Below are 53,965 nucleotides of genomic sequence, written 5' to 3' on the forward strand. Positions count from 1 at the left end.
TCGTCGAGCCGTAGCACCTGGCAGGCCGCGGGCAGTCGTGCCTCCCCCAGTGCCTTAAGGGCCTGGGGGACCCCCAGGGCGGCACGGGTGGGCGCTGGGGGTCCCCCCTCTGGGGGAGGCACCCCGCCAACGCCGGGCTGCGCGACCCGCCCCAGTCACAACACCCCGCAGCTCACATCTCCAGCAGCACCGTAAACGGCCCGTCGTTCGTCAACGACACCCGCATCCGTGCCCCGAACCGCCCCGTCGCGACGGTCGCCCCCAGCGCCCGCAGCTGAGCGACCACCTCGTCGACCAGCGGCTCGGCAACGTCACCGGGCGCCGCCGCGTTCCAGGTGGGCCGGCGCCCCTTGCGGGCATCGCCGTACAGGGTGAACTGGCTGATCACGAGAAGCGGAGCGTCGACGTCGCTGCACGACTTCTCGTCGTGCAGCATCCGGATCGACCAGAGCTTGCGAGCGAGCTGGGCCGCCTTCTCCTTGGTGTCCTCATGCGTCACGCCGACCAGGACGCACAGCCCCTCACCGATGATCTCTCCGACGGTCTCGCCGTCCACGACGACGCTCGCGCCGTCCACCCTCTGCACCACTGCACGCATACGACCATCATGACGGTCTGCGCCATCCGGCTTCGCAGATGGTCCGTACCAGCACTCTTTTTGATCCCTAACCCCCCATCTGGGGCCGTTCGGGGGCACTCAGTCACATACGGGCCACTTGGGGTGGCACGATGTTGCCACAGCCGGTTGAGGGGACGGTAGAGGCACATGAGCACACCGAGTACCGGGCAGCCACCTGTGGCTGTCTCGTTGACCCACGTGGGAGGCGGGGAGTCACTCCGGCCGCCCGTGCAGCGCACCGACAGCCCGCAGCTGCCCCCGGATCCGCCCGAGCACGATCTGACCGCGCTCAGCCTGCCCGAACTACGCATCCTGCGCCGGGACGCCCAGCGCGACGAGGCCGACCTCAGTTACGTACGCCGACTGCTCCAGGGGCGGATCGACATCCTGCGCGCGGAGCTGGCGCGACGCGGGCCGAAGTCCCTGCTGGAGGCGGGCGAGGCGTCCGTCGTCGAGCGGCTCTCGGAGATCCTCACCGACGCCCCCGCCCGACACCGCTCCTCCGCCCGCCATGTGACGCTGGGCACCCCGCACAGCGAGGAGTACCGGCGGCTGGCCGCCGAGATGCTCGCCGAGGTCGAGCTGTCGGCCCTGGATGCGCGTACGGACCTGGAGCTGACCACCGCGATGGGGCGGCTGGTGCGCTACGAGCAGCAGGTGTCCCGGCGCAGGCAGCGGCTGCAGCGGACGGCCGACGGCTGCAGCGCGGAGATCGCCCGCCGCTACCGTGAGGGGGAGGCGCAGGTCGACGACCTGCTGATGTGACGCCCGGGCACGTGGGCCGGTGGGGGAGACACGGGCGGTTCTCGGGCGGTCTTCTGATCCGCCCACCCGCCCTTAAATCCCCGCGACACCTTGACCCGCGTACGCCTACGGTGGCCCCATGAGCCGCCGCGACGACCTTGCCGTACGCCCGATCACCGAATCCGACTTCGAGGACTGGCATCGCGCCCTGAACGTCGGCTTCCTGCGGGAGCCGACGCTGACGGAAGAGCAACTTCAGGCCCGCCGTCACCAGTTCGTGCCGGGCAGGCTGCTCGGTGCGTTCGACGGCGAGCGGTGTGTGGCGACGTTCCGGTCCTTCGCGCAGGAACTCACGGCCGTGGGCGGCGCCGCCGTACCCGCCGACGCCATATCCAATGTCACCGTCACCCCCACGCACCGTCGCCGCGGCCTCCTCAGCCGCATGATGACCCAGGACCTGGCGGCGGCGAAGGAACGCGGGGACGTCGTCGCGACCCTGATCGCCGCCGAGTACCCGATCTACGGCCGCTACGGCTTCGGACCGGCCACCTGGACGACCGAGTGGACCATCGACGTGCCCCGCACCGGCCTCGACCCCCGCTGGTCCGGCCCGGAGGACGGCGGCCGGATCGACGTCGTGGACGGCGAGGACATCCGCAAGCTCGGCCCCGAACTGCACGAACGCCTGCGCCGCGCCCAGCCCGGCGCGGTCAGCCGGGGCGAGCTGTGGTGGCGGTACAACACCGGCGCCCTGCGCTACAACGGGTCCTGGACCGAGCCCTTCTACGCCGTTCACCGCTCGGCCACCGGCGAGGTCGAGGGCATGGTGTCCTACGAGGCCGACGACAACTGGCACGGCAAGCAGCCGCACAACACCGCCGACGTGAACTGGCTGATCGCGGTGACCCCGGCCGCCGAGCGTGCCCTGTGGCACTACCTCTGCTCGATCGACTGGATCACCCGGGTGAAGACCGGCTGGCGGGCCCCGGACGACCTGCTGCCGCTCTACCTGCCGGACCCGCGTGCCGCCCGGGTCACCACGCAGGCCGACTGGCTGTGGGTGCGGATCCTGGATGTCGTACGGGCGCTTCAGGCGCGGACGTACGAGAGGGAGGGCTCGCTGGTGCTGGAGGTCGTGGACGCGGGAGGGCTCGCGGGCGGACGGTACCGGCTCGAGGCGTCTGTGGCAGGTGCGTCCTGTGCGCCGACCACGCAGAGCGCCGACCTCACGCTGGACGTCGGCGACCTGGCGGCGCTGTGGCTCGGGGACGAGTCGGCGGTGCGGCTCGCGACGCTGGGCCGGGTGCGGGAAGCACGAGCGGGCGCCGCCCGATTGGCCGACGCCCTGCTGCGCACGTCCAGGCGGCCTTGGTGCCCGGACCTGTTCTGAGTGCTCCCTTCTGCCGACGGCGGGTGGACTCATCCGTAGCGTGCTGTTGAGTTGTGGTTGTTGTTCAGTTGTGGCTGTGCGGTGTGCTTGTTCCGCTGTTCGGTTGTCGCTGTTCAGTTGTGACTGTGCAGACTGACCGGGCTCCCGGCTCCCCTCCGGAAGGGAGCCCGGCCAGCCGGATCCTGGGCGTCAGCCGGACTGGGCGAGCAGCACCACGAGGAGCACCGCTCCGATGCCGCCGAGCAGGGAGTTCTTGGCCTTGACCCCGATGGTCAGCGCGACGAGGGCGATGAGGCCCACGGGGCCGAACTTCCACTGGACGAACTGCTCGACTGCGATGGCCAGGGCGGCGATGACGAGGGCGATGAGCGGCATACGGTCCCCCCTTCGGGACTGTTCGACCCTGGTGGCCAACCTCCGGGAAGTATGACCATGTTGTTGAAGTTGGCGACCAACTTCACTGTACTTATCTCCACTTGGAAGCGTCTCATAACCACCTACTTATGAACTGCCGGAAGATGGCGGGAAGTTGTAGTGTTTGGTTGTGGAGCCGGAACACGCCTCCGTCAATGGGCGGAAGAGGCCACACCCGCCCCAGAAGACACACCGTGACGTGGCAGACGTGCTGCGCGCTCGGATCAGGTCCGGGGTGCTGCAGCCGGGCCAGCGCATGCCCACCCAGGCCCAGCTGGCCGACGAGTTCGGTGTCGAGCGCGCGGCGGTCCGGCAGGCGCTGCGCATCCTGCAGGCGGAGCGGCTGCTCACCAACGTGTCCAAAGGGAGCCCCGCGACCGTGGCGCCCGACCCGGACCGGGCGCTGGCCGGCCCGGGGGCCCCGCCGCAGCCGACCACCGTGGCCCTCGCGCCCCGCATAGCGGCCGCCTTCGCGGCCCCGCACGTCGAGATCGACGCCCTGTGCCTGACGTCGATATCCCTCACGCTCTCCATCGGCGAGCCGTTGCGCCGGATCCACGCGGGACAGCTGAAACCGGCCAAGGTCGACGTCCGGGTCCTGCTGCCGTCCCGGGACATCGATCTCGCCTTCCCGGCGCCGGTGGACCCCGCCGACGCCGACCGGCTGCACCAGCGCTGGCTCGCGATGCGCAACGCCCAGGGCCAGGTCCTCCAGCACAACCTGCTCGCCCTGCGTGCCTCGCACGGCATCGACGTGCATGTCTCCTTCCGTGCACTGCCGTTCACGCCGCCGGTGAAGCTGTACCTGCTCAATGGCGCGGAGGCGCTCTTCGCGTACTACACGCTCCGGCGGCGCGAGGAGGAGATCGACCACGAACAGCTTCAGCTGTACGACGCCGAGGGCACCCGGTCGATGCTGTTCGCCTTCGAGCAGGGTGCGGGCCTGCGCGACACGACGTTCGTCGAGCAGTCGCACCTGTGGTTCAACGCGCTGTGGGAGACGATCAGTTCGGAGCTGGTGCTCACGAGCTGAGCGCCTCCCGGGGTCACCTCCTGCCGGGCGCCGGTCGTTCATATGGCGGGGCCGGTCAGGAGAAGCGCGAGCACGACCGCCCCGACGGAGCTGACGGCCGGACTCTTCGCCTTGATGCCTATGGTGAGCAGGAGCAGACCGACGACGCCGGTGGCGCCGTACTTCACTTCGACCATCTGCTCGAAGCCGACGACGAAGAAGGCGGAGAGGAGGGCGAGGGCAGGCACGATGGTTCCCCCTTCGGGCGTTGAGGAGGCAAAGCCTCCGCCAACTCAAGCCAGTTAGTGCTAAGTTGGCAGCCAACTATGAATAAGTTGTCCCCACTTGGTTGCTAGCTATAAACAACTTCCAAACAAGTGCCCTTAGATGGCTTTGAGTTGTAGCGTTTGGTCGTGACCCAGGAGAACGTGGCAGTGAACGGCATGAGAAGGCTCACGGCCCAGGAGATCGCCGACACCCTGCGGGAACGCATCCGCACCGGCGACTTGAAGGCGGGCGACCGCCTGCCCACCCAGGCCGAACTCGCCGAGGAGTTCGGCGTGGAACGCGGGACCGTCCGTCAGGCCCTGAGGGCCCTCCAGGAGGACGGCCTCCTCACCAACGTCAGCAAGGGCAGCCCACCCCGCATCGCGGAACCGGCCCCGACGAGGAGCGAACCCCAGCCGACGATGGTGGGCCTGGCACCGCGCCTGACGGAGGCCTTCGCGGCTCGCAGGGTGCGCATCGACGCCGCCTGCCTGACCGCCGAGACCCTGATGCTGGCACTCGGTGACTCGGTCCGTGCCATCCACGAGGGCCGCGTTCACCCCGAGTCCATCGACGTACGCATCCTGCTGCCCTCGCGGGACATCAACCTGGCCTTCCCGATCTCGGTCGAGGGCGGCGGCGACGACGACCCCGTCCACCAGCGCTGGCTCGCCCAGCGCAACGCCCAGGGCCACGTCCTTCAGCACAACCTCCGCTCCCTGCGCGCCTCGCACGGCATCGACGTACGCGTCACCTTCCGTGCGCTGCCCTTCACCCCGCCGGTGAAGCTGTACCTCCTCAACGGCACGGAGGCGCTGATCGCGTACTACATGGTCACGCGCCGCGCCGAGGACGACGGGACCGGACCCCTGGACATGTACGACGTCCTGGGCACCGAATCCCTCCTCTTCTCCTTCGAGCAGCATGCCGCCAGCCGGGACGCGGCGTTCGTGGAGCAATCCCAGAAGTGGTTCGACGCCCTCTGGGAAACCATTACGACGGACCTGACACTCTCCTAGTGACTTCTGATACGACGCAGACTGATGCGGTGACATCTCAGACCGACAGCGAGACCGACGGACTGCGGGACCTGATCACACGTGCACGTGTCGTGCTCTGGGACTTCGACGGGCCGATCTGCCGGCTCTTCGCCGGGCACTCGGCGGAACGGGTGGCGAGCGATCTGGTGGACTGGCTGGAGGGCCGGGGCCTGCACGGTCTGCTGACCGAGCAGGAACGCGAGTCCCTGGACCCGCACGCCGTGCTGCGCGCGGTCGACCGGCGGCACCCCGGCAGCGACCTGGTCGCCGAGTTGGAGGAACGTCTCACCCATGAGGAACTCAAAGCAGCGTCCTCCGCCATGCCCACCGCCTACGCCGACCCGCTGATACGCACCTGGACGGCCGTGGGCTCCCGGCTGGCGATCACCTCCAACAACTCCCCCCGAGTGATCAGCAGATACCTGGGGGACCGGGACCTCATCGGATGCTTCACGCCGCACATCTACGGCCGTACCGAAGACCTCAGCCGCCTCAAGCCGGACCCGCACTGCCTGATCCGTGCCCTGCGCGCGGTGGGCTCGGCCCCCTCGGCCGCCCTGATGATCGGCGACACCCCCTCGGACCTGGAAGCCGCTCGCAGGGCCGATGTTCCGTTTCTCGGCTACGCGCGTAACCAGCCCAAGGCAAAGCTGCTGCGGGACGCCGGCGCCACACTCGTCGTCCGCTCCCTGCAACCCGTGCTGGATGCGGTGCGCGGTCAGGCCTGAGTCATCAGCAGCGCCAGCGCCACCGCGCCCCCGACCGCCAGACCGCTGTGCCGCGCACGGATGCCCACGCCGATCAGGAACAGCAGCCCCAGAGCCACCGCACCACCTGTCTCCTGCGCGAACAGGCCGCCGCCGACCCTGAGGAGCCCCCCAAGTGTGTGGTACAGAAGCATGCCCTCCACCTCCCCTCCGCCTGCCGTGAAGTGCTCAACTGCCAGTCCAATTGGACTGGTTGGCTGAGTAGGGTCTCCCCGGCCTGTCTGATCGGTTAACCAACCGGCGAATATGGACGACTGGTTGGCCGGAATTGGTGTGCTGATGGATGGCAAGCGGTACGGTCAACAGGTGGACGAGCGGCAGCACGGTACCGGCGAGGGCGGCGGCAGGGAGTTCCAGAAGGTCGCCGACGAGCTGCGGGCCCGGATGACCGACGGGAGGTACCCGCTGCGCTCCTTCCTGCCGTCCCAGCGCGACCTCGCCGAGGAGTTCGGCGTCTCCAGGGACACCGTCCAACGGGCGTTGCGCGAGCTGGCCGACGAGGGCTGGATCGAGTCCCGGCAGGGCAGTGGATCGCGGGTGGTCAAGGCACAGCGGATCCAGTCCTCGGCGGCCAAGGCGACCCGCTCGCGCGGCGGCGTGACCCTGGGCCCGCTCATCAGTGAGGCTTTCGAACAGCCCGAAGTGGCCCTGGACGTCTACACGTTGACCTCCGAGTCCCTGGACGCGCACATCCGGCTGCAGGCAGAGCGGATCCGCGGCGGCTTCATCGCACCCCGGCACATCGGTCTGCGCATGCTGCTGCCCGAGAGGGACCTTCCGCTGCCGTATCCGCGGGTCGAGGGCAACCCGGGCGACGTGCGCCTGCGGCAGCGCCTGAACGCCATCACCGACCGCCACACCGACTCCCTGCGCGGCGTACTGGAGGAGCTGCGGACGGAGAAGCTGGTGCCGTCCGTCGACGTGCAGATCCGGTACGCGCCCCTGACGCCTGCCTTCAAGCTGTACGTACTGAACGACGCCGAGGTGCTGCACGGGCCCTACGAGGTGGTGGAGCGTCAGCTGCTGCTGGACACGGGCGAGGAGGTCACCGCGCTGGACGTGCTGGGCCTCGGCGCCACGCTGACCCACCATGTGCAGGACGCGGATCCGAACTCATCGGGCTCGGTCTTCGTCACCAGCATGCGCGCGTGGTTCAGCTCGGTCTGGGAGCTGCTCGGTGCGGAGCCTGGCACAAGCGTGCGCTAGCATGCCCGGGTCGTGCGAGCAACCGCTCCCGTTCGCCCGTATGAGAAGGCGGACCGGCACGTCGAACGGCCGTCACGCAGACGAGTGGTACACCACCCATTGTGCTCACTTGAATCCGTGCTCCCGGCCGTGACGAGTGTGTACTGAGATCGAGCGATTGCCGTACCCGTCCATCCTGTGCAAATGACCCCGGAGCGGCCAGTGGGCGCACCTCCTGTTCCTCGAACCGTCTTCGGGGAGCGCTCGGCCGTCGATGCGCCCGACGCGGTCCTGCGGGAGTTCGTGGCGAGCGCCGAGGCGCACGGCCGTCTGAGCAGCGGGCACCACAACCGCAACCACCTGGTGTCGCTGCCGGAGCATGTGGCAGGCCTGCTGGGCCGGGAACCCGGCACCCGCGTGACCGTACGGATCCGGCGCCGCGACGCGCTGCCCGTGGTGATCCGGACCTGGCAGGACGAGGCACGGATCCTGCGTGCCGTCGGGAGCGTGCTGCCCCACGTACCGCAGTGCCTGGCCAAGGGCGACGGCTTCGAGATCCACAGCTACGCGGACGGCGTGCCCCTCTCCAGCGTCTGCGACAACGGCAAGCCCGTCGATCCGCTGCTCATAAGAGCGCTGACCGAACTGCTCGCCCAGATGACGCGGGTGCGCCGACGGGCCATGCCCCCCCTCCCGCCACGGTGGCCCGGCAACGGATCGGACCGCCGGGACTTCCTCCGGACCCTGGCACTGCTCGCGGACCGGCAGATCCGGCAGCCCAATTGGACTGCCTTCGGTGGACTGTTCACGGCGCTCGGCATCCCGGAGGACGCGCTGATCCGACTGGGCGGGCGGGTGCCGGCCATGGCACGGCGGCCGTACAGCCTGCTCCACGCGGACCTGCACCGGGACAACCTGATCGTGACGTACGACGGTCATCCGCCCCTCATCTGCGTCGACTGGGAACTGGCGACCTACGGCGATCCCCTGCACGACCTCGCGACCCACCTCGTACGCATGCGGTATCCGGCCTTCCAGTGGAACGAGGTGATCGACGCGTGGGCGGTCGCGATGGGGCGGACCTGCCCGGCGGCCGTCAACGGTCTGGCCAAGGATCTGCGCCACTACCTCGACTTCGAGCGCGCGCAGTCCGTCTACCCGGACGTGATGCGGGCCGCGAAGGCCCTGGAGGGCTCGCTCGACCAGAAGAGCCTCGACGAGGCCTCGGCGGCCGTGCACAGCGCGCTCGTGGCGGCGGAGGAGCCCCTCGGGCTCAGCGCCGTGCCGAGCCTGGAGGACATCGCGTCGATCCTCTACCGGTGGCGTGCCTCACGGACCCCGGCAGGCGCTCCCGGCCGGGTGCCCCACGTCGTCGAGTGGGAGCCGGACCCGCGCATGCCGGTGCGCACGGACTTTCCGCCGCGGGCCGTGACCGAGGCCCTGCGTGAGGAGGGCGCGGCACCGGCTTCCCGGGTGTTCAAGGGCACCGCGCACCTCAACTCCGTGGTCTGGGTGCAGGGCGTCGACTTCCCCGTGGTGGTGCGCCGCAAGGTGGTGAACGTGTGCCGACGGGAGCCCAGCTACCTCAGCGAGCACGCCGTGCTCCGCGCCATCGAGCGGTCCGGGGCCGAGGTGGCGGCGCCGAGGGCACTCGCGCTCGGCAGGAGCTACCGAGGAGAGCCGTTCGCCATCCACACCTATGTCGGGCCCTACGCCGGCTCCGGTGACCTCGTCCCCCCGCCTCAGCACCCCGTGGACGGCCTGCGGCCGTACGAGGCGGACCGGCTGGCCGACCAGCTCTGCGCGCTGACCCGCGTGGACTACACCGAGGTCGACCGGACCGCCGGCGAGGGAGGGTTCCACGCCTGGCTGTGCGATCAGCTCGTCGCCCTGGTCTGTGACCTGCCGAAGGAGTCGCAGCAGCTGGCCAGGGAGCTCGGCCTGCCCGAGGCCTACCGACTGCGGGAGATCCTGTCCCGCAACCGGGTGACCCATCGCAAGCCCACGCTGCTGCACGGTGACCTCAACCCGTGGAACCTGGTACGCCGGAACGACGACCTGGCACTGACGATCATCGACTGGGAGATGGCCCTGGTCGGCGATCCCCTCTACGACCTGGTCCGGCACATGCACCTCACCCCGACCCGCCCGGAGATCCGGGAACGCATGTTCCAGTGCTGGGAGAGCCGGCTGCCCGTCGAGTACACCCGTGACTGGCGTAAGGACTGGCCGGTCTACCGGTGGATCGAGATCGTACGGTCGGCGTACGTCGACCTCGACCGCCTGGTGACCGGCGCCAGCCTGGACGCCCCCAACGTCCGCCGGGCCGTGGACTCGTACGCGATGACCCTGGAGGCGGCCACCGCCTCACTGGGCCTGCCCCTCCGGGTGGCGGCCAACCCCTATCTCGCCCGCGCCCTGTCCTGACGGGCGCCTGCGGCGTGCCGCGCAGGCGCCCGCCGTAGGTCAGGCGGCGGCGTCGAGGAGGGGGATCAACTGCTCCTCCTCGTACGCCAGATGCGCCTCCAGCTCGGCCGTGAGGCGTTCGACCTCGGTGCGTGCGACGGCCGGGTCCTCCGCCGCGACCGCCCGGCGCAGGTCCTCGACCAGCTCGGAGATCCGCTCGTGCTCCTCGCGCAGCCGTTCCAGCACAGGGGCGGACGCGGGATGGCGGTCGGCCAGGAACGGGAACAGGCCGATGTCCTCGCCGGTGTGGTGGTTGTGCAGACCGTGGCAGAAGGTGAGGCAGTTGACGCGCAGCTGTGCGCCGAGCTGCGGGCTGTTGCCGTCCGTGGCCCTCATCTCCTGACGGATCAGGGCGAGTTCCCGGCGGAAGGCGTCGTGGACGACCTTGATCGCCTCGCCCATGGAACCGGCGTTGATGTTCGGGGGACCGTCGCCGGCGATCTCGTACAGCGCCACGACCGGTATCACCCGCCGCGTCTTCTCCTGATACGCCGCCCAGCCCGGGTCCGCCTCGACGGCCCGCGCGAAGGCATGGTCGCGCTCCTCGCCCGTCAGCACCACGGCCCGCGCCTGGTAGGTGAACGCACCGCTCTCCACGGTGACTTCGGGGTGGGCGACCAGGTTGTGGTACCAGGCGGGGTGCCGGTGCGCGCCGCCGGCGGAGGCGATGACCAGGATGCGTTCGCCGCCGTCGGGAAGGTAGCCGACAGGGGTGGTGTGCGGGGCGCCCGAGCGGGCCCCCGTGGTTGTCAGGAGGATGAGCCGGGCGCCCTCGAAGTGGCCGCCGACGCGGCCCTGGTGGGCGCGGAACTCCTCGATGACCTGTTGGTTGAAGTCGTTGATGGTGTCGTTGGGCATTCGCTTCCTTCTGTGTTCTTTCTCCGTCGTCGGTCTTCTGGGACGTATGCGCAGAGGCACCCATGGAGGACGTATGCGCAGAGAAAGAACGGCGGGCTCCTCGCCCGCCCCGACCTCACTCGGAGGCCGGGCACCCAACTCGCTCACGGCACTTGGCCGCAAACCCGGCAGTCATGGGGGAACAGTAGCGTAGGACGTGATGCTCCTCTTCCTGGATATCGACGGGACGTTGCTCCCGTTCGGGGCGGTGGACCCGTACCCGGCGTATGAGACACCCTTCGAGCTGACCGCCGAGGCCGCCGCGCACCCCCTGCTGGCCAGGATCGACCCGGCGCTCGGGCCCCGGCTGCTGACCCTGGGGTGCGAGCTGGTGTGGGCCACGACGTGGCTCGACGACGCAAACGCGTGCGTGGCCCCGTGGCTCGGCCTGCCGCCGCTGCCGGTGGTGCACTGGGCGGACGAGGCGGAGGGGCCGGGCCCGCTGCACTGGAAGACGCGGACCGTCGCCGCGTGGGCGGCCGGCCGGCCCTTCGTCTGGCTGGACGACGAGATCACCGCCGCCGACCGGGACTGGGTGGCCGCCCACCATGTCGAACGGGCGCTGCTGCACCGCGTCGACCACCGGTACGGGCTGACCGACGCGGACTTCGGGGTGGTGGAGGGGTGGCTGGGCCGCCGCTGACAGCGGTTCGCTCAGCGTCGGCCGAGCAGCTCCGTGACGCGGATGTACCCGTCCGTTCCGTGGCCCAGGCCGATCACCCGGCGGGCCTGGCCCTCGGCCGCGCGCATCACGCCGGCATCGATGCCGTGGGCCTCGGAGGCCTGGATGACGTGGGCCATGGTGGACACCGCGGAGGTGATCGGGTTGAGCTCGCCGGAGTACGTGCCGTCGTCGGCGTCGCCCGCGAACTCCGCGAAGAGCGGCGGCAGGATCGCGCCGATGCCCTGCGCGAAGGGGGCCAGCTCCCGCCCGGTGATGCCCTCGGCCCGGGCGATCGCCAGGGCGTGGGCGTAGCCCGCCATCGCCGTCCAGAAGATGTCGAGCAGCGCGATGTCGTACGCCGCGGCCCGGCCGATGTCCTCGCCGAGGTGGGTGTGGGTGCCGCCGAGGGCGTCCAGTACCGGCCGGTGTGCCCGGTACAGCTCCTCGGGTCCGCTGTGCAGGAACACCGCGTCGGGCGTGCCGATGGTGGTGGTGGGCGTCATGATCGCGCCGTCCAGGTAGCGGATGCCGTGCCGAGCCGCCCATTCGCCCGTGTCGCGGGCGCGGTCCGGGGTGTCGGCGCTGAGATTGACGACGGTACGTCCCTTGAGTGCGGCGGCGACGGGGTCGCGGCGCAGGATGGCGTCCGCCGCGTCGTAGTTCACCACGCAGACCACGATCAGCTCGCTCGCGGCGGCCGCCTCTTCCGCAGACTGCGCCGTGATCGCCCCGCGGGTGACGAGTTCGCCGTCCCGGCCGGGGGTGCGGTTCCAGACCGTGGTCCGCAGCCCCGCGTCCAGGAAGGCACCGGCCAGGGCCCGGCCCATCGGGCCCAGTCCGAGGACGGTGACGGCAGACTGGTCTGTGTACGTGGACATGATGAGACTCCTCTTGAGCTTGCGATGTGAACATGCGACTTGTGACGCGAACGTGCAAATGACATTGCCGACATTCCATGCTGACTGGAACGACATCGACATTTCGTGATGGTCAGGACGATGAGGACGATGATGATGCGTAGCCGTGCCCGTGACCTGAACGTCTGCGGAGTGACCGCCGCGATCGTCGTGATCGACGGCAAGTGGAAGACCGCCCTGCTCTGGCTCCTGGAGTCGGGGCCCCATCGCCCCGCCGAACTGCGCCGGAAGCTGCCGGGCCTCAGCGAGAAGGTGCTGACTCAGGCACTGCGGGAGATGGAGACGGACGGGCTGGTGCACCGGGAGGTGCACGACGTGCTGCCCCTGAAGACCGTCTACTCCCTGACCGACTTCGGCCGTGACCTCGCCGAGGCCCTGGCGCCCCTGTCCGACTGGGGCCACCGCCGCCTGGAGAAACTCGCCGAAACCGAAACCCGCACCGGGGCTGAAACCGAGATCGAAACCGAGGCCGCCCGGTCGGCCTCCTGACTCACCACCCTCTCCTCACTCTCCGGCGGCCCTCCGGCCACCTGCGACCAGCCTCTCCCCAGGGTCCGGCGCTGCCAAGTACGCACAAAAAAGTGGGTATTCCGTCGTGCTGACCCGCTTTCCTTGATCTCAAGCGGAGTTGAGGTTCTAGCGTGCCCTGGGCGTGATCAACGGATGGCGACAGGAAGAGATGACGATGATCCTCGTGACCGGCGCAACTGGGAATATCGGAAGTGCTCTGCTGAGGGAGTTGCACCTGTCCGGTGCCGCACCTGTGCGAGGCCTGACTCGTGCTTCGGGACAGGTCTCGTTCCCTGAGGGGATCGAAGCCGTTGAGGGCGATCTTGCGCAGGCAGGTTCACTGAAGGCCGCGCTGGAGGGAGTGCGTTCGCTGTTCCTGCTGTCGGGCATGGGTGCCGAAGCGGATGTCCTCGCGGCTGCCCGGCAGGCAGGCGTGGAGCATGTGGTGCTCGTGTCGTCGATCACGGTCCAGACTCATCCACACCTGCCCGCGGCCGGCGAGAACCTGGCCGTCGAGCGGTTACTCAAGGACAGTGGCATGGCCTGGACAATCCTGCGGCCGACGCAGTTCGCCTCGAACACCCTGTGGTGGGCGCAGTCGATTCGAGAGCTGGGCGTGGTCCGAGCGCCGTATGCAGACATCGGGCTTCCCACCATCCACCCTGCGGACATCGCGGCGGTGGCTCGTGTGGCGCTGACCGAGCCGGGCCACAGGGGGCGAACGTATGCACTGACCGGGCCGGAATGCATCACGGTCCGACGGCAGGTCGCGGCCATTGCCGCGGTTCTGGGGCGGGAGGTTTCCTTCGTTGAGATCAACCGGGAGGAGGCCCACCGGCAGATGGCTTCCTTCATGGGTGGCGAGACTGCGGATGCGGTCCTCGATCTGATGGGTGGGGACGTCAATGACGAGTTGCTGAAGGTGCGCGACACCGTTCACGGGGTCACCGGCTCCCCGGTCAGATCGTTCCAGCAGTGGGCGTCGGACAATGGTGCCGCCTTCCGCTGAGACCGCATGTTCACCGGGACAGGACAGCAACCCGCGCGGGCAGTCACTGTCCTGTCTCAACGGCATCGCCACCGCTCCCGGGCTGTGATCGACCAGCCCCCTCGTGTGATCTTGCTGCTGGTGTCCTGCCCCGCAAGTTCGTTGGTTCTTAACTGACTTACGGTGCGGCGCTTGAGAATTCGTACGCCGCCCAGTCGGTGAGCGTGCGATAGCCGAGGCGCTGGTAGAGGGCGTTGCTGGTGAGGTTGGACAGGTCCGCGAACAGGACGACGTCCCTCGCGCCCGCGGCCAGCGCGGCCCGGCTCACCTCCGCCGTCACGGCGCCCGCGTAGCCGCGACCGCGCAGGTGGGCCGGGGTGTAGACGATGTCCACCTGGACCTGGCCTCCGATCATCGGGTTCATGCCCGCGATGGAGACGGGGGTGCCGTCCGGGGTCTCCCAGAGCGTGTAGCGCTTGTCGGCGAAGCAGGTGTCGGCCCACGTGTCGGCGTCGATGGAGACGTCTTCCCCGACGGCCTTGGCGAACTCGCCGCACCAGAACATGACTTGCTCAAGGTCCTGCTCGCCCAGGACGCGGCCCCGGCCCGCCGGCATCGGCTCCGGTGGGATGAGCGTGCCGAGGCGGTACAGACGGAGCCGCGTGTCGCGGAGTTTCGGCGTCGTGCCGGTGTGCCGCTGCCAGGCCTCGGCGAAAGCGGTGGCGGTGCTGTGGTCCGCGCTGACGGAGGGAAGGGAGTGCCCGAGGGCGGCCAGGCGGGCGGCGAGGGTGTCGGCCTGCTCAGGCGTGAGTGGGGAGAGGCCGACACCACGGGGCGGGAGGCGGTAGAAGGTGGCGTGGACCTCGCCTGCTCGCTCCAGCACGCCGAAGACGGGGGCTTCGGTGCCGAACGCCTCCGCCCCACGCGCTCGCACTCTCTCGGCCCAGGTCAGCTGCATGACGTGCGGGCCGGGCCGCGAGCGCAGGAAGTCTCCGGCTCGGACGAGAAAGTCGTCGACGTCTTCGGTGAGGTGCCAGTCATCCGGTCGCATGCTTCATGATCCCCGTGCTGTGGGTGTGCCCTGTGGTTTTCCGCCAGGGCGAGGCCGCAGGACTTCCTCCGGGACCCGTTCACTCCACCGGGCAGATCAAGTGGGAAACCCTGGATGCACCGGGAACGGACAGTCGTGGAGGAGTGGCTTGGCGGCTGAGACTGAGCACGGTAGGTGTCGTCATCTTCCCGTCCCGACCTGGCCTTTCGTGAAGCTCTGAGCGCGACATCTGTCGCCGAATTCGCATCGTTCCTGACGTGATCCGCGCTCTTTGCATGCAAGTTGTCGTCAACTTCGAAGATCGCCCCTCCCAGGGGAGCCGTACGGCTTCCCTGGGAGCATGAGCGATACCCGGCGCCCTTTGTGGTCCCACCGCTGTACGTGGACGGACCTGCTGGTCCCGGTCGCGCTGGACGCGGGGCGGGGTGGCTTGGACATCTCCGATGGCTGGCCGGACCGGTGGACGGCGACGTGGAAGTACGCCGGGGGCGAGATCACGGGCCCGGTCCGACACCTGGGGCAGGTGCCGGTGGCGAGCCGCGGGCCGATGCGGGGGTTCACCTGGCGGCGGGAGCAGCGGCACAGGCCCGGTCTGGAGTCACTGGTGTCGACGAGGCGCCTGCACGGTTTCGAGAGCCTCGAAGAGGACCAGCTGCTCGTGGCCTTGGACTTCGCCGGTGACCTGGTCGAGGTGCTGTCGCAGCCGCTGCGTATCCGGTTCCGTACGGCGGAGAAGTGGCGCAGCCACACGCCGGACTTCTTCGCGGTCACGCGGGCGGGGACCTGGTTGATCGACGTGCGCCCCGAGACTTGATCGAGCCGGAGGACCTGGAGTCGTTCGCGGCCGCCGAGGAAGTGGCGCTTGTCTGCGGATGGCACTACGCGGTCGCGGCCGAGTGGCGCCCACATGTGCGGTTCACGCTCAGTGCGTTCTACGGGAAGCGTCGTCCGACGCGAGACGTGCTCGGGGTGCAGCCCGATCTGCTTGCCCAGGCCGAAGCGGGCGTGACGTTCGGGGAGTTGGCGGCCGAACAGACGTACTGGCCGGTGGCGCGGGCGCAGTTGCTGCACCTGCTCTGGCACCGCAGGCTCGGGCTCGACCTTGCTCAGCCGTTGACGGACAGGTCGCGGGTGGTGCTGGCAGGAGGCGTCTCATGATGGGGGCGGCGGCGCTGGATCTCTCGCCTGGCGCGGGCGTGGTGCTCGACGAGGTGGAGTGGCTGGTCGAGAGGCAGGAGCCGCATCTGGGGCGGGTCCAGCTCGTCCGCGGGGACGGCGAGCGCCAGCGGGTGAGCTTCCGTTTCCTGGTCAATCATCCGCAGTGTCGGCCGTCGTCGCGTACGGCGGCGGAAGGCGCCAACCGAGGGCGGCAGCCGGCTTCGTGGAGTGATGTGAAGCCGGAGAAGCGGCCCTTGATGGAACAGCGCTTCGCGCATCTGATGGAGGTCAACTGCGGTTTCCGCAGCGGTGACCCGTTCCGTCCCGAGCCGGGGGAGCCGCGCCCCGAGTACGACCCGGACCGTACGACGCTGGGTGAGCGGAGGGCGGCGAAGGTCGCTGAGCTGGCGGTGCTGCGGCCCGAGGAGGCCAAGCTGCTCCTGGGCGTCGCGACCGTCGGGGTGCGCACGCTGGAGCGGTGGGAGAAGCGCCGTAGGAAGTACGGGATCGTGGGCTGCGCCGATCACCGGTGGCTGCGGGCGAGCGGGGGACACCCGAGCGTCAGCGAGGAGGTCCGCGAGGCGATCTTCGCGGTCAGGGCGGAGACGCAGCAACATCGCTCCCGAGTGAGCGCGCGGACTCGCGAGGTCATGATCCGGCGCTATGTGAGGGAGACCTTCGAGAAGGAAGACGGGAAGGAGGACGGTAAGGGCGAGAAGCCCCAGGGCAAGAAGATCGAGGTCCCCAGCTATCACACGCTGCTGCGGGTGTGGAAGGAGTGGTTCGGGCCGGGCGGTGCCCGGCCGAAGTACGAGCGCTCGGCCGAACTGCCCACCAAGAACGGGCATGTGCTGGTGACCCGCCCCGGGCAGGTTGTTGCGCTGGACACGACGATTCTGCCGGTAATGGTCCGCGAGAACGTCTTCGGCGACCCGGTCACCGTCCACCTCACCCTGGCACTGGACGTCTACACCCACTCCATCTGCGCGTTCCGGCTGACCCTGGTGTCCGACTCCTCGGTGGACGTCGCGATGGTGCTGCGCGATGTCATGCTGCCTCTGCCCATGAGGGAGGAGTGGGGCGAGGACATGGAGTGGCCCTATCCGGGGCTGCCGGCGGCCATGGTCTCGGAGTTCGCCGGGTACGAGGTGGCCGGGCTGCCGTTCTTCACCCCCGAGACCGTCACCTCCGACCACGGTTCGGTCTACCGCAACCACCACCTGGTGGACGTCCAGGAGGCGATGGGCTGCCGGATCCTGCCGGCACGCGTGCTGCGCCCGCAGGACAAGGCCGCGGTGGAGCGCGTCTTCGGTGGTATCCGCTCGCTGGTGTTCGAGAAGCTGCCCGGCTACACGGGAGTTGACGTCGCCGACCGTGGCGCCGACCCGGAGGGCGACGCGGTGCTCACGATGGCCCAGATGGAGCACTTCATCGCGACCTGGGTCGTGAAGGCCTGGCAGAACCGCAGGCTCGGCGAATTCGCACCCTGCTGGGATCCGGGCGGTAACCACAGCCCCAACACCCTGTTCGCCGCCTCCTTCGCCCAGGAGGGCTTCGACCTGGACATCCCGTCCCCGGAGACGTACTACCGCTTCCTGCCCGAGCACCATGTGAAGCGGATCTACCGGCGGGGCGTCAAGGTCAAGGGACTCTGGTACGACGCCGAGCTGCTGCACACGCCCGAGAGGAACTCCACACGCGGCGGCCGCTACAAGAAGCAGTGGGTCATCCACCGCGAACCCCGCGACCGGCGGGTGGTGTACTTCCGGGATCCCGACACCCACGAGTGGCACGAACTGCGCTGGACGGGCCTGCCGCCGAAGGGCGAGATGCCGGCGTTCGGGGACGCCCGGGTCGAGGAACTCCTCACCCGGGTACGGGAAGCAGGTCTCAAGCCGCGCTCCGACGCCGACCTCGTCCCCATCCTCCTGGAGATGCTGGGGGCCGTCGACCCGGTCGAGAACTGGCCGTCCCAGCTGACCAAGTCCCAGCGGGTGCAGCACGCACGCGAGATCACCCAGGCCAAGGCAGCCGCCGCGGATCGGCCGAAACAGCTGGCCAAGCCGGACGAGCCACCGCGCCTGGCCGCCGTCGGCGCACCGGATGCGGAGCCGCCCTGGCGGGAGCGGGCCCGGGAGGCCACCGAGAGCCTGGATGCTCACCGGCGTCAGCGGCGGGAGGCCGCCACGTCCTCGCGGCAACCGTCGGCGCCTGCCCCGCTGGGATCGAGCCGCCGTGGCCGCAATCTCTTCGTCATCGCCGACGACGATGACGGCCCCGGCGACCCGGCCCCGCAGCCGACAGAGGAGACGTGAGATGAGCAACCTGCGCCCGGAGCCGCCGAACGCTGTCGTGCCGTTCCTGCGCTTCGGCCCCAGGCCGGACCGGACCCGGCATGAGGGCTGGCAGGAGTTCCGCCGGACACGGGATCTGTTCGTGCCGGTCAGGAAGATGTCCCTGGCCGAGTACCGGCGGATGAGCCCGCGCAAGAAGTCGCTGTACGACCTGCACCGCGCGGCCACGCACGTGAACATGCAGATGCTGGACACCCCGATGAGCGAGGTGGTCACTACGCTGATGCGCTCACGGATCCAGAACAACGCGATGCGCATCGGCCCGAGCACCCTGGACGGGCTGATGATCAACGGCGGCGGCTACCAGGGCAAGACGGAGACCGCCTGCCGCACCGCCGCCGAGTTCGAGGACACCTGGCGCGACCTGTACGAGCAGTACCCCGAGTGCTACCTCGACCCGATGCCCGGCACCCGGGACCTGATCGCACCGGTCGCCTACTGCCAGACCCCGGTGAAGGCCACCCCGATCGGCCTGTGCGAGGCGATCCTCGATTACTACGGCGCCCCGTACGGCAGAAACCTGCGCGGCATGATCCGCAACGTCCGCGAATCGATCAAGGCGCATGCCACCACAGTCCTGATCATCGACGACATCACCCGCCTGAAGATGCACCGCGAAGACGACCAGGACACCCTCGACCTGATCCGCAGCCTGATGGACCTGGACGTCACGCTCGTCCTCATCGGCGTGAACATCCCCCGCTCCGGCCTGCTCAGGGAGGGCTGGCACGACCCCCGCACCAACCAGTGGGTCTACGCCCCGCTGAAGAAGGGCAAGAGCTACAACCCCGACGCCTCCACCCAGACCGAGCGCCGCTTCGACATCGTCACCCTCGACGCCTTCGACTACAGCAGCGACGCGCGCACCGGCGCCTTCATCGACCACCTCATCGGTATCGAGAACGAGATCCGACTCTTCAACGCCGGCCCTGGCACGCTCTCCGAAGGCCGGATGCCCGAGTACCTCTACCGCCGCACCCACGGCATCGTCGGTCTCCTGCGGCGCCTGGTCGAGGACGGACTGACCAAGGCCATGGAGAGCGGCCTGGAGGACCTGACCATCGACCTCCTCGACGAGATCACCATCAACCTGGGCAACATCCCCGGCAAGGACGGCGTACGGGATGCTGAAGCCGGCGAGATCCCCGACGTCGACACCTCCCCGCAACCGGAGCAGAAACCGACTCCGAAGACCGCCAAGGCCCGGAAGGGACGCAACACGGTCCTGGACGACCGCGGCACCCCTCCGGCGGCCGAGGCATGACCCCACGTCCTCTGCCCCGCACGCTCGTCCCCCTCGAGGACGAGTCGCTGGTGGGGCTCATCCTGCGTCTCGCCCACCACACCGGGAGCACGCCCGCAGCCATCGCCGTCCGCATGGGCCTCACGGACCGCCGCGGAATCCACGTCCCGGCAGGCTCACTGCTTACCCTCTCCCCCGCACAGACTCGCCGAAGCAGCGCACGTGGCAGGCTTGTCGGTCCCCGAGATGGAGAACCTCCTGCTGGCGCCCCTCGGCGAGCGTTACGGACCGCTCAGCCAGCAGCACGCGCCGTGGTACGGACCTCAACTCCTCACCAAGCCCAGGCGATGGGTCCACTTGCGCAGCACCCACTTCTGCGAGCGCTGCGTGGCCGGGAAGGACAGCCCTCTGGGCGCCAGGCTCGGTGGGCCGTGGAAGCGGCACTGGCACCTGCCGGTCGTCTTCGCCTGCGTCGAGCGCTGCCGCATGCTCCGCCGCTGCTGCCCCCGCTGCCGACGCCCCGCCCACGCCGCGCAGCAGGGACTCATCGCGCACGCCACTCACGAAGACCTGCACCCCATCCAGTGCCGCGCCAGGTCCATGTGGGAGACCAACCGCAAGGGCAAGGTGTGCGGCGCCGACATGACCGACAGATTGCGCGACCGCGGCATCTCGCAGGACCTTGCCACCCGGGAGGGGATCATCGAAGCCCAGAGGCGTATCAACGCGCTCCTGTCCACCAGCGGGCCAGCAACGACTGCGAGCTGTGGGGAGCTCGTCTCCGTGGCCCAGTACTTCATGGACCTGCGGGCTGTCACTGTATTGATCTACGCGTCCTGGCCGCTGGCACGACCTCTGGCGACAACGGACGTGCTGGCCAGAGCCGTTGAGCGCGACGCAGAGCGCCGCCATCGAAGCTCCCACGAACTCCGCAGCCGGGCCAAGAGCTCGCAGGCGGGTGACTACTTTCTCGCGCCTCCTGCCACGGGACTCGCGGCCGGTGGCGTTCTGGGCGTCGCGGAGCGGCTCCTCAAAGCCGCGGACAACTCGCAGGAGCGCGCCGGGCTTGCTGACTTCTACCGGCAGGCAGTGGAAGGCCGCGCCGCGCTCGGTCGGCAGCTCGTGGCAGGTCTCGGGGCGTCTCCGTCTCTGAGCCGCACCCTCGGGCTGATTCCGCGCTCGCGTACGGGCAGTCCGCGCAGCGTGTCACAGACGCCGGCAACGGAAGCGGGGTGAGCACGGCGTGCGCCCGCTTCCCCGCAGCCTCGACCCGCTCGACGACGAGACCCTGATCGGCTTCATCCTCCGCCTCGCCTATCGCAACGGCACGGCACCGGCCCAAGTCGCCGCCAGGATGGGATTGTTGGACGAGGGGAGTGGCAGCGCCGTCATCGTTTCGCCCTGGCTTCTTGCGGACATGGACAAGCCGCGCCTTGTGCGGGTGGCCCGCGCGGCACAGCTGACCGTGGCGGAGGCCGGCACGTTGTTGCTCGCCTCGCTGGGGCAGCGATATGGCCTCCTCAGCCGCCGCTACGGGGAATGGAAGGACCCCCGACAGCTCGCCCGGCCCAACCGTTGGGTCTTCATGCGCACCTCTCCGTACTGCCCGCAGTGTCTTGCGGGCTGCGACGCCCCGTCGGCACAGGCGTATGGGGGTGCCTGGAGGCGGGCCTGGCGGCTGCCCGTGGTCTTCGCATGCCTGCGGCACCAGCAGCTCCTCCGCCGCGTCTGCCCCACGTGCCGGGCCCCGGGGCAGTTCGCGCCCACGGGACTGATCACGCGTCCGGGCACGGGAGAGCTCCATCCAGCCCAGTGCCGATCGGCCGCTGCCCCGCGCACTGGCAGAGCGCGGCCATCCGTCTGCGGGAGCGACCTCTCACGCGCCCGCCCTGTCCGTACACCAGGCGACGCCGATTCGGTCACCGCGCTCTTGGACCTCCAGCGACGTCTCGATGCGCTGCTATCGGCCGACGGGCCGCAGAGCGTCAACAGCTGCGGCCAAATGACCCCGGTCGCCCGGTACTTCACGGACTTGCGCATCATGGCCACCTTGATCCTCGCCTCCTGGCCGGAAGCCAGCCCCTATGCCGCGACCCCCGCCCTGGCGCAGGCGATCGGCCGGGAAGCCGAGCAGCGGCTGCGCGACAGCCGCCGTCGGACATCAGCGGCATCGAAGAGACCGTACGGAATCAGTTCTCTTTTCGCCCCGCTGGAGTCCTCTCTCACGACGGGTGCCGTGCTGGGGATCGCGGAGCAACTGCTCGATGCCCGCGATAAGCGGTGGACCCGGCTGGCCGTGGGCCCGCTCCTCCGCGCGACCCTGGCGCTCAACAAGGACGCCTTCCAGGACCTTGTCAGCCTTCCCGGTGCGTCCATGGCGCTGCACGAGGTGTTTGGTGTGGTGATGGAGGCACCGCCCCCTGAGATTCCCATCCGCGGCCCGCGAAACGGCTGACGATGCGCCCCCTGCCACGCAGCCTCGACCCGCTGCCCGACGAGACCCTCACCGGATTCGTCCTGCGTCTCGCCCACCGCTTGGGCACGACACCTGCAGAGATCGTCCACCGCACAGGCCTGTCGTCCGGCCCCGGCCTGCCCACACGCCTGCCCCTGAGCTTCCAGCACCACTTGGACGATGTTCACCTCACGGGCTTCGCCCGCGCCACGCACCTCAGTCCCGCCGAGGTCAACGGCATGCTCCTCGCCCCGCTCGGACAGCGATACGGGCCACTGAACCCCGCCTTCACCCCACGCAACACCCCGGCCCGAATGATCTACGACAACCCGTGGGTGCTGACCCGCTCCACGCGATACTGCCCGCCCTGTCTCGCAGGCAACGGGACCGCAGTTCAGGACCGCCACGGAGGCCCCTGGAAACGGCTGTGGCGCCTCCCCGTGAACTTTCTCTGCGTCCGACACCAGCGACTCCTCGCTCACCGATGCCCCCGCTGCGGAGAACCCGCGCAGGCCGCCCGCACGACAAGCGTCATCGCGCGCCTGTCGGACGATGCTCTGGACCCGTGGCAATGCCGGTCGGCTGAGGCGCGTTCGGCACCGGCCGAGCATCCCGCACATGCCTGCGGAGCCGACCTGACCCGGGAGAGCGCCCCCGCCGGGGAACTCGATTCGGCCACTATGGCCGCGCTCGTCCAAGTGCAACGACACCTTGCGGGCTTGCTCGCTGCGGGAGGCCCCGAGAGCACGACGAGCGCGGGGGCGCCGGTCCCCGTCGCCCACTACTTCGCCGATCTGCGCGCGACGGTCGCCATGATCTTCCGGACCTGGCCCGAAGCCCGCCCGTACGCAGGCACATCGTTCCTGGCCGCCGTGCTCGACGCCGAGCATGCTTCCCGCACCGCGCAGGCCCAGCCCCTGCTCAACACCGCCGGGAAGAAGAAGACCTCCAAGCCCTACACCGCGCCGCCGACCGACTCCCTGGCCACGGGCGCGGTTCTGCAGATCGCGACGCGGTTGCTCCGAGCTGCGGATCCCTGCGAAGCGCGAGAGTCGATGACCCCGCTCGTTCACAGACTTCGCGATGCCGACCGTGCGCTCAGCGTCTACTTGTGCCGCGCTGCCTGGATCTCAACGCCCATGAGGACTGCGGTCGGCGACTGCTGAAACGCGGCTGACGTCATGCCCCACGAGCAGTCGGCGCTCTCCACGGTGATGCCGAGTACCTGGGCGACGGGCGGCGGCACGATCTCGCCGGCTGCCAGGCCTTGCAAGTACTGCAGGCCCGTCAGTTCCCCTTTGAAGGCGAAGAGCGGCCCTGGTTCCCTCCAGGACAGGATGGTGGAACGTTCCGTGTCGGTGTTCTGCTGAGTCATGCCGCCCCCTTGATCGAAGTCGGACCAAGTGCGCTTCGAATATCGAAGCACTGTCGCAGGCTGGACACTACCGATTCGAAATCCGAAGCAGAAGGATTGGCGAAGGTTTCGCGCCTGCCCCCGGCGCTCGGCCGAGCCACGGCAACCTCGTGACCCGGCGGTCCCGCCCCGCCTCCGATCCGAGGCGGGGCGTCAGTCCGCGGAGCCCCTCTCCGGCGCCCCGTCGCCCACGGTGTCCGGATGTGAGACGCGGCTGGCGGACTGGTCGTCGGTGTGGTCCGCCCCTTGCGGGTCGATCGTGGCCGCCCAGCGTTCCGCCCAGCGGGCGAGGGGGTTCAGGGCGTGGCGCGCCTCCTGTCCCAGCGGTGTGAGCTCGTAGCGGCTATCCGGTAGTTGGTGAATCACCTGGGCATCCAGCAGTTCGGTCAGGCGCTGCCGCATCACGCTGGAGGACATGTCGTCGCACCGCTTCTGCAAGGGGCGGAATCCAAGCGGACCCGCGCGAAGCTCCCACAGGATGCGCAGACTCCACCGCCGCCCGAACAGATCGAGTGCGGCCATGAGGGGGCGGCCGGTGGTCGAGCCGCGAACAGGACTGCCAGGTCTGGGTTTTGCCATGTCGGGATGTCCAGCTCTCCAGGGTTGATGCTTCGAATTCCGACACGCTAGCATCGGTGACCGCTTCGGAAATCGAAACGGAGGAGGCTGTTGTGGCACCTGCCCTGACGACCTGGGTGAGAGGCGTTCCTGAAGGCCCGAGTCGACGGAGGCGAGACCGGCTGGGAGGACCGGTACATGCGCATGGTGCCCCGAGTTCGACGTCGGCGCCGAGTCGCACGGACGGCTCACCCGGAACCTGTTCGTGGCGGGGGGACGGGTGACCGGCACGCGGGAGATCGAGTACAGGATCCACCAGGTCCTGCAAACCGGCCCAGCGGAACTTCAGTGCTGCCTCGTCAGCGGTTGCCGCCACCAAGCCAACGTCCACTCAGAGCTGGAGACCAGATGACCACGACCGAGTTTCCCTCGGCGGCAGCACGGGCCGCCGCCGCTGCCGCCCTGGCCGAGGACGCGTCAGGGAAGGACATCACCACCGAGTGGAGCGTTCCCGAGGACCTGGCGGCCACGGCCGAGATCCGCACCCGGCAAAGCGGCATCGCCGCCGGCCTCCCCGTGGTCGCCGAGGTCTTCGCGCAGGTCGACCCCGAGGTCAAGGTCGAGCCGGCCGTCGCCGACGGCGCCCGACTGGCCGACGGCCAGGTCCTGGTGCACCTGTCCGGTTCGGCGCGCAGCCTGATCACCGGGGAGCGTACGGCGCTGAACTTCCTGCAGCGCATGTGCGGCATCGCGACGCTGACCGACCGCTACGTCCAAGCTGTGGCAGGGACCAGGGCGCACATCCTGGACACGCGCAAGACGGCGCCGGGCCTGCGCGCCCTGGACAAGTACGCGGTCACCGCCGGCGGCGGCCACAACCACCGCCTCGATCTCGCGGCGATGGTCCTGCTCAAGGAGAACCACATCGCCGCGGCGGGCGGGGTGACCGCCGCGATCGAGGCGGTCAGGCGCGGGATGGCGCGCACCGGGCAGACCGTGGAGAGCGATGTCGAGGTGCAGACCGTCACACAGGCCGTCGAGGCCCTCGACGCCGGTGCCCGCTGGATCATGCTCGACAACATGCCGGTGGCCGACATCGAGCAGGTCGTGAAGGTCCGGGCCGGGCGGGCCGACGCTTCCCGGATCCTGCTGGAGGCCTCGGGCACCATCCGCCTGGACACAGTTCTCGCCATCGCCGGGACGGGCGTCGACCTCATCTCGGTCGGGGCGTTGACGCACAGCGCGCCCGCACTGGACCTGACCATGCTGCTGACCACCGGCCCGGTGCCATGTCCGAGGTAGCGGTCGTCGACGCGTGTCAGCGAGACGGCGCGGGTGGCAGCCCGACCACCGTTCTGGATGATGCGCCGTTCACCGACGAGGAGCGATGCCGCATTCCCACGGAGTTGGGAACATCGCACGCCGTCTTCCTCCGCGCGACCGGAATCGAGCGTCGTCAGCCCGGGTACACACTGCGGTTCTTCACCGCCCAGGACGAACTGCCCGCCTGCGGCCACGGCACCGTCGCCGCCCTCGCCGTGCTCGCCGAACGCGAAGGCGGCGACCACGACTACCGCGCCGTCCTGCGTACGGCCCACCGCAGCTTCGACGGTCGGGCAAGCCGAAACGGTGACGGCCTGACGGCGTCGTTCGACCCGGGCCCGGTCAGCCTGCGTAGCGCCGGTGGACCCGAACTGAGGGCAGTCGCAGGCGGCCTCGGACTGACGGAGGACGCGGTCGCCGGCGACGCCTGCGTGGCGTCGAACGGGCGGCCGAGGCTTCTGCTGCCCATCCGATCCCGCGCCGCACTGGCCGAACTCACGCCGGACTTAACCCTGTTGCGCGCAGCCTGTGACCGCTACGGTCTGCTGGGCTGCTACGCCTACTCGCCCCCGGACCGACACGGCCGAGCAGCAGCCCGGATGTTCGCCCCGTCGATCGGCGTCCCCGAGGACATCGCCAACGCCAACAGCACGGCCTGCCTGGCAGCGCATGCTGCCGGGTTCGGCACACACCGCCTCGCTGTCGACATGGGTGACCACCTCGGCAGCCCGTCCACCATCACAGCGACCGTCCACCGCGACCGCACGGGACACCGGATCCGAGTCGGCGGCCAGGCAGCGATCGTGCGCACGGTCATGCGCTGAGGCCTGCGCTCACAAGGCGAGGGTGCCGGTGCGCAGCAGGTCCAACTGCTCCTGTGAGAGCCCGGCCAGTTCTGGCGGCATCTGTGGCAAGGGCTCTGGGTTGATGGCTGATCACGTCGTACTGGTGCGACTCGTACCTACTTGTCGGCTCCTCTTCGTTCTAGTCCGGGCCGCCGCCCTTCCGGCGAGGCCAGTCATCGACTCGACCGGCTCTGGCTCGTCCTCGCCCGCCGACGCTCACCCGAGACCAATCCGATCGCAGCCCCAGCCGGTTGATCGAAGCCGTCCGACTTCGACGCCGTCTCCGTCGGCTCGCTGACCCACAGCGCGCCGGCCATGGATCCGAGCATGCTTCTGATCATCAATTCCGAACACAGGAGGTACTGTGGCCAAGGGCTACTGGGTCAGCGTCTACCGCACCATCGCAGACCCTGAGAGGCTTGCTGCCTACGACAAGCTGGCCGGTCCAGCCGTCAAGGCCGCGGGCGGGCGGCTGCTCTCCCGCGGCAGCCGGGTCGTCGCACACGACGCCGGAATCGCCGAGCGCACCGTCCTGATCGAGTTCGACAGCTTCGAACAGGCGGTCGCCGCACGCGCGAGTGCGGCCTACCAGGAGGCGCTGGCCGTACTTGCTGACGGCGTCGAGCGCGACTTCCGCATCATCGAAGGCCTCGCCTGACGACCGATGCCGCGTCAGGGAGGAACACGATGCCGGCTGCGGGGATCACCCCGGCTCGTCAGCGCGCCGCACCGTCGCGAAAAGCGTCAGGCCGGTGGCATCGGCGGTGATGTCCGGTCCGGCGACGGTTCCTTCCCGGCGGCGCGGCGGCTCGGACATCGGCCTCGATGTCGGCGGGGGTGCGTTCGACGAGGTTCCAGCGGCCGATGTGGGTCATCAGGGCGGCGTACGGGTTCGGGGTCGCGATGTTGGAGCAGTAGAACGTGTCTCCGGGGCGGCACAGGCGGGACAGGGTGGTGCGGATCAGGGCTCGGGTGAAGCGTTCTTCGAGGTAGTCGAAGAGGCCTCCGGCCAGGACCAGGTCGAAGGGGCCGTGGTCGGCGGCCAGGTGGGCGGCGGTGCGCAGGACGTTGCCGGGGGCCGCGGCGGTCTGGGCGCGGGTCGCGGGCGGCAGGTGTGTGAGGGCGTACTGGAGGGCGTTGGGGTCGACGTCGTTGAGGACCAGGCGGTCGGCGGGGTGCAGGAGAGCCGGGTCGACTTGGCGCAGGTCGGCGGCGCCTCCGGACGCGATCAGCAGGATGCGGCGGCCGGTGGCGCGCGCGGGGGCCGTGCTCGGGACGTCCGCCGGGTCGCTCCCGAGTGCGGACTCGATGAGTGCGGCCTGGTGGGCGATCTTGTTGCGGTGCTGGTCGGTGAGGGGAGCGTGCAGGAGGTAGTCGTCGAAGTGGTGGCCCCAGGTGCCGGGCACGCCTCCGGGCTGACCGCGCAGGATGTACTCGATGATCTCGAAGTCGCCGGCCCGGCCGCGATCCTGCTCACGGCTCAGCTGGACCATGCCGCCGGCGTCGGCGAACATCTCGGCCAGCGGTGCCATGGCCGCCGTGACGGTGTCCTGACGGGCCGTGGCGAGCGCGGCGGGGAGTCGGCGGAGGGCGAAGTCGTCGAAGTAGCGGTGTGCGGTCGCGCGGTCTGCGCCGGCGATCGCCGGGAGTTCGGCCATGGCGATCAGCCGCTCTCACAAGGCGCGTTGGCCGCAAGCAGGCGTCCCAGCCCGCGAGGCGAGAGAGGTCAGGACTGCGCGGTCCGGAACGCGAGATACCGGCTGAAGGCTTCGTGGCTATCGGGGGTGAAGCGCCACTCCAGCAGGGCCGAGTCGAGCTCCGGCTCGGTCAGCCAACCATGCCAGGCGACCTCATCGGGATCGGGGACCATGGCGTCCGGCACCACGGCTTCGTGCACGCCGAGCCAGTGAGGGCTCAAGCCGCTGCGGTTGATGAACGTGAACAGCAGGCGCGGCAGCGCACGAATGCCCAGCTCTTCGGCCAGCTCCCGCGCGGCGGCCTGTTCATAGGACTCGCCGACATTTGCGGCGCCACCGACCTCGACCTCATAGAGCCCGGGGAAGCGCGATACCTGCTCCGACCGCCGGTGGATGAGGATCCGCCCACGCTCATCACGACACACCGTCACGGCGACCCGGTGCAGCCAACCCTCCCGGATGGCCTCCTGACGGCTGACCACCCCCAGCACGCGATCTCGACCGTCGACACGCTCCACCAATTCATCCACGTCGCACACCCTGGCAGAGTCCACCGACAACGTCGTTTCTCGGCGACTCGCGGAGGCTGGCCCCAAAACACCTGCACCAGGAGGCCGGACGCGGATGACGACAGTTGTCCTGCAAATACGACACCTATCGTGCTCAGCCTCAACGGCCGCTGAGATGGTGTGGCGCACTTTTGCAAGCATGGTGCTTGCAATTGTTAGCGCGACGCGGCATGGTGGACGTATGGCAACGCTCAACGTCGGCAATCTCGGTGAGTACCTGCGCGAGCAGCGGCGCAACGCGCAGCTGTCGCTCAGGCAGCTCGCCGACGCCGCCGGGGTGTCCAATCCGTATCTGAGCCAGATCGAACGCGGGCTGCGCAAGCCGAGCGCGGAGGTGCTGCAGCAGGTTGCCAAGGCGCTGCGGATCTCCGCCGAGACGCTGTACGTGCGGGCCGGGATCCTCGACGCCGAGCGGGACCGGGACGAGGTGGAGACGCGCGCCGTCATCCTCGCCGACCCCACGCTCAACGAGCGGCAGAAGCAGGTGCTGCTCCAGGTGTACGAGTCGTTTCGCAAGGAGAACGGCTTCGAGAGCGTTCCGGGCGAGGACCTTCAGGACAACGGCGTTCAGGTCGATGACGTTCAGGACGATGACGTTCGGGGCGACGCCCATGACAGCGACACCGGCGTACGCGGCCCCCGCACGGCCGACGGCAGCGACGCCGACCCGCAGCGGCGGACCGCCGGTTGAGCGAGCGGAACGCCCGGCCGGGCGGCTGACCGGCTGCGGGACCCCAGACCCTCAAGAGAAAGCCACCGGGAGGACCAGCACCATGGCCATCACCGACGACCTGCGCAAGACCCTCAGCGACCCGAGGCCGCTCTACTTCGCCGCCGGCACCGCCGACCTGGCCCTCCAGCAGGCCAGGAAGGTGCCGGGCCTGGTCGAGCAGCTGCGCGCCGAGGCGCCGGCCCGTATCGAGGCCGTCCGCAACACCGACCCCAAGGCCGTCCAGGAGAAGGCCAGCGCCCGCGCCAAGGAGGCCGGTGCCCGCGTCAAGGAGACGCAGGAGACCTTCCAGAACAAGGTCAACGAGTTCCTCGGCTCCCTCGACGCGGACCTGAAGAAGCTCGGCAGCACGATCGACGCCGACCTGAAGAAGCTCGGCGAGACCGCCCAGGACCTCGCCCTGCGCAGCGTCGGCGTGGCCGCCGAGTACGCCGTGAAGGCCCGTGAGACCTACGAGAAGGTCGCCGAGCACGGCGAGCAGGCTGTGAAGACCTGGCGCGGCGAGGCGGCCGAGGAGATCGAGGAGCTGGCCGTGGCCGTCGAGCCGAAGGCCGAGCCGGTCGAGGTCAAGGAGGACAAGCCCGCCGCGGCCAAGACCGAGACCAAGGCCGCGGCCGGGACCGAGGCCGCCCCGGCGAAGAAGACCGCGGCGAAGAAGGCCCCGGCCCGCAAGACGACGGCGAAGAAGACCACGCCGCCGGCGAAGTGACACCGTCCGCGATCACGCTGAGTGACACGAACGGGTGACCTGTAACGGGTCGGGCACTCCTGGGGTGCCCGGCCCGTTCTTCGGGTAATGGGCCTGTGGTTGCGGGTACGGTGACCGCGTAGGACTAGCCGAGTCGGGTGGTGGACGTTGTGCTGTTGCAGGGGTTCGCAGGGTTCATGTGGCTGCTGAGCTTGGCCCTGATCCTTTTCAGCGGCTTCGCGCTGATCGACGCGGCCACGCGCCGAGAGGACGCCTACCGCGCGGCCGACAAGCAGACCAAGCCGTTCTGGCTGATCATCCTCGGGCTCGCCTTCGTGGTGAACCTGATCTTCAACATCCTGTCGTTCCTGCCCATCATCGGGCTCATCGCGACCATCGTGTACATGGTCGACGTACGCCCCGCCCTGCGCGGCCTGCCCGGCGGCGGCCGCGCCCGCAGAGGCTCCAGCAGCGACGGGCCGTACGGGCCGTACAACGGCGGGCGGTAATACGGGCCGTACAACGGCGGGGTAATACAGGCCGTACATCGGCGGGCGGCAATTCGGGCGTACGGCGACGCGCCGGAGGTGACAGCAGCACGAGCCGTCGCCCCCGTGACGGCGGCGGGCGGCAACATGGTCGCCGCGCCACAACCGCCGGAGGTTTACGGCACCCGGTCCAGCAGCAGTACCGCCACATCGTCCGCCAGCTCGCCGCCGTTGAGTTGGCGGACCTCGTTGACCGCCGCCCGCAGCAGCTCCTCGCCGCTCAGGCCCTGGGCGAGCTGGCGGCGGATCATCTCGACCATGCCGTCCTGGCCGAGCCGTTCGCGGCCCTGGCCGATGTGGCCCTCGATCAGACCGTCGGTGTAGAGCATCAGGCTCCACTCCCGGCCCAGCTCCACCTGCATCCGCGGCCAGCGGGCACCCGGCAGCAGACCGAGGGCGGGGCCGTTGTTGTCGTACGGCAGCAGCCGGGCGGGCCGGCCAGGGCGGGCGACCAGCGGAGCCGGGTGCCCCGCAAGGCACAGGCCCGCGCGGCGGCCGTCCGGCGCGATGTCCACCGTGCACAGCGTCGCGAAGATCTCGTCGTCCGAGCGCTCGTGCTCCAGCACCTGCTGCAGCGTGCCGAGCAGCTCGTCCCCGCACAGCCCGGCCAGCGTCAGCGCGCGCCAGGCGATGCGCAGCTCCACGCCGAGCGCCGCCTCGTCCGGGCCGTGGCCGCAGACATCGCCGATCATGGCGTGCACGGTGCCGTCCGGGGTGCGCACGACGTCGTAGAAGTCGCCGCCGAGCAGGGCGCGTGAGCGGCCGGGGCGGTAGCGGGCGGCGAAGCGCAGCGGGGAGCCGTCGAGGAGCGGCGTGGGCAGCAGCCCGCGCTCCAGCCGGCGGTTCTCCTGGGCGCGCATCCGGCCCTCGGCGAGCCGCCGCTCGGCCGTGTCGGAACGTTTCCGCTCCACCGCATAACGGATCGCCCGGCTCAGCAGGCGGCCGTCCAGCTCGTCGCGGAACAGATAGTCCTGGGCGCCCACCCGCACCGCCTCGGCGCCGCGCTCGGCGTCACCGGACGCGGTGAGGGCGAGGACGGCGTGCCGGGGCGCGAGCTCCAGCACATGGCGCAGCACGGACAGCTCGTCGTCCCTGTCGTCCGTCCGGCCGGGCGCCGGCAGCGCGAGGTCCAGCAGGATGCAGTGGACGTCGTCGGTGAGCAGCCGCTCGGCCTCGGTGAGGTTGCGGGCGGTGCGGACGCGGATCGGCTTGCCGGCCTGATCGAGCAGTTCGGGCACGATCGGCGAGCCGCCGGGGTCGTCCTCGATCAGCAGCAGCGTCAGGTTGGTGCTGGTCGTGTCGGAGCCGACGAGGGTGGTGGTGGTGTTCTTGGTGTTCTCGGCGGTTTTTCCCTTGTATGCGGTCTCTGCGCCGGATGCACCGGAAGCACCGGAGTGGCCGCCGACTGTCGACGCGGCCTGCGCCTGACCACTTTCCACGGCCGGGATCGCTCTCTGCCGCGGTACGGGTACGGGCATTGTCCTGAGTTCCTTCCCTCCCCCCGAGGGCACGGCGGGGCGAGGGACCTCGACCCACCGACCGGGACCATAGCGGGTGTCGGCGCCGCAAAGGAATGGTGTGAGCCACGCCGCTCCGGATGCGGCCACTGTCATATGCCGCGTTCTATACCGCAGTTGGGCAGGGTGGTGCGCTGCTGGGGATGACGAAGGTCACGTCCGCCGGGGGTTTGGGGGGCGGCACGGGGTGGAGTGGGTCACGTGGCCCAGCTCACGAGTCGGCGGTACGCCCGTCGGCCATGTCCGCCGTACGTCCCTCGGCCCGAGTCCGCCGTACGTCCTCTCAGCCCGCGTCCGGCCGTACAACCCCAAGGATCGGCATCGACCCGGCGCCCGCGATCGTGATCGCCCGCCCCGGTCGTGGGGCGTGCACCATCGCGCCGTCGCCCACGTACATCCCGACGTGACTGGCGTCGTCGAAGTAGATGATCAGGTCGCCCGGGCGCATGTCCTCGATGTCGATGTGCTTCAGCTGCTTCCACTGCTGCTGCGAAGTGCGCGGGATCACACTGCCGGCCGTCGCCCACGCCTGTGAGGTCAGTCCGGAGCAGTCGTAGGTCTTCGGGCCCTCGGCGCCCCATTCGTACGGCTTGCCGATCTGGGCCGTCGCGAATTCCACGGCCTTCTTGCCCTGCTGGGTGGCGGTGCCGTGCAGCTCGTCGAGGATGCCGGAGCTGAGCCAGGTGGTCTGTGCCTCGTAGGCGGCCTGCTCCTCGAGCTCGGCCAGGCGCTCCCGCTCCTCCTTCTCCAGCTGGGACTCCAGCTTCTCGGCCGCCGCGATCTGCTTCTCGACCTTCTTCTGGGCGGCGGCCTTCGCCTTGCGGTTGGCCTCCAGCTTCGCCCACTGGGCGGAGGCGTCCTTGGCGTACAGCTCCAAGTCCTGCTGGGTGCGGGTCATTTCCTCGATGAGGTGCCTGGTGGCGCGCTCGCCCTGGCGGACGCGGCCGGTGCCGTCGAGGAACTCGTCCGGGTCGTCGCTCAGCATCAGCTGGGCCTCGGGCGGGAGACCGCCGGTGCGGTACTGGGCGGCGGCTGCGGCGCCCGCGCGCTTCTTCAACTCCCGGAGCTTCTCCTTCCCCTTGGCGATCTTCTTGGCCAGGGCGACGATCTCGGCGGACTGCTGCTCGGCCTTCTCCTCCGCCGCGTTGTAGGCGTCGGTGGCGGAGGACGCCGCCCGGTAGAGCTTGTCGAGTTTCTTGCGGACGGTCTCAAGTTCCTCGGTGGACACCGGGGTTGAGGAAGTCGAAGAAGGCGAGGGGGTGGGAGTCGGGGCCGCGAACGCCGTGCCGGGCGCCGCCAGCACGGTGACCGCGCAGACCACGGTCACGGCCGCCGCGATCAGACTGCGCTTGCCCGTACCCATAGCCAGCCCCCAAACTGATGAACCGTCAGTAACTTCGGACGTCGGGGATCGTGCCATGCCGCGGCGCAAAACGACAGAGGCAGTAACTCCCTCCCCCATTCCGCCCGTCGAACGACGATCTCCCCGCCCTTTGTGACGAACGACTCACCGAGATCGTTCCGCGTCCCCGGCCCGTGTGGGTCCGGGTGGGGGAGAGCGATCAGATCCTGGGCGCCAATGCGGCCCAGCGCACGGTCACTTCGCCCTGCCGCCAGCGGGCCGGCCCGTCCGCCACCGGCCAGTCGGCCGTCAGGTCCCGCACCGCCCGAATCCAGCGCTGCCGGGCCCCGTACGAGGCGTAGGGCGCGGCGGCGGCCCAGGCGCGGTCGAAGTCGCGCAGGAAGGCGTGCACCGCCTCGCCGGGGACGTTGCGGTGAATCAGCGCCTTGGGCAGGCGTTCCGCCAGGTCCGAGGGTCGCTCCAGGGAGCCCAGCCGGGTCGCGAAGGTGACCGTGCGCGGGCCCTCGGGGCCGAGGGCCACCCATACGTGCCGCCGCCCGATCTCGTCGCAGGTCCCCTCGACCAGCAGTCCGCCCCGCGCACCGGTCGCCGGGTCGGCGGGCGCGAGCCGGGCGCACAGCCGCGCCCACACGTCGGCGACCTCCGCCTCGTCGTACTGCCGCAGGACGTTGGCCGCGCGGATGAGGTGCGGCCGCTGCGGGACCGGGATCTCGAAGCCGCCGTGCCGGAAGACGAGGCCGTCGCGTGCGTACGGCTGTGCCGCCGTGACCCGGGCCGGGTCGATCTCGACGCCCACCACGCGCGCGCGTGGCGCTGTCTCGCGCAGGCGGGTGAGCAGTTCCACGGCCGTCCAGGGGGCGGCGCCGTAGCCGAGGTCGACGGCGACGGGGTCGGCGGCGCGGCGGAGGGCGGCGCCGTGCGTTGCCGCGATCCAGCGGTCCATACGGCGGAGGCGGTTGGGGTTGGTCGTCCCGCGCGTCACCGTTCCCACGATGGGGGTCCCCCCGCTCGAGCGAAGCCGAGAGTGGAGGAGGGTCGCTGCGCGGGGCGTCATGCGTCGAGGGTAAGTGGTCGGGGCTTTCTGGTTACCCGGCCTGGGTGTGGACCTCGCTGGGGGCTGCCGCCCTCAGGCTCCCGCGTCGGCCTGAACGGCCTCGTCCTCAAGCTCCCCCAGAGGGGGCACCCCCAGACGGGCTCATTGATCCAGACCGGCATGGGTCAGTACACGTCACACCCTCGAACGGTTGAGCGACAATCGGTAATGATTCGGCAAAAACGCCTCGCGCGGAAATGGAGCGGCCCCCTCCGGTGTTGCCTCCCTTCGAGGACCCCGCACGTCCTCCCCGAGGCGTGCCCGCGGCAAGGAGGAACGCGACGTGAGCCAATACGTCAGCAGGCTCGGTCGCCGCTCCCCGGCGGCGCCCTCGCGGCTTCGGCTGGGGCACCGCCGCCCGCGCCGTGTGGCCATGCTCTCCGTGCACACGTCCCCCCTCCACCAGCCCGGCACCGGCGACGCCGGCGGCATGAACGTCTACATCGTGGAGCTCGCCCAGCGCCTCGCCGCGATCAACATCGAGGTCGAGATCTTCACCCGGGCCACGACCGCCGCCCTTCCGCCGTCGGTCGAACTCGCCCCCGGCGTCCTCGTCCGGCACGTCGACGCCGGCCCTTACGAGGGCCTCGCCAAGGAGGACCTCCCGGCGCAGCTGTGCGCCTTCACGCACGGTGTGATGCAGGCCTGGGCCGGCCACCGCCCCGGCTACTACGACCTCGTGCACTCCCACTACTGGCTCTCCGGCCACGTCGGCTGGCTCGCCGCCCAGCGCTGGGGCGTCCCCCTGGTGCACGCCATGCACACCATGGCCAAGGTCAAGAACGCCAACCTCGCCGACGGCGACACCCCCGAGCCCGCTGCCCGGGTCATCGGCGAGACCCAGATCGTCGCCGCCGCCGACCGGCTCATCGCCAACACCGCCGAGGAGGCCGACCAGCTCGTACGGCACTACTCCGCCGACCCCGCCGAGGTCGCCGTGGTGCACCCGGGCGTGAACCTCGGCCGGTTCCACCCGGCCGACGGCCGCGCCGCCGCACGTGCCCGGCTGGGCCTCCCGCAGGACGCCCTGATCCCCCTCTTCGCGGGCCGCATCCAGCCCCTCAAGGCCCCTGACGTGCTCCTGCGCGCGGTGGCCGTGCTGCTCGACGAGCGGCCCGACCTGCGCTCGCGCATCGTCGTGCCGGTTGTCGGCGGCCCCAGCGGCAGCGGCCTGGCCAAGCCCGAGGGCCTGCAGAAGCTCGCCGCGCGCCTCGGTATCGCGGATGTGGTGCGGTTCCGCCCGCCCGTGGACCAGGACCACCTCGCCGACTGGTTCCGGGCCGCGTCGGTGCTGGTCATGCCGTCCTACAGCGAGTCCTTCGGCCTGGTCGCCATAGAGGCACAGGCGGCCGGTACGCCGGTGCTGGCCGCCGCGGTCGGCGGCCTTCCGGTGGCCGTACGGGACGGACAGACCGGTTTCCTCGTCCAGGGGCACGATCCGGCCGCGTACGCGCGCGTGCTGCGTGATGTCGCCGACGACCCGCAGCTGTCCGCCCGGATGGGGGCCGCCGCCGCCCGGCACGCCCGTTCCTTCGGCTGGGACGCCTCGGCCGCCGCCACCGCCGAGGTCTACACGGCCGCACTGCACGCCCACCGCCGCCGCGCCCGCGCCCCGCACGGCTGACGTAGGCTCCGACCATGGCGGCAGCAGAGCAGCAGGCGGCAGAGGTCATCGAGGGCGTGCTCAAGGACGCCGAGCTCGAGTGGGAGAGTCCCGGGTCCGGCCACTACGTCGTGAAGCTGCCCGGCACCCGCAAGCTGTCGACGACGGTCTCCCTGATCGTCGGCCGGCACTCGCTCTCCCTCAACGCCTTCGTGATCCGCCACCCGGACGAGAACGAGGCGGGAGTCCACCGCTGGCTCCTGGAGCGCAACCTCAAGCTGTACGGCGTGAGTTACGCCGTCGATCCGCTCGGCGACGTCTACGTCACCGGCAAGCTGCCACTGCCCGCCGTCACCGCGGACGAGATCGACCGCCTCCTCGGCCAGGTCCTGGAGGCGGCGGACGGGGCCTTCAACACGCTTCTGGAGCTGGGATACGCGTCGGCGATCCGCAGGGAGTACGAGTGGCGGACGTCACGCGGGGAGTCGACGCGCAACCTGGACGCCTTTGCGCATCTCACGCGGCGTCCCAGGGAGTAGACCTTGTCGGCGTCCGGGGACGGACACAGCACAGGCATCCGTACAACCTCTGTGGGCCTGCCGCAGTCTCAGTCGCTGTCAGGCCCTACCAGCAAAGAGGTTGTGCATGCGCACAGGCAGAACCGGCACTGCGGCCGCGCTCGCGGGAGCGCTCGCCTTCGTGGCGTTCACCGCACCGGCCGCGGAGGCGGCGGACACCGGCATCACGGTGACCGACATGGTCGTGAACAACGGCAAGCCCATCGTCGTGGGCATCAGCGAGGAGAAGTTTCCCAGCGTCAGCTTCCGCGTGACCTGGCCCTCGGGTTATACGCCCATCACCATTGACGCGCATCCCTACCTGTACCACGACACCACGGCCGCCACCGGCGCCGACCACGGCGGCATCTACATGGCCAGCGTCACGACGTACGACGACAGCCCGACCTCCGGGGACTGCGACGGCGAGCTGTACATCGACCCGCGCTACACCCTGGACTCCAACAACGACGCCACGAGCTGGAAGATCGCCGTCGCCGCGCGCCTGTGGGACGAGTCGGACACCAAGATCAAGGCCGAGGAGTACCTGACCGGCTTCGGCAGCGTGCAGGTCAAGCGCGCGGCGCGGGCCACCGTCAACGCCTCCCCCGAGCCGGTCGCGAAGGGCAGGACCATCACCGTGACGGGCAAGGCGACGCGCGCGGACTGGGCGAAGCACGCGTACGTCGGTTACGGCGACAAGCTGGCCAAGCTCCAGTTCCGCAAGGCGGGCACCAGCACGTACACGACGGTCAAGTACGTGCGGGCCGGCTCCACGGGTGATCTGAAGACCACGGTCACGGCTTCCGCCGACGGCTACTGGCGCTGGACTTTCGGTGAGACGGCCACGACGGGCGGCGCGACGGCCAAGGGCGACTACGTCGACGTCGTCTGACGAGGCTCTGCCGCTCATCCGACGAGGCCCTCCGGCTGGCGAGCGGTGCCTTGGCGCAGAGTGTCGTACCCGGCGAAGGTGAACATCCGCTCTCCGCGCGCGAGCGGCCGGGGCTCGCCGGTGAACCGGTGGGCCCCGACGCCCGGCATGAGCCCGGGATCGGACACCCACAGGCGCTCGAATCCGCGTTCCTCCAGCCAGGCGCACACCTGCGGGACGAGGTCACCACCATGGCCTTTTGACTGTCCTCGCGTAGCGCCCCGGCGGAACCCCCACCAACTTCCGGAAGTGCCGGGTGAGATGGGACTGGTCGTAGAAGCCGGTCACCGCTGCGACCTCGCCCGGCGGCCGTCCGTCAAGGAGCAGCCGGCGGGCACGCTCGACGCGGCGGGACATCAGGTACTGGTGCGGGGCGATGCCGTAGGCGGTGCTGAACGCCCGTACGAGATGGGCGCGATGGGCGTGGAGCAGCCCGGCTGCCTCGTCGAGGGTGACGCCCTGCACGACGCGCTCGTCGAGGAGTTCGCGCAGGTGGCGGGCGAGGGCAGGGTCGGGGCGGCGGGTGCCCACCACGGCCTTGTCCGTCGGCCGCAGGTGCGCGCGCAGCCGCTCCCCGATAAGGGTCAGCCGGCTGTCCGCCTCCAGCTCGTCGCCGGGGCGGGAGAGCGCGGTGTGCAACTGGCCGACGCGCAGGCGCAGTACGGGGTCACGGAGATCGGGGGAGTCCACCGCCGGGCCGATCAGGTCCTCGCCCAGCCGGGTGCCGTCCAGGTACAGCACGCGCTTGCGGAAGCCGTGCGGGGTGGCGGCGGAGCCGTTGTGGGGGACGTGCGGCGGCAGCAGGGACACCGTGTCGTGCGGTGTGCCGTGCTCGTGCCGGTCCAGGTCGTACCGTACGGCGCCGTCGTCGACGATGAGCAGCGTCCACGCCTCGTGGACGTGCATCGGATACGCGTACTCGGTGAAGTGGGCGTGGAAGACCTCCACGACGCCCCTGACGCGCGGGCGCCAGGCGGAGGCGTCCTGCTGCTCGGCCGAGCCCTTGCCGGTGCCCATGCAAAGAACGTACAAGACGGCGTCGTACGCCGGTCGGCAGTCTCGTCCCATGACCACCGAACCCATCCGCTTCGACACCAAGATCGCCGTCCTGCTGCGGGAGGACCTGGAGACCTGGCAGCGGCTCAACGTCACCGCCTTCCTGGTCAGCGGCCTCGGTACGACCGTCCCCGAGGTGATCGGCGAGCCGTACGAGGACGCCGACGGCGTGCCGTACCTGCCCATGTTCCGCCAGCCGGTGCTGGTCTTCGAGGGCACGAAGGAGACCCTCACCGCGGCGCACGCGCGCGTGCTGTCCCGCGCCCTCCCGCGCGCGGTCTTCACTTCGGACCTCTTCACCACGGGCAACGACCGCGACAACCGGTCCGCCGTACGGGCCGTACCGACGGCGGAGCTGGACCTGGTGGGGCTCGCGGTGTACGGACCCCGCAACGCCGTGGACAAGGTACTCAAGGGCGCACGGATGCACCCCTGAGGGACGTCATGCGGCGCTGACCTCGGGCTTCGCGGTGGTCGGCGCCGTGGGGCCCGGCGTGTCCTCGGCCGGCAGGCGGCGCATCAGGGCGCCGTAGCCGAGGGCCGCCAACGTGCCGACGGCCGCGCACAGTCCCCACAGCCACTCGGCGCCGAACCGGTCGATGACGAAGCCGGACATCAGGGGAGCGACGAGGGCGGCGACGGACCAGGACATGGTGTACATGCCCTGGTAGCGCCCGCGGCCGTGCACCGGCGACAGGCGCACGACCAGACCGGTCTGCGTGGGCGCGTTGACGATCTCCGCCAGGGTCCACACGCAGACGGTGAGTGCGAAGACCCCGACGGACCCGGCGAAGGCGGTGAGCCCGAACCCGTAGCCGGCGAGCAGGGACGAGATCACGAGCAGCCGACGCGGATCCCTGTGCTCGATGAACCGCGTGACCGGGATCTGCAAGGCGACGATCAGGACACCGTTGACGGCGATCGCCATGCCGTAGTCCGCGGGCGCGAACCCGGCCTCGCCCATCGCGATCGGCAGACCGACCGAGCCCTGCTGGAAGACCAGCGCGACCAAGAAGGACAACCCGACGACGCTCATGAACCGCCCGTCGCGCAGCACGGTCCCGAGCCCCACGGCCTCCTCCTCGGCCGCGGCGACCGTCTGGACGGGCCGGGACTCGGGCAGCTTGACGAACACGACGATCGCGCAGGCCATGGTCATCCCGGCCTCCAGCAGGAAGCCGGCGAGATAGCTGACCTCGGCGATGAAACCGGCTGCCATGGAGGACACGGCGAAGCCGAGGTTGATCGCCCAGTAGTTCAGGGAGAAGGCCCGCACCCGGTCCTCGGGCCGCACGATGTCGGCCATCATCGCCTGCACGGCCGGCCGCGAGGCATTGGAGGCGGCACCGACCAGGAACGCGACGGCGGCGATGGCCACCGGATGGTGCATGAACCCGAGCAGCGCGACGGACACGGCGGTGGACGCCTGCGCGACGAGCAGGGTGGGCCGCCGCCCCAGCCGGTCCGCCATCACACCCCCGCCGAGGGAGGACAGGACGCCGCCCAGTCCGTGCAGCGCCGCGACCAGACCGGCGTACGAGGCGGAGTACCCGCGGTCGAGGGTCAGGTAGAGCGCCATGAAGGTGGCGACGAAGCCACCGAGCCGGTTGACGAGGGTGCTGGTCCACAGCCACCAGAACTCGCGGGGGAGCCCGGAGACGGTCTCTGTGGCGGCGCGTCTCAGGCTGGCGAGTGACATCGAGGATCCCCCACGGAAGTAAGCGGCTCGGATGCAAGCGGCGTAGATGTAAGCGCCCCTCGCGGCAACCACACCTTACGAACCGACCCTCCGGGGCGGCCACTCAATTAACAGATCCCGTCAACCGTCCACGCTTCGGCCGGGCGCGCAAGCGATCAGGGCCTTCGATTACGCTCAGAGCCATGGCCGACGCACCGTACAAGCTGATCCTCCTCCGCCACGGCGAGAGCGAGTGGAACGCGAAGAACCTGTTCACCGGCTGGGTGGACGTCAACCTCAACGAGAAGGGCGAGAAGGAGGCGGTCCGCGGCGGTGAGCTGCTCAAGGACGCCGGCCTGCTGCCCGACGTGGTCCACACGTCCCTCCAGAAGCGCGCCATCCGCACCGCCCAGCTCGCGCTGGAGGCCGCCGACCGCCACTGGATCCCGGTCCACCGCTCCTGGCGGCTGAACGAGCGCCACTACGGCGCCCTCCAGGGCAAGGACAAGGCGCAGACCCTCGCCGAGTTCGGCGAGGAGCAGTTCATGCTGTGGCGCCGCTCGTACGACACCCCGCCCCCGCCGCTGGCGGACGGCGCCGAGTTCTCCCAGTCGGACGACCCGCGCTACGCCTCCATCCCCCCGGAGCTGCGCCCGCGCACGGAGTGCCTGAAGGACGTCGTGGTCCGCATGCTCCCGTACTGGTACGACGGCATCGTCCCCGACCTGCTGGCCGGCCGCACGGTCCTGATCGCCGCCCACGGCAACTCCCTGCGCGCCCTGGTCAAGCACCTCGACGGCATCTCCGACGCGGACATCGCGGGCCTGAACATCCCGACCGGCATCCCGCTGTCCTATGAACTGGACGCCGACTTCAAGCCGGTCAACCCCGGCGGCACGTACCTCGACCTTGAGGCGGCTGCGGCGGCGATCGAGGCGGTCAAGAATCAGGGCAAGAAGAAGTAACGCCCCTCAAGTAAGCCCCCTGCCTGCGCATTTCTGCGGGCAGGGGGCTTTTCGGAGAGATATCGCCTGCTCCTGCATCAACGGGACGATCCGCCCAGTGGTCCGGGCCCGCCGAGGTGAGTGGGATCGAACATGTGATGACCGGTATCCCCGTGATGACCGGTGTCGTCGCCCCGCACGTGACCGTCAGCGCCCCGCATGTGACCGTCAGACTGAGGTGAGCAGGAGTCCTGCCGCTTTGTGGTGCCCTGGGTCCCGAACAGGAGACCCCAAAGGAGGCCTTGTTCGAGGCCGTGCTTCTGCTTGTCGGTCACTTCGCACTTCTGCTGGCCGGACGACTTCTCCTCGCCAGCCGGCGGGTCGGCCTCGGCTGCGGCGGCTGAGGCGGAGGTCAGGGCTGCCGCGACGCTGATGATGGCTGCAGCTGCCGAGCGCGCGAGGGATGGGTGCAAACAGTGCACTCGTGGCGTCTTCATGATCACACCCTGTGCGGAGAAGGGCCCGGCAGGAAAGCCGACAGTCCCTCGGGCAGGCAACTCAACCCGATCGGTCGATCTCCCTCGGCCCCCGTCGGCGGGTAGTCGCGGGCAGGGGCCGGTGGTGTTGCCGTGGCGGCGGGGTCAGACCGTCAGCGGTACCGGATGGATCTCGTCCGCCTTGTGGCCGGCGCGTTCGTGGATGCGCTGGACCGCTTCCGCCGAGGGGGCCTCGGACAGGCAGTAGACGACTCCGGAGTCCGGGTCCGCCCAGGCCTGCTTGAAGTGCACGCCCTCTTCCCCTTCTATCGCGAGGTCGGCCTGGTGGGCCTGGCGCAGCTGGTCGGCCGTGATGCCCCGCATGTCGTGGTGGACGTCCATGAACTCAGCCATGGCCTCGCACCTCCTTCCCGTCCTTACTCCATGCTGCGCCCGTGCCGCAGGCAGGGCGACGCGAAGGGCCCCCGGCGTCGGCGCCGGGAGCCCTCAGGCGTCGTGGAGCGGAGTCAGCACTGGCAGGGATTGCCCTGCTGGCAGCCGCACGTGCAGCCCGAGCCGCAGCCGCACGCGCCGATGAGCGTGAGGCTGTTGATCTCGGCGGGCTGTTCGCTGGCGCGTTCCTGGGTGGGGTCGGGCGTCGTACCGGGCGTGCTGGGGGATTCGGCCATGGGTCCCTCCTCAAGGCTGGTGCCTGTCAGCCCATTGCAGCCCCGTTTGCCGGGCGCATCAACGGCGCACTGTGGCTCGCGCACGCAGCGGCCCGGCCAGGTCAGGGGTTTCGCGCGCCCGTCGCTCAGGCCCCTTCGACGTGGATCTCGGGCTGGAGCTCGTCCGCGTGCTCGCCGGTGACCAGGAACACCACGCGCTTGGCGACGGCCACCGCGTGGTCGGCGAAACGCTCGTAGTAGCGGCCGAGGAGCGTGACGTCGACCGCGGTCTCGATGCCGTGCTTCCAGCGCTCGTCGATGAGGTGCTGGAACAGCGTGCGGTGCAGCAGGTCCATCGCGTCGTCGTCGGTTTCCAGCTGCATCGCCAGATCGATGTCCTTGGTGACGAGGACCTCGGCGGTCTTGGCCATCAGACGCTGCGCGAGCTGGCCCATCTCCAGGATCGTGGCGTGCAGGTCGTGCGGGACCGCCCGCTCGGGGAAGCGCAGCCGGGCGAGCTTGGCCACGTGCTGGGCGAGGTCGCCGGAGCGTTCGAGGTCGGCGCTCATGCGCAGCGAGGTGACCACTATCCGGAGATCCGTGGCCACCGGCTGCTGGCGGGCCAGCAGGGCTATCGCCCGGGCCTCCAGGTCGTGCTGGAGCTCGTCGACCTTCTTGTCGGCCTCGATCACGCTCTCGGCCAGCTTCAGATCGGCATCGAGAATGGCTGTCGTGGCGCGCCCGATCGCCGACCCGACCAGCCGGGCCATCTCGACCAGGCTGTCGCCGATCGAGTCCAGTTCCTCGTGGTACGCGTCCCGCATCAGGGTTCCCTCTCGTGCGATTTCTGGGGGGATTCATTCGGGGATTCAGAGGGCCGGTGGCCCGTGGTGAAGCCGGTCTTACGAACCCCACGCTCCCACGTTCCGGTCCCTACGCGTCCGTTTCCGCCTCCTCAAATGAACCATCCCTGGCTCCAAGGTGAACTCTGGGCGACGAGTGTTCGAGGTCGCACCCGGACGGCTGTGGGCAACCATTAGGGCATGCCTAACCTGGATGCATGGACGTGAACGCGGCGGTCGCCGCAGCGGCAGCGATCGCCGGTGTGCTCACCGGTGTCATCGCCATGCTGGCGTTCCGCTGGAGCGAACGCGACCTGAAGCGCCCCACCCGGACCTCTCTGCACACCGACCCGGTGCTTCCGCCCGGCGTCGACACGGTGCTGTCCGTGCTGCGCTCCTCGGCCGTCGTCCTGGACGAGGCCGACGCCGTCGTCAAGGCCAGCTCCGCGGCGTACGCCCTCGGACTGGTCCGCGGCGGCAAGCTCGCCGTCGACCCCATGCTGCAGATGGCCCGCGACACCCGGCGCGACGGTGAGATACGCCAGGTGGAGCTGGACCTGCCCCGGCGCGGCAGCGGCCGCGGCGAGGCCCTCGCCGTCTCCGCCCGGGTCGCCCCGCTGGGCTCCCGGCTGGTGCTGCTGCTGGTCGAGGACCTCACCGAGGCCCGCCGGATAGAGGCGGTACGACGCGACTTCGTCGCCAATGTCAGCCACGAGCTCAAGACCCCCGTCGGCGCGCTCTCCCTCCTGTCCGAGGCCGTCATGGACGCCTCCGACGACCCCGAGGCCGTGGAGCGCTTCGCCGGCCGGATGCAGATCGAGGCGACCCGGCTGACCAACCTGGTGCAGGAGCTCATCGACCTCTCCCGGGTCCAGAACGACGACCCGCTGGAGGACGCCGAGCCGGTCCGGGTGGACGAGCTGGTCGCCGAGGCCATCGACCGGTGCCGCCACCAGGCGGGCACCAAGCAGATCACCATGGCCGCCGGCGGTACCGCCGACCTGCATGTCTGGGGAAACCGCAGCAAGCTGGCCGCGGCCCTCGGCAACCTGGTCGAGAACGCCGTCAACTACTCTCCCGCCCGCACCCGCGTCGGCATCGCCGCCCGCCGGGTGAACGGCTCCGGCGGGGACATCATCGAGATCGCCGTCACCGACCAGGGCATCGGCATCTCCGACAAGGACAAGGAGCGCATCTTCGAGCGCTTCTACCGAGTCGACCCGGCCCGCTCCCGTGCCACCGGTGGTACGGGCCTCGGGCTGGCGATCGTCAAGCACGTGGCCGCCTCGCACGGCGGGGAGGTCACGGTGTGGAGCTCGGAGGGACAGGGCTCCACCTTCACGCTGCGGCTGCCGGAGGCGGGTCAGGCCCGCGACCGGGCGCACCAGCACCCCGCTCCTGACGAGGCCGGGCAGTCCGCCGACTCGTCCCCCGACACACCCCCGTACGAATCACTTCCTGCCCCGGAGGTCCTTCCGTGACCCGAGTGCTCGTCGTCGAGGACGAGGAGTCCTTCTCCGACGCTCTGTCATACATGCTCCGCAAGGAGGGCTTCGAGGTCGCTGTCGCGACCACCGGGCCCGACGGACTCGACGAGTTCGAGCGCAACGGCGCCGACCTCGTCCTCCTCGACCTGATGCTGCCCGGACTGCCGGGCACCGAGGTGTGCCGCCAGCTGCGCGGCCGCTCCAATGTTCCCGTCATCATGGTGACCGCCAAGGACAGCGAGATCGACAAGGTGGTCGGTCTCGAAATAGGAGCCGACGACTACGTCACCAAACCCTTCTCCACCCGCGAGCTGGTCGCCCGCATCCGTGCCGTGCTGCGCCGCCGCGGCGAGCCGGAGGAGGTGGCCCCGGCGGCGCTGGAGGCCGGCCCGGTCCGTATGGACGTCGACCGCCATGTGGTCACCGTCGGCGGCTCCAAGGTCGACCTGCCGCTGAAGGAGTTCGACCTGCTGGAGATGCTGCTGCGCAACGCCGGCCGCGTGCTGACCCGTATGCAGCTCATCGACCGCGTCTGGGGTGCCGACTACGTCGGTGACACCAAAACCCTCGACGTCCACGTCAAGCGACTGCGCGCCAAGATCGAGCCGGATCCGGGCGCGCCGAGGTATCTGGTGACGGTGCGAGGCCTCGGCTACAAGTTTGAGCCGTAAACCGCAGTGCGTACGCAGTGAAGGGCGGGACCTCTCGGTGAGGTCCCGCCCTTCTGCGGTACGACGCTGATCAGTGACCGGCTGCCTCTTCCGCGGGCGACTCCGTCGCCGACGCGGACGCCGCGTCGGTCGGGGTGCCGGACTCAGGGTCGGCCGGCGTGCCGGTGGCGGACCCGGTCTCGTTCGGCGAGGCCGACGCACCGTCGGTGCCCTCGGCGGGCTCCTCGCTCGTGGAGGCCGAAGCCCCGGGCGCGGCCGGCATCTCGGTCGGGCCCCACGAGCTGAAGTAGCTCTCGGCCGGGACGACGAAGGCGCGCAGGCTTACGTTCCCGGTCCGGCTGAAGGAGAAGGTGACCTTCTGCGCGTCGCCGTCGGTGACGCCCTCGGCGTTGCTCAGCACGGCCGAGGCGTTGTTCTTGCCGCCGATGACGACCGAGCCGCCGGCCGGGACGGACAGCTTGCCCCTCCCGGTCGCGGGCGAGATCTGGGCGGTGCCGGCGCCGTCGACGGTGATGGAGTCCAGCGTCTGGGCGGCGCTGCCGCTGTTGAAGACGGTGGCGGAGATGACGGCCGGGCCGGTCGCCTCCGGGTCGGGCTGGGTGATGACCACAGCATTCTGGATCTTGATGTCACCGACGCTGGTGGCCGCGTTGTCCGGCTTGATCTCCAGTGTCTGGGAGTTGTTGCCGGCGCCGCAGGCGGCGAGCGAGGCGATCGAGAACGCGATGGCGGAGGCGGCGAGGGCGCCGCGTCGAAGGCTGCTGCTCACGGCGGCGGCAACTCCTTGAACGCAGGGGCAGCTTTCCTTGTAAAGCCGCCCTAAGTGGCTGTCAGCGGCCCCAGGTTACCGAGCCGTTCCCGCACGGCCGCACCCGACCCTCCCCCGCGAGCGCCCGGCTTCGCTCGGCAGGGCGTACGGCCGGGTGTCCTGTTCCGGCGTGTGACGCGCTCGTACGGCATTCACATAAGCCTTCGCGAAATGTGGGTGAAGGAATGCGTGGCCGACCCGGAATTGATCACCGGCACGGTCGCGCCGAGGGTGTCGTGATCAATTCCGGATTCGTCTCACAGCGGCCCCCGGACGCCGAACGGAGTAGCGGAAGTCGAGCGTTTGGAACCGGACATTTAGGGACGTTCGGCCGGTTGATGGAGTCGCCGGAGGTGCGTAACGTACGCGTTTCGCCCGCCCTGGAGAGCCGCTCCGACCTGCGAATACTTTGTTCCGCGGACGCGGCGAAGCACGTTCCTGTTGCTGTTGTCAAGCCCCGAGATATGCCCTGACCTGCGAAAACGCCATTCAGAAGCTGCCGTTTCCGTGTTACCCTGGATAGCCACGGAAGGGGTACCTGTCACATGACGTTCAAGGTTGGCGACACCGTGGTCTATCCCCATCACGGGGCCGCGCTGATCGAGGCCATCGAAACTCGCCAGATCAAAGGCGTGGACAAGACCTACTTGGTGCTGAAGGTCGCCCAGGGTGACCTGACGGTGCGTGTGCCAGCGGACAATGCGGAGTTCGTCGGCGTACGTGATGTGGTCGGTCAGGACGGGCTGGACCGGGTCTTCGAGGTACTGCGCGCGCCGTATGCCGAGGAGCCCACGAACTGGTCCCGTCGTTACAAGGCAAACCTGGAGAAGCTCGCCTCCGGCGATGTCATCAAGGTCGCGGAAGTCGTACGTGACCTGTGGCGTCGTGAGCGCGAGCGTGGACTCTCCGCCGGTGAGAAGCGCATGCTCGCCAAGGCTCGCCAGATCCTGGTGAGCGAACTCGCCCTCGCGGAGAACACGAACGAGGACAAGGCCGAGGCCCTGCTCGACGAGGTGCTCGCCTCCTGACGCGAGGCAGCAGGCCCGCTGCCGCTGTGGACATCAAAAGCCGGCACGTCGAAATGCCGTGGTGCCCGATGACGTATTGCTGTCGCCGGGCGCTGCGGCATGTTCGCACCCGGACCGGGCATGCTCGTACATCAGACGCCGTACGCCATACGCCGAGGAAATCTCCCCCCGCTACTGTGCGTGCCGGGCTCGGGCAGGAGGCTCGACGAGGGTCACGGAAGGGTCCTGTCAAGCCGTTGTGCGCCCGGCACGCTGAGGCCATACCCAAGTAGGCCGAGCACACAAACCTGACAGGAACCGATGTCTGACGATTCGCGCCCTTCGCGTACCGCCGCGGTGATTCCCGCCGCCGGCCGGGGCGTACGCCTCGGTCCGGGCGCCCCCAAGGCGCTGCGCGCGCTGAACGGCACCCCCATGCTCATCCACGCGGTACGCGCCCTGGCCGCGTCCCGCGCCGTCTCCCTCGTGGTCGTCGTGGCCCCGCCCGACGGAGCCGCCGAGGTCAAGTCACTGCTCGACGCGCACGCGCTGCCCGAGCGCACCGACTTCCTCGTCGTACCGGGCGGGCAGTCCCGCCAGGAGAGCGTGAAGCTCGGCCTGGACGCCCTGCCGCCCGGCTACGACATCGTCCTCGTGCACGACGCCGCCCGGCCGCTGGTGCCGGTCGACACCGTGGACGCCGTGATCGAGGCGGTGCGCGCCGGTGCGCCGGCCGTGGTGCCGGCCCTGCCGCTCGCGGACACGGTGAAGGAGGTCGAGCCCGCCGAGACCCCCGGTGCGCCGGAGCCCGTGGTGGCCACGCCCGCGCGGGCCCGGCTGCGCGCGGTGCAGACACCGCAGGGTTTCGACCGCGAGATCCTGCTGCGCGCCCACGAGACGGTCACCGACAACGTCACCGACGACGCGAGCATGGTCGAACAGCTCGGGGAACAGGTCGTCGTCGTACCCGGGCACGAGGAGGCCTTCAAGGTCACCCGCCCGCTGGACCTGGTCCTGGCGGAGGCGGTCCTGGCGCGCCGGAGGCTGACCGATGGCTTCTGAGGCACCGCTGCTTCCCCAGGTAGGCATCGGTACCGACATCCATGCCTTCGAGGAGGGCCGCGAGCTGTGGTGCGCCGGCCTGAAGTGGGAGGGCGAGGGGCCGGGCCTGGCCGGGCACTCCGACGCGGACGTCGTGGCGCACGCCGCGTGCAACGCGCTGTTCTCCGCCGCCGGGCTCGGTGACCTGGGGCAGCACTTCGGGACCGGACGGCCGGAGTGGTCCGGGGCGTCCGGGGTGGCGCTGCTGACGGAGGCGGCGCGGATCGTGCGTGAGGCGGGGTTCCGGATCGGCAATATCGCGGTGCAGGTCGTCGGGGCCCGGCCGAAGATCGGCAAGCGTCGGGAGGAGGCGCAGAAGGTGCTGTCGGAGGCGGCCGGGGCGCCGGTCTCGGTGTCCGGCGCGACGACCGACGGGCTCGGCTTCCCGGGGCGGGGTGAAGGGCTCATGGCAGTGGCCACCGCGCTGGTGGTGCGGACGGGCTGATTTCGCCCCCGCCGCCCCTACCCGTCCCGTCCTCCAGGGGCTCCGCCCCCTGGCCCCCGCTGGGGCTTCGCCCCAGACCCCTTTCGGGGGCCCGGCCCCCGGACCCCCGCTGGGCTTCGCCCCAAGACCCTTTCTCGGGGGCCGGCCCCCGGACCCCGCTCCTCAAACGCCGGAGGGGCTGTTTTGAACGCCGGAGGCGCTGGTTTGTGGCGTGAACGTCGCAGGGCACTCCCGTCCGCCGACTACCCTGGACTCGTGACTATTCGCCTGTACGACACCAGCGCCCGGCAGATCCGTGACTTCGCCCCGCTCACGCCGGGTTGTGTCTCGATCTACCTGTGTGGCGCCACCGTGCAGGCGGCCCCGCACATCGGGCACATCCGGTCGGGGCTCAACTTCGACATCCTGCGCCGGTGGTTCGAGTACCGGGGCTACGAGGTGACGTTCGTCCGCAATGTCACCGACATCGACGACAAGATCATCTGGAAGGCGGGCGAGCAGAACCGCCCCTGGTGGTCCATCGGGTACGAGAACGAGCGCGCGTTCAACGACGGTTACCGCGCGCTCGGCTGCCTGCCGCCGACGTACGAGCCGCGTGCCACCGGTCACATCACCGAGATGATCGAGATGATGCGCGGCCTCATCGAGCGCGGGCACGCCTACGAGGCCGACGGCAGCGTCTACTTCGACGTACGGTCCTGGCCCGCCTACCTGGAGCTGTCCCGGCAGGACCTGGAGGAGATGCGCCAGCCCGCCGAGGAGGGCATCACCGGCAAGCGCGACCCGCGTGACTTCGCCATGTGGAAGGCCGCCAAGCCCGGTGAGCCCGACTGGGAGAGTCCGTGGGGCCGCGGGCGCCCCGGCTGGCACCTGGAGTGCTCGGCCATGGCGCACAAGTACCTGGGCAGCGCCTTCGACATCCACGGCGGCGGCCTGGACCTGATCTTCCCGCACCACGAGAACGAGATCGCCCAGGCCAAGGCCTTCGGCGACGACTTCGCCCACTACTGGCTGCACAACGCCTGGGTCACCATGAGCGGCGAGAAGATGTCCAAGTCGCTGGGCAACTCGGTGCTCGTGTCCGAGATGGTCAAGCAGTGGCGCCCGATCGTGCTCCGCTACTACCTGGGAACCCCGCACTACCGCTCGACCATCGAGTACAGCGTGGACGCCCTGCGCGAGGCCGAGTCGGCGTTCGCCCGGATCGAGGGCTTCGTGCAGCGCGTCGTCGAGCTGGCCGGCGGCCCCGTCGAGCCCGCCGCCGAGGTACCGCCCTCCTTCGCCGAGGCGATGGACGACGACCTGGGCGTGCCGCAGGCGCTCGCCGTCGTGCACAACACCGTCCGGCAGGGCAACAGTGCGCTGGCCGCCGACGACAAGGAATCCGCCGTGGCCCGCCTCGCCGAGGTCCGCGCCATGCTCGGCGTCCTCGGCCTCGACCCGCTGGACGCCCAGTGGGCCGGTGAGGGTGAGCGCAGCGAAGACCTGCACGGCGTCGTCGACAGCCTCGTACGCCTCGTACTCGACCAGCGTGAGGCGGCCCGCGCCCGTAAGGACTGGGCCACCGCGGACGCCATCCGCGACCAGCTCAAGCAGGCCGGCCTCGCCGTCGAGGACAGCCCGCAGGGACCGCGCTGGACGCTCGGTCCGCGCTGACCACCCAGGATGTGCCGCCCGGCCACTCGGGCGGCACACTTGCACTGACGTACGTACTTCACCGCATCACACAGACAGGTAGGTCATGGCCGCGAACAACCGCCGCATGTCCGGCAAGAAGGGCGCGCAGGTCGGCAGCGGCGGCAAGCGGCGCCGGTCCCTCGAGGGCAAGGGGCCGACGCCCCCCGCCGAGATGCGCAAGGGCCACGCCAAGCAGCGGGCCGCCACTGCGAAGGCCCGTCGCACACAGGGCCGTCCGCCGCAGCGCCGCGGCGGCAAGGCGGCGTCCGAGCTGGTCGTCGGGCGCAACCCGGTCGTCGAGGCGCTGCGCGGGGGCGTGCCCGCCAGCACCCTGTACGTCCAGCAGTTCATCGACAGCGACGAGCGGGTCCGCGAGGCGCTCCAGCTCGCCGCCGAGCGCGGCGGCATCAACCTCATGGAGGCGCCGCGCCCCGAGCTCGACCGCATGACCAACGGGCTCAACCACCAGGGCCTGGTGCTCCAGGTCCCGCCGTACGAGTACGCCCACCCCGAGGACCTCGCCGACGCCGCCGCGGACGAGGGCGAGGACCCGCTGATCGTCGCCCTCGACGGGGTGACCGACCCGCGCAACCTCGGCGCGGTCGTGCGGTCCGTCGCCGCGTTCGGCGGGCACGGTGTGGTCGTGCCCGAGCGGCGCGCGGCCGGAATGACCGCCGGTGCCTGGAAGACGTCCGCCGGTACGGCCGCCCGTACGCCGGTCGCGCGGGCCACCAACCTCACGCGCGCGTTGGAGGCGTACAAGAAGGCCGGCATCGTCGTGGTCGGACTCGCCGCCGACGGGGACGTCGAACTCGGTGAGCTGGACGCCCTCGGCGGCCCCGTCGCCATCGTCGTCGGCAGCGAGGGCAAGGGCCTGTCCCGGCTCGTCGGGGAGACCTGCGACTTCCGGGTGCGGATTCCGATGCCGGGCGGGGCCGAGTCGCTCAACGCCGGTGTGGCGGCGGGGATCGTGCTGTACGAGGCGGCCCGCCGACGGTCGTGAACAACTGTTCGTCGTAGTCGCCCACTCGGGGTGTTCCGGGCGGTCCGGACAAGCTTGACGCGGTCCGGACACTTCCGGCGAGTCAAAGCAGTGTCCTAATCACACGTCACTCGGTTAGATGAGTGTGGACACCAGAACACCCCGCACACCCACGGGGGACCGTTCGTCGGGATTCGACGACGCTCCCGCGCTGAGCATGGTGAAGGTGCCGAGCGATCCGGCGCAGATCATCGTCAACCATGCGAGCTTCCGCGTGCAGTTGGGCACCTCCTCGGGGCGCGCCCAATCCCCGCGCGTCGCACGGCACTTGAGCGCCGCCGCGGACACCGCCCGCACACCCGTCGCCGGCACGGCGGGCAGAGCGGACCGGACGGCCGGCGCCGCCCGTCGCCGTCCCGTCGTCTGGAGCGGCAGGTCCGCCCCGGACGACACCGGCGCCCACCGCCTGCTCCAGGCCGTGCGCGGTGCGGGTGTCCGCCATCCGGAGGAGTCCGCCGCCGACGCCGGAGCCACCCAGGTCATCCCGCGTATCGATGTCGACGCCGGATACGGCGGTGGCCACTACACCGGATACGCCGACTACGACGAGCTGGACCAGACCGTCGAGACCCCCGTCATCGGCGCGCAGCGCATCCCCGGTACCGGCGAGACGCGTCTGCTGCCGCACACGCGCACCGTCGGCAGCGCCTACGACGAACCGGGCCACGGGGGCGAGCAGTTCGACGGCTACGACGGCTACGACGAGCGCGACGAGTACGGCCGCTACGACGGTTACGACGACACCGCCGCCGGTGAGGACATCACCGGGACGCGCACCCGCCGCCAGGGCGACGATCCTGCCCGGCACGCCTATTACCCCGGCCGCCGGATGAACCTCGGCGTCGTCCTCCTCCCGCTGCGGGTCTTCCTCGGCTGCATCTCCATCTACGCCGGCATGGGCAAGCTCTGCGACCCCGTCTTCTTCGACGGCGGCGAGCGCGGGTCCATGGTCAGGTGGCTCAACACCCTGCACCCCTGGGAAGCCGCCGAGCCGCTGCGCCAGTTCGCCCTCCAGCACCCCGTCGGCTCCGGGCTGCTGATCGCCTTCGCCCAGGTCATCGTGGGCGTCCTCACGGTCCTGGGGTGCTGGCAGCGGGTCGCAGCGGTCGGCGGTGCGCTGCTGTCCGCCGCGCTCCTCGTCACCGTCAGCTGGAAGAGCGTCCCCGCCTACGACGCCCCCGACATCATCTACCTCGCTGCCTGGTCGCCGCTGATCATCGCAGGCGCGCCCGTCTACTCCGTCGACGGCCGGCTGGCCGCACTCGCCTGGCGTCGGCTCGGACCCCGCTCCGACATCTGGGAGCTGCGCCGCTACGTCCTGCGCCGCGGCGTCCTCGTCACCGCTGTCGTCACCGGGCTGACCCTGCTCACCGGCTCGCTGCTCGGCGGTGCCGTCCGCGACGCCGACCGGGTCGTCGTCCCCGGCCCCGGCGAGGCCCCGCGCAATGAACTGCCCGGCTCTCCGCTGCCGTCGAAGCCCGGTGAGCGCAGGGAGAGCACCACCCCGTCGGCCACGGCCGGCACCGCGACCACCCCGGGCGCCACCTCGGCCGCCCCCACGGCAGGCGCCGCGACCACGCCGGGCGCCACCGGCGACAGCGGCACCGCCTCCGGCGGCTCGCCCAGCCAGACCCAGGGCACCGGGGGCGGAGCCCCGCCGCAGCAGTCTGCCCCGGCCGAGCAGGCCCCGAGCACCAGCGCCGGCCCGACCGCCGGAGCCTCGACCGGCGGCACGGGCGCCCCGGGCGGCACCGGCGCCGGCGGCTCCTCCGGTGGAGGGTCCTCGTCCTCCGGGGAGCCCGGACTGGTGGGCGGCCTGCTGGGCTAGGGCGGTCGTACGTGCTCGCCGACTCTCCTCAACGGCCCAGTGCGGCCAGCTCCTTTGCGGCCTCCGTGAGGTCCTTCGCGGTGTCGATGGCACGCCAGTAGGCGCCCTGCGGGATCGGGAAGCCGGCCAGGCGGTGTTCCCGGGCCAGACGGGGGAACGTGGTGCGTTCGTGGTCGCCGCGCTCGGGGAGCAGCGCGGCGAACTGGGGGGAGAAGACGTAGACGCCCGCGTTGATCTCGTACGTCGTCGGCGGGGCCTCGATGAAGTCCGTGATGTGCCCGAAGCCGTCCGTCTGCACCGCGCCCCAGGGGAGGCGCGGGCGGGCCAGAGCGAGCGTCGCCACGGCGTCGCGCTCGGTGTGGAAGTCGGCCATGTCGCGCAGCGAGAAGCGGGTCCAGATGTCGCCGTTGGTGGCGTACCAGGGCCGGTCGGGGTGCGGGAGACGAGCGGCGGCGTACTTCAGGCCGCCACCGCGGCCGAGCGGCTCCGTCTCGACGACGGTCGTGACCGTCACCGGCAGGTCGGCGGACGCCAGCCACTCCTGCAGGACCTCGGCGAGGTGGCCGCAGCTGACCACCACGTCGGTCACGCCCTCCTCGGCGAGCCAGGCCAGCTGGTGGCCGATGATCGGCGTCCCTGTGCCGGGGATCTCGAC

57 protein-coding genes and 2 pseudogenes (1 of these 59 cut by a window edge) are annotated in these 53,965 nt (G+C 70.1%); 37 read left to right on the forward strand and 22 right to left on the reverse strand.

What is annotated here, in order from left to right; translation table 11 throughout:
- Positions 1-172 precede the first annotated feature (172 nt).
- Entirely contained in the window at positions 173-598 is a 426-nt protein-coding gene (gene dtd / locus ACTWQJ_RS00960; protein ID WP_443304691.1) for a D-aminoacyl-tRNA deacylase, read from the reverse strand.
- Positions 599-766: 168 nt separating this feature from the next.
- Here dtd and ACTWQJ_RS00965 point away from each other — a divergent pair, with 168 nt between their 5' ends.
- Together ACTWQJ_RS00965 and ACTWQJ_RS00970 are read left to right on the forward strand one after the other, a co-directional pair.
- The gene (locus ACTWQJ_RS00965) at positions 767-1,384 is read left to right on the forward strand and encodes an RsiG family protein (RefSeq protein WP_443304692.1); all 618 of its coding nucleotides are present in this window, start codon (positions 767-769) and stop codon (positions 1,382-1,384) included.
- Between the two features lie 118 nt (positions 1,385-1,502).
- Positions 1,503-2,753: a GNAT family N-acetyltransferase gene (locus ACTWQJ_RS00970; protein WP_443304693.1), complete on the forward strand. Its 1,251-nt coding sequence runs from the start codon at positions 1,503-1,505 to the stop codon at positions 2,751-2,753.
- Positions 2,754-2,942: 189 nt separating this feature from the next.
- On the opposite strand, the gene ACTWQJ_RS00975 is transcribed toward ACTWQJ_RS00970, so the two are convergent.
- The gene (locus tag ACTWQJ_RS00975; RefSeq protein WP_443304694.1) at positions 2,943-3,128 is read right to left on the reverse strand and encodes a hypothetical protein; all 186 of its coding nucleotides are present in this window, start codon (positions 3,126-3,128) and stop codon (positions 2,943-2,945) included.
- A 163-nt stretch (positions 3,129-3,291) separates the two neighbouring features.
- On the opposite strand from ACTWQJ_RS00975, the gene ACTWQJ_RS00980 reads away from it, so the two are divergent.
- Positions 3,292-4,200, forward strand: a complete 909-nt coding sequence (locus ACTWQJ_RS00980; protein WP_443304695.1) for a FadR/GntR family transcriptional regulator — start codon at positions 3,292-3,294, stop codon at positions 4,198-4,200.
- A 38-nt stretch (positions 4,201-4,238) separates the two neighbouring features.
- On the opposite strand, the gene ACTWQJ_RS00985 is transcribed toward ACTWQJ_RS00980, so the two are convergent.
- The gene (locus ACTWQJ_RS00985; RefSeq protein ID WP_443304696.1) at positions 4,239-4,427 is read right to left on the reverse strand and encodes a hypothetical protein; all 189 of its coding nucleotides are present in this window, start codon (positions 4,425-4,427) and stop codon (positions 4,239-4,241) included.
- A 159-nt stretch (positions 4,428-4,586) separates the two neighbouring features.
- Between ACTWQJ_RS00985 and ACTWQJ_RS00990 the strand changes: the two genes are divergently transcribed.
- Together ACTWQJ_RS00990 and ACTWQJ_RS00995 are read left to right on the forward strand one after the other, a co-directional pair.
- Positions 4,587-5,465: a GntR family transcriptional regulator gene (locus tag ACTWQJ_RS00990; RefSeq protein ID WP_443304697.1), complete on the forward strand. Its 879-nt coding sequence runs from the start codon at positions 4,587-4,589 to the stop codon at positions 5,463-5,465.
- A 29-nt stretch (positions 5,466-5,494) separates the two neighbouring features.
- A complete protein-coding gene (locus tag ACTWQJ_RS00995; protein ID WP_443304698.1) occupies positions 5,495-6,214 on the forward strand; it encodes an HAD family hydrolase in 720 nt (239 codons plus the stop codon).
- On the opposite strand, the gene ACTWQJ_RS01000 is transcribed toward ACTWQJ_RS00995, so the two are convergent.
- Positions 6,205-6,387, reverse strand: coding sequence for a hypothetical protein (locus ACTWQJ_RS01000; RefSeq protein WP_385511196.1), 183 nt, complete (start codon positions 6,385-6,387; stop codon positions 6,205-6,207). The genes ACTWQJ_RS00995 and ACTWQJ_RS01000 overlap by 10 nt on opposite strands.
- Before the next feature lie 145 nt (positions 6,388-6,532).
- On the opposite strand from ACTWQJ_RS01000, the gene ACTWQJ_RS01005 reads away from it, so the two are divergent.
- Together ACTWQJ_RS01005 and ACTWQJ_RS01010 are read left to right on the forward strand one after the other, a co-directional pair.
- Positions 6,533-7,459 (forward strand): winged helix-turn-helix domain-containing protein, encoded by a 927-nt coding sequence (locus tag ACTWQJ_RS01005; RefSeq protein ID WP_443304699.1) that lies wholly within the window; start codon positions 6,533-6,535, stop codon positions 7,457-7,459.
- Between the two features lie 183 nt (positions 7,460-7,642).
- Entirely contained in the window at positions 7,643-9,865 is a 2,223-nt protein-coding gene (locus tag ACTWQJ_RS01010) for a phosphotransferase family protein (RefSeq protein ID WP_443304700.1), read from the forward strand.
- A 39-nt stretch (positions 9,866-9,904) separates the two neighbouring features.
- Here ACTWQJ_RS01010 and ACTWQJ_RS01015 read toward each other — a convergent pair whose 3' ends face one another.
- Positions 9,905-10,762, reverse strand: a complete 858-nt coding sequence (locus ACTWQJ_RS01015) for a nitroreductase/quinone reductase family protein (RefSeq protein ID WP_443304701.1) — start codon at positions 10,760-10,762, stop codon at positions 9,905-9,907.
- 199 nt (positions 10,763-10,961) lie between these two features.
- On the opposite strand from ACTWQJ_RS01015, the gene ACTWQJ_RS01020 reads away from it, so the two are divergent.
- Positions 10,962-11,444 (forward strand): HAD domain-containing protein, encoded by a 483-nt coding sequence (locus ACTWQJ_RS01020; RefSeq protein ID WP_443304702.1) that lies wholly within the window; start codon positions 10,962-10,964, stop codon positions 11,442-11,444.
- Positions 11,445-11,455: 11 nt separating this feature from the next.
- Here the strand turns inward: ACTWQJ_RS01020 and ACTWQJ_RS01025 are convergent, their stop codons facing one another.
- Positions 11,456-12,346, reverse strand: coding sequence for an NAD(P)-dependent oxidoreductase (locus ACTWQJ_RS01025; RefSeq protein WP_443304741.1), 891 nt, complete (start codon positions 12,344-12,346; stop codon positions 11,456-11,458).
- 129 nt (positions 12,347-12,475) lie between these two features.
- Between ACTWQJ_RS01025 and ACTWQJ_RS01030 the strand changes: the two genes are divergently transcribed.
- The gene (locus ACTWQJ_RS01030; protein WP_443304742.1) at positions 12,476-12,871 is read left to right on the forward strand and encodes a winged helix-turn-helix transcriptional regulator; all 396 of its coding nucleotides are present in this window, start codon (positions 12,476-12,478) and stop codon (positions 12,869-12,871) included.
- Positions 12,872-13,067: 196 nt separating this feature from the next.
- Complete coding sequence (locus tag ACTWQJ_RS01035; RefSeq protein WP_443304743.1) at positions 13,068-13,901, forward strand: NAD(P)H-binding protein; 834 nt, start codon at positions 13,068-13,070, stop codon at positions 13,899-13,901.
- 157 nt (positions 13,902-14,058) lie between these two features.
- Here the strand turns inward: ACTWQJ_RS01035 and ACTWQJ_RS01040 are convergent, their stop codons facing one another.
- Positions 14,059-14,931 carry a GNAT family N-acetyltransferase gene (locus tag ACTWQJ_RS01040; protein WP_443304703.1) on the reverse strand — a complete coding sequence of 291 codons (873 nt, stop codon included), beginning with the start codon at positions 14,929-14,931 and terminating at the stop codon, positions 14,059-14,061.
- Positions 14,932-15,271: 340 nt separating this feature from the next.
- Here ACTWQJ_RS01040 and ACTWQJ_RS01045 point away from each other — a divergent pair, with 340 nt between their 5' ends.
- The 8 genes and pseudogenes from ACTWQJ_RS01045 to ACTWQJ_RS01080 all read left to right on the forward strand — a co-directional run bounded on the left by ACTWQJ_RS01045 (position 15,272) and on the right by ACTWQJ_RS01080 (position 23,307).
- The gene (locus tag ACTWQJ_RS01045) at positions 15,272-15,745 is read left to right on the forward strand and encodes a hypothetical protein (protein WP_443304704.1); all 474 of its coding nucleotides are present in this window, start codon (positions 15,272-15,274) and stop codon (positions 15,743-15,745) included.
- Positions 15,742-16,089 carry a hypothetical protein gene (locus ACTWQJ_RS01050; protein WP_443304705.1) on the forward strand — a complete coding sequence of 116 codons (348 nt, stop codon included), beginning with the start codon at positions 15,742-15,744 and terminating at the stop codon, positions 16,087-16,089. The genes ACTWQJ_RS01045 and ACTWQJ_RS01050 overlap by 4 nt, the downstream gene beginning before the upstream one ends.
- Complete coding sequence (locus tag ACTWQJ_RS01055) at positions 16,086-18,404, forward strand: transposase (RefSeq protein WP_443304706.1); 2,319 nt, start codon at positions 16,086-16,088, stop codon at positions 18,402-18,404. The genes ACTWQJ_RS01050 and ACTWQJ_RS01055 overlap by 4 nt, the downstream gene beginning before the upstream one ends.
- Before the next feature lies 1 nt (position 18,405).
- Positions 18,406-19,707: an ATP-binding protein gene (locus ACTWQJ_RS01060; protein WP_443304707.1), complete on the forward strand. Its 1,302-nt coding sequence runs from the start codon at positions 18,406-18,408 to the stop codon at positions 19,705-19,707.
- A gap of 162 nt (positions 19,708-19,869) precedes the next feature.
- A pseudogene (locus ACTWQJ_RS01065) lies at positions 19,870-20,922 on the forward strand (TniQ family protein); the annotation flags it as partial.
- A 7-nt stretch (positions 20,923-20,929) separates the two neighbouring features.
- Positions 20,930-21,346 (forward strand): annotated as a pseudogene (locus tag ACTWQJ_RS01070) (TniQ family protein); the annotation flags it as partial.
- Between the two features lie 270 nt (positions 21,347-21,616).
- Positions 21,617-22,141: a hypothetical protein gene (locus ACTWQJ_RS01075; protein WP_443304745.1), complete on the forward strand. Its 525-nt coding sequence runs from the start codon at positions 21,617-21,619 to the stop codon at positions 22,139-22,141.
- A gap of 2 nt (positions 22,142-22,143) precedes the next feature.
- Positions 22,144-23,307: a TniQ family protein gene (locus tag ACTWQJ_RS01080; RefSeq protein WP_443304708.1), complete on the forward strand. Its 1,164-nt coding sequence runs from the start codon at positions 22,144-22,146 to the stop codon at positions 23,305-23,307.
- Here the strand turns inward: ACTWQJ_RS01080 and ACTWQJ_RS01085 are convergent.
- Both ACTWQJ_RS01085 and ACTWQJ_RS01090 read right to left on the reverse strand, forming a co-directional pair.
- The gene (locus ACTWQJ_RS01085) at positions 23,247-23,516 is read right to left on the reverse strand and encodes a hypothetical protein (RefSeq protein WP_443304709.1); all 270 of its coding nucleotides are present in this window, start codon (positions 23,514-23,516) and stop codon (positions 23,247-23,249) included. The two genes, ACTWQJ_RS01080 and ACTWQJ_RS01085, sit on opposite strands and share 61 nt — an antisense overlap.
- A gap of 192 nt (positions 23,517-23,708) precedes the next feature.
- The gene (locus ACTWQJ_RS01090) at positions 23,709-24,077 is read right to left on the reverse strand and encodes a winged helix-turn-helix transcriptional regulator (protein WP_107050124.1); all 369 of its coding nucleotides are present in this window, start codon (positions 24,075-24,077) and stop codon (positions 23,709-23,711) included.
- 444 nt (positions 24,078-24,521) lie between these two features.
- On the opposite strand from ACTWQJ_RS01090, the gene nadC reads away from it, so the two are divergent.
- The 3 genes from nadC to ACTWQJ_RS01105 all read left to right on the forward strand — a co-directional run bounded on the left by nadC (position 24,522) and on the right by ACTWQJ_RS01105 (position 26,939).
- Entirely contained in the window at positions 24,522-25,415 is an 894-nt protein-coding gene (gene nadC, locus ACTWQJ_RS01095; RefSeq protein WP_443304711.1) for a carboxylating nicotinate-nucleotide diphosphorylase, read from the forward strand.
- Complete coding sequence (locus ACTWQJ_RS01100; RefSeq protein WP_443304712.1) at positions 25,403-26,260, forward strand: PhzF family phenazine biosynthesis protein; 858 nt, start codon at positions 25,403-25,405, stop codon at positions 26,258-26,260. Before nadC ends, ACTWQJ_RS01100 begins: the two co-directional genes overlap by 13 nt.
- Positions 26,261-26,645: 385 nt before the next feature.
- Positions 26,646-26,939: a DUF1330 domain-containing protein gene (locus ACTWQJ_RS01105; RefSeq protein ID WP_443304714.1), complete on the forward strand. Its 294-nt coding sequence runs from the start codon at positions 26,646-26,648 to the stop codon at positions 26,937-26,939.
- Between the two features lie 58 nt (positions 26,940-26,997).
- Here the strand turns inward: ACTWQJ_RS01105 and ACTWQJ_RS01110 are convergent, their stop codons facing one another.
- Positions 26,998-27,939, reverse strand: coding sequence for a hypothetical protein (locus tag ACTWQJ_RS01110; RefSeq protein WP_443304715.1), 942 nt, complete (start codon positions 27,937-27,939; stop codon positions 26,998-27,000).
- Positions 27,940-28,007: 68 nt separating this feature from the next.
- Complete coding sequence (locus tag ACTWQJ_RS01115; protein WP_443304716.1) at positions 28,008-28,517, reverse strand: NUDIX hydrolase; 510 nt, start codon at positions 28,515-28,517, stop codon at positions 28,008-28,010.
- Positions 28,518-28,728: 211 nt separating this feature from the next.
- Between ACTWQJ_RS01115 and ACTWQJ_RS01120 the strand changes: the two genes are divergently transcribed.
- The 3 genes from ACTWQJ_RS01120 to ACTWQJ_RS01130 all read left to right on the forward strand — a co-directional run bounded on the left by ACTWQJ_RS01120 (position 28,729) and on the right by ACTWQJ_RS01130 (position 30,474).
- Positions 28,729-29,238: a helix-turn-helix domain-containing protein gene (locus ACTWQJ_RS01120; RefSeq protein WP_129798526.1), complete on the forward strand. Its 510-nt coding sequence runs from the start codon at positions 28,729-28,731 to the stop codon at positions 29,236-29,238.
- Positions 29,239-29,320: 82 nt separating this feature from the next.
- On the forward strand, positions 29,321-29,986 hold the full coding sequence (locus ACTWQJ_RS01125) for a hypothetical protein (protein WP_443304717.1): 666 nt from the start codon (positions 29,321-29,323) through the stop codon (positions 29,984-29,986).
- 149 nt (positions 29,987-30,135) lie between these two features.
- Positions 30,136-30,474: a DUF2516 family protein gene (locus ACTWQJ_RS01130; RefSeq protein ID WP_224737277.1), complete on the forward strand. Its 339-nt coding sequence runs from the start codon at positions 30,136-30,138 to the stop codon at positions 30,472-30,474.
- 155 nt (positions 30,475-30,629) lie between these two features.
- On the opposite strand, the gene ACTWQJ_RS01135 is transcribed toward ACTWQJ_RS01130, so the two are convergent.
- From ACTWQJ_RS01135 to ACTWQJ_RS01145, 3 genes are all read right to left on the reverse strand, one after another.
- Entirely contained in the window at positions 30,630-31,991 is a 1,362-nt protein-coding gene (locus ACTWQJ_RS01135) for a PP2C family protein-serine/threonine phosphatase (protein WP_443304718.1), read from the reverse strand.
- Positions 31,992-32,313: 322 nt separating this feature from the next.
- Positions 32,314-33,393: an NlpC/P60 family protein gene (locus tag ACTWQJ_RS01140; RefSeq protein ID WP_443304719.1), complete on the reverse strand. Its 1,080-nt coding sequence runs from the start codon at positions 33,391-33,393 to the stop codon at positions 32,314-32,316.
- A gap of 199 nt (positions 33,394-33,592) precedes the next feature.
- Entirely contained in the window at positions 33,593-34,384 is a 792-nt protein-coding gene (locus ACTWQJ_RS01145) for a class I SAM-dependent methyltransferase (RefSeq protein WP_443304720.1), read from the reverse strand.
- Between the two features lie 385 nt (positions 34,385-34,769).
- Between ACTWQJ_RS01145 and mshA the strand changes: the two genes are divergently transcribed.
- The 3 genes from mshA (at position 34,770) to ACTWQJ_RS01160 (ending at position 37,541) form a co-directional block, all read left to right on the forward strand.
- The gene (gene mshA / locus ACTWQJ_RS01150; protein WP_443304721.1) at positions 34,770-36,110 is read left to right on the forward strand and encodes a D-inositol-3-phosphate glycosyltransferase; all 1,341 of its coding nucleotides are present in this window, start codon (positions 34,770-34,772) and stop codon (positions 36,108-36,110) included.
- Positions 36,111-36,124: 14 nt separating this feature from the next.
- Positions 36,125-36,628, forward strand: a complete 504-nt coding sequence (locus ACTWQJ_RS01155; protein WP_443304722.1) for a YbjN domain-containing protein — start codon at positions 36,125-36,127, stop codon at positions 36,626-36,628.
- Positions 36,629-36,734: 106 nt separating this feature from the next.
- The gene (locus ACTWQJ_RS01160) at positions 36,735-37,541 is read left to right on the forward strand and encodes a hypothetical protein (RefSeq protein ID WP_443304723.1); all 807 of its coding nucleotides are present in this window, start codon (positions 36,735-36,737) and stop codon (positions 37,539-37,541) included.
- A 14-nt stretch (positions 37,542-37,555) separates the two neighbouring features.
- Here ACTWQJ_RS01160 and ACTWQJ_RS01165 read toward each other — a convergent pair whose 3' ends face one another.
- Positions 37,556-37,750, reverse strand: a complete 195-nt coding sequence (locus tag ACTWQJ_RS01165; protein WP_443304724.1) for a hypothetical protein — start codon at positions 37,748-37,750, stop codon at positions 37,556-37,558.
- Positions 37,751-37,763: 13 nt separating this feature from the next.
- On the reverse strand, positions 37,764-38,597 hold the full coding sequence (locus ACTWQJ_RS01170) for an AraC family transcriptional regulator (RefSeq protein WP_443304725.1): 834 nt from the start codon (positions 38,595-38,597) through the stop codon (positions 37,764-37,766).
- Here ACTWQJ_RS01170 and ACTWQJ_RS01175 point away from each other — a divergent pair.
- On the forward strand, positions 38,596-39,072 hold the full coding sequence (locus tag ACTWQJ_RS01175) for a DUF2000 family protein (protein ID WP_443304744.1): 477 nt from the start codon (positions 38,596-38,598) through the stop codon (positions 39,070-39,072). The two genes, ACTWQJ_RS01170 and ACTWQJ_RS01175, sit on opposite strands and share 2 nt — an antisense overlap.
- A gap of 6 nt (positions 39,073-39,078) precedes the next feature.
- On the opposite strand, the gene ACTWQJ_RS01180 is transcribed toward ACTWQJ_RS01175, so the two are convergent.
- The gene (locus ACTWQJ_RS01180; protein WP_443304726.1) at positions 39,079-40,335 is read right to left on the reverse strand and encodes an MDR family MFS transporter; all 1,257 of its coding nucleotides are present in this window, start codon (positions 40,333-40,335) and stop codon (positions 39,079-39,081) included.
- Positions 40,336-40,517: 182 nt separating this feature from the next.
- Here ACTWQJ_RS01180 and ACTWQJ_RS01185 point away from each other — a divergent pair, with 182 nt between their 5' ends.
- Positions 40,518-41,279, forward strand: a complete 762-nt coding sequence (locus ACTWQJ_RS01185) for a phosphoglyceromutase (RefSeq protein ID WP_443304728.1) — start codon at positions 40,518-40,520, stop codon at positions 41,277-41,279.
- Between the two features lie 620 nt (positions 41,280-41,899).
- Here ACTWQJ_RS01185 and ACTWQJ_RS01190 read toward each other — a convergent pair.
- From ACTWQJ_RS01190 to phoU, 3 genes are all read right to left on the reverse strand, one after another.
- Positions 41,900-42,148, reverse strand: coding sequence for an SCO4226 family nickel-binding protein (locus tag ACTWQJ_RS01190; RefSeq protein ID WP_224734858.1), 249 nt, complete (start codon positions 42,146-42,148; stop codon positions 41,900-41,902).
- Between the two features lie 113 nt (positions 42,149-42,261).
- Positions 42,262-42,423: a hypothetical protein gene (locus ACTWQJ_RS01195; RefSeq protein WP_165396262.1), complete on the reverse strand. Its 162-nt coding sequence runs from the start codon at positions 42,421-42,423 to the stop codon at positions 42,262-42,264.
- A gap of 125 nt (positions 42,424-42,548) precedes the next feature.
- Positions 42,549-43,226: a phosphate signaling complex protein PhoU gene (phoU, locus tag ACTWQJ_RS01200; RefSeq protein ID WP_224734860.1), complete on the reverse strand. Its 678-nt coding sequence runs from the start codon at positions 43,224-43,226 to the stop codon at positions 42,549-42,551.
- A 236-nt stretch (positions 43,227-43,462) separates the two neighbouring features.
- Here phoU and ACTWQJ_RS01205 point away from each other — a divergent pair, with 236 nt between their 5' ends.
- Together ACTWQJ_RS01205 and ACTWQJ_RS01210 are read left to right on the forward strand one after the other, a co-directional pair.
- Positions 43,463-44,725 carry a sensor histidine kinase gene (locus tag ACTWQJ_RS01205; RefSeq protein ID WP_224734861.1) on the forward strand — a complete coding sequence of 421 codons (1,263 nt, stop codon included), beginning with the start codon at positions 43,463-43,465 and terminating at the stop codon, positions 44,723-44,725.
- Positions 44,722-45,402: a response regulator transcription factor gene (locus ACTWQJ_RS01210; protein WP_129798507.1), complete on the forward strand. Its 681-nt coding sequence runs from the start codon at positions 44,722-44,724 to the stop codon at positions 45,400-45,402. Before ACTWQJ_RS01205 ends, ACTWQJ_RS01210 begins: the two co-directional genes overlap by 4 nt.
- A 70-nt stretch (positions 45,403-45,472) precedes the next feature.
- Here the strand turns inward: ACTWQJ_RS01210 and ACTWQJ_RS01215 are convergent, their stop codons facing one another.
- Entirely contained in the window at positions 45,473-46,171 is a 699-nt protein-coding gene (locus ACTWQJ_RS01215; RefSeq protein ID WP_443304729.1) for a DUF461 domain-containing protein, read from the reverse strand.
- 584 nt (positions 46,172-46,755) lie between these two features.
- Here ACTWQJ_RS01215 and ACTWQJ_RS01220 point away from each other — a divergent pair.
- From ACTWQJ_RS01220 to ACTWQJ_RS01245, 6 genes are all read left to right on the forward strand, one after another.
- Entirely contained in the window at positions 46,756-47,238 is a 483-nt protein-coding gene (locus ACTWQJ_RS01220) for a CarD family transcriptional regulator (protein WP_003953493.1), read from the forward strand.
- 300 nt (positions 47,239-47,538) lie between these two features.
- On the forward strand, positions 47,539-48,279 hold the full coding sequence (ispD, locus tag ACTWQJ_RS01225; RefSeq protein WP_443304730.1) for a 2-C-methyl-D-erythritol 4-phosphate cytidylyltransferase: 741 nt from the start codon (positions 47,539-47,541) through the stop codon (positions 48,277-48,279).
- On the forward strand, positions 48,269-48,763 hold the full coding sequence (gene ispF / locus ACTWQJ_RS01230; RefSeq protein WP_443304731.1) for a 2-C-methyl-D-erythritol 2,4-cyclodiphosphate synthase: 495 nt from the start codon (positions 48,269-48,271) through the stop codon (positions 48,761-48,763). The genes ispD and ispF overlap by 11 nt, the downstream gene beginning before the upstream one ends.
- Positions 48,764-49,018: 255 nt before the next feature.
- Positions 49,019-50,419, forward strand: coding sequence for a cysteine--tRNA ligase (gene cysS, locus ACTWQJ_RS01235; protein WP_443304732.1), 1,401 nt, complete (start codon positions 49,019-49,021; stop codon positions 50,417-50,419).
- Positions 50,420-50,504: 85 nt separating this feature from the next.
- Positions 50,505-51,443 carry a 23S rRNA (guanosine(2251)-2'-O)-methyltransferase RlmB gene (gene rlmB / locus ACTWQJ_RS01240; protein ID WP_443304733.1) on the forward strand — a complete coding sequence of 313 codons (939 nt, stop codon included), beginning with the start codon at positions 50,505-50,507 and terminating at the stop codon, positions 51,441-51,443.
- Between the two features lie 118 nt (positions 51,444-51,561).
- Positions 51,562-53,310 carry a DoxX family protein gene (locus ACTWQJ_RS01245; protein ID WP_443304734.1) on the forward strand — a complete coding sequence of 583 codons (1,749 nt, stop codon included), beginning with the start codon at positions 51,562-51,564 and terminating at the stop codon, positions 53,308-53,310.
- 28 nt (positions 53,311-53,338) lie between these two features.
- Here the strand turns inward: ACTWQJ_RS01245 and ACTWQJ_RS01250 are convergent, their stop codons facing one another.
- Positions 53,339-53,965, reverse strand: the 3' portion of a protein-coding gene (locus tag ACTWQJ_RS01250) for a nucleotidyltransferase family protein (protein WP_443304735.1). The gene runs 105 nt beyond the window's last position; 627 of the gene's 732 nt are visible here — the last part of the coding sequence; its start codon lies off the right edge, out of view; the stop codon is at positions 53,339-53,341.

Source organism: Streptomyces sp. KR55 (assembly GCF_052245645.1).
GTDB lineage: Bacteria > Actinomycetota > Actinomycetes > Streptomycetales > Streptomycetaceae > Streptomyces > Streptomyces flavusporus.

Excerpts from the sequence above, each read along its gene's own strand:
- dtd (WP_443304691.1), bottom strand. The coding sequence starts at position 598 with ATGCGTGCAGTGGTGCAGAGGGTGGACGGCGCGAGCGTCGTCGTGGAC.
- ACTWQJ_RS00965 (WP_443304692.1), top strand. The coding sequence starts at position 767 with ATGAGCACACCGAGTACCGGGCAGCCACCTGTGGCTGTCTCGTTGACC.
- ACTWQJ_RS00970 (WP_443304693.1), top strand. The coding sequence starts at position 1,503 with ATGAGCCGCCGCGACGACCTTGCCGTACGCCCGATCACCGAATCCGAC.
- ACTWQJ_RS00975 (WP_443304694.1), bottom strand. The coding sequence starts at position 3,128 with ATGCCGCTCATCGCCCTCGTCATCGCCGCCCTGGCCATCGCAGTCGAG.
- ACTWQJ_RS01000 (WP_385511196.1), bottom strand. The coding sequence starts at position 6,387 with ATGCTTCTGTACCACACACTTGGGGGGCTCCTCAGGGTCGGCGGCGGC.
- ACTWQJ_RS01005 (WP_443304699.1), top strand. The coding sequence starts at position 6,533 with ATGGATGGCAAGCGGTACGGTCAACAGGTGGACGAGCGGCAGCACGGT.
- ACTWQJ_RS01010 (WP_443304700.1), top strand. The coding sequence starts at position 7,643 with ATGACCCCGGAGCGGCCAGTGGGCGCACCTCCTGTTCCTCGAACCGTC.
- ACTWQJ_RS01015 (WP_443304701.1), bottom strand. The coding sequence starts at position 10,762 with ATGCCCAACGACACCATCAACGACTTCAACCAACAGGTCATCGAGGAG.
- ACTWQJ_RS01020 (WP_443304702.1), top strand. The coding sequence starts at position 10,962 with ATGCTCCTCTTCCTGGATATCGACGGGACGTTGCTCCCGTTCGGGGCG.
- ACTWQJ_RS01030 (WP_443304742.1), top strand. The coding sequence starts at position 12,476 with ATGATGCGTAGCCGTGCCCGTGACCTGAACGTCTGCGGAGTGACCGCC.
- ACTWQJ_RS01035 (WP_443304743.1), top strand. The coding sequence starts at position 13,068 with ATGATCCTCGTGACCGGCGCAACTGGGAATATCGGAAGTGCTCTGCTG.
- ACTWQJ_RS01040 (WP_443304703.1), bottom strand. The coding sequence starts at position 14,931 with ATGCGACCGGATGACTGGCACCTCACCGAAGACGTCGACGACTTTCTC.
- ACTWQJ_RS01045 (WP_443304704.1), top strand. The coding sequence starts at position 15,272 with ATGAGCGATACCCGGCGCCCTTTGTGGTCCCACCGCTGTACGTGGACG.
- ACTWQJ_RS01055 (WP_443304706.1), top strand. The coding sequence starts at position 16,086 with ATGATGGGGGCGGCGGCGCTGGATCTCTCGCCTGGCGCGGGCGTGGTG.
- ACTWQJ_RS01060 (WP_443304707.1), top strand. The coding sequence starts at position 18,406 with ATGAGCAACCTGCGCCCGGAGCCGCCGAACGCTGTCGTGCCGTTCCTG.
- ACTWQJ_RS01080 (WP_443304708.1), top strand. The coding sequence starts at position 22,144 with ATGCGCCCCCTGCCACGCAGCCTCGACCCGCTGCCCGACGAGACCCTC.
- ACTWQJ_RS01085 (WP_443304709.1), bottom strand. The coding sequence starts at position 23,516 with ATGACTCAGCAGAACACCGACACGGAACGTTCCACCATCCTGTCCTGG.
- ACTWQJ_RS01090 (WP_107050124.1), bottom strand. The coding sequence starts at position 24,077 with ATGGCCGCACTCGATCTGTTCGGGCGGCGGTGGAGTCTGCGCATCCTG.
- nadC (WP_443304711.1), top strand. The coding sequence starts at position 24,522 with ATGACCACGACCGAGTTTCCCTCGGCGGCAGCACGGGCCGCCGCCGCT.
- ACTWQJ_RS01100 (WP_443304712.1), top strand. The coding sequence starts at position 25,403 with ATGTCCGAGGTAGCGGTCGTCGACGCGTGTCAGCGAGACGGCGCGGGT.
- ACTWQJ_RS01110 (WP_443304715.1), bottom strand. The coding sequence starts at position 27,939 with ATGGCCGAACTCCCGGCGATCGCCGGCGCAGACCGCGCGACCGCACAC.
- ACTWQJ_RS01120 (WP_129798526.1), top strand. The coding sequence starts at position 28,729 with ATGGCAACGCTCAACGTCGGCAATCTCGGTGAGTACCTGCGCGAGCAG.
- ACTWQJ_RS01125 (WP_443304717.1), top strand. The coding sequence starts at position 29,321 with ATGGCCATCACCGACGACCTGCGCAAGACCCTCAGCGACCCGAGGCCG.
- ACTWQJ_RS01135 (WP_443304718.1), bottom strand. The coding sequence starts at position 31,991 with ATGCCCGTACCCGTACCGCGGCAGAGAGCGATCCCGGCCGTGGAAAGT.
- ACTWQJ_RS01140 (WP_443304719.1), bottom strand. The coding sequence starts at position 33,393 with ATGGGTACGGGCAAGCGCAGTCTGATCGCGGCGGCCGTGACCGTGGTC.
- ACTWQJ_RS01155 (WP_443304722.1), top strand. The coding sequence starts at position 36,125 with ATGGCGGCAGCAGAGCAGCAGGCGGCAGAGGTCATCGAGGGCGTGCTC.
- ACTWQJ_RS01160 (WP_443304723.1), top strand. The coding sequence starts at position 36,735 with ATGCGCACAGGCAGAACCGGCACTGCGGCCGCGCTCGCGGGAGCGCTC.
- ACTWQJ_RS01175 (WP_443304744.1), top strand. The coding sequence starts at position 38,596 with ATGCAAAGAACGTACAAGACGGCGTCGTACGCCGGTCGGCAGTCTCGT.
- ACTWQJ_RS01170 (WP_443304725.1), bottom strand. The coding sequence starts at position 38,597 with ATGGGCACCGGCAAGGGCTCGGCCGAGCAGCAGGACGCCTCCGCCTGG.
- ACTWQJ_RS01180 (WP_443304726.1), bottom strand. The coding sequence starts at position 40,335 with ATGTCACTCGCCAGCCTGAGACGCGCCGCCACAGAGACCGTCTCCGGG.
- ACTWQJ_RS01185 (WP_443304728.1), top strand. The coding sequence starts at position 40,518 with ATGGCCGACGCACCGTACAAGCTGATCCTCCTCCGCCACGGCGAGAGC.
- ACTWQJ_RS01190 (WP_224734858.1), bottom strand. The coding sequence starts at position 42,148 with ATGGCTGAGTTCATGGACGTCCACCACGACATGCGGGGCATCACGGCC.
- ACTWQJ_RS01195 (WP_165396262.1), bottom strand. The coding sequence starts at position 42,423 with ATGGCCGAATCCCCCAGCACGCCCGGTACGACGCCCGACCCCACCCAG.
- phoU (WP_224734860.1), bottom strand. The coding sequence starts at position 43,226 with ATGCGGGACGCGTACCACGAGGAACTGGACTCGATCGGCGACAGCCTG.
- ACTWQJ_RS01205 (WP_224734861.1), top strand. The coding sequence starts at position 43,463 with ATGGACGTGAACGCGGCGGTCGCCGCAGCGGCAGCGATCGCCGGTGTG.
- ACTWQJ_RS01220 (WP_003953493.1), top strand. The coding sequence starts at position 46,756 with ATGACGTTCAAGGTTGGCGACACCGTGGTCTATCCCCATCACGGGGCC.
- ispD (WP_443304730.1), top strand. The coding sequence starts at position 47,539 with ATGTCTGACGATTCGCGCCCTTCGCGTACCGCCGCGGTGATTCCCGCC.
- ispF (WP_443304731.1), top strand. The coding sequence starts at position 48,269 with ATGGCTTCTGAGGCACCGCTGCTTCCCCAGGTAGGCATCGGTACCGAC.
- rlmB (WP_443304733.1), top strand. The coding sequence starts at position 50,505 with ATGGCCGCGAACAACCGCCGCATGTCCGGCAAGAAGGGCGCGCAGGTC.
- ACTWQJ_RS01245 (WP_443304734.1), top strand. The coding sequence starts at position 51,562 with ATGAGTGTGGACACCAGAACACCCCGCACACCCACGGGGGACCGTTCG.